Consider the following 57671-nt stretch of genomic DNA (forward strand, 5'->3'; position numbering starts at 1 on the left):
AATACCAGTTATATGAGGCTCGTACAGCTGAGTTTACTCGTAAAGAATTTTTTGGTAAATACCCAGAGCTAGAAGAGATGGCAGATGCCTTGACGGATGATGATATCGCACGTTTGAACCGTGGTGGTCATGATCCAGTGAAGGTGTATGCAGCCTTTAGTGAAGCCATGAAAACCAAAGGTCAGCCAACGGTTATTTTGGTCAAAACCGTCAAAGGTTACGGCTTATCTGCTCAAACACAAGCGGTCAATAAATCGCATCAGGTGAAAAAGCTTGATCAAGATGCACTGGTCTATTTCCGTGATCGTTTTGACTTGCCATTTACCGATGAGCAGCTAGAGACTCTACCGTTTTACCGTCCTGAAGAAGGGTCGGCAGAGATGAAATATCTCAAAGGTCGTCGTGAGGCATTGGGTGGTCATTTACCAAACCGCCGCAGTGGACATATTCCATTGAATATTCCTGAATTGTCTATATTTGACCGTGTATTGAAAGGCAGCAATGGCAAAGAGCAGTCGACGACGATGGTATTCGTACGCCTGTTGTCAGCTATGCTAAAAAACAAAGACATCCAAGATCGTGTGGTACCAATCGTACCAGATGAAGCGCGTACTTTTGGTTTAGAAGGTATGTTCCGTCAATTGGGTATTTACTCTGCAGTTGGTCAAAAATATACGCCAGAAGACAGCGAAGCATTGATGGGCTACAAAGAAGCCATCGATGGTCACATGTTAGAAGAGGGTATCAATGAAGCAGGCGCAATGAGTACGTGGATTGCACTCGCGACCAGTTACTCTGTGAACGCGTTACCAATGATTCCGATGTATATCTACTACTCAATGTTTGGTTTCCAACGTGTGGGTGATTTGGCTTGGGCGGCAGGCGATTGTCAAGCGCAAGGTTTCTTGTTAGGTGCAACAGCTGGTCGTACCACGCTCAATGGCGAAGGCTTGCAGCATCAAGATGGTCATTCGCAGATATTGTTCAACGTAGTACCAAACTGCGTCAGCTATGACCCATGCTTTGGTTATGAGCTAGCAGTTGTGATGCATGATGGCCTGCGCCGTATGTATGGTGAAGGCGAGCGCGTTTATTACTACCTAACGCTAATGAATGAAAACTACGAGCAACCTGCCATGCCAGAAGGTAGTGAGGAAGGTATCAAGCGCGGTATGTATTTGCTTGAAGACAATGGCTCAGCACAAGTACAACTATTGGGTTCAGGCGTGATTTTACGTGAAGTACAAAAAGCGGCACAGATTCTAAAAGATGAGTTTAATATTACCTCTAACGTCTGGAGTGTAACCAGCTTTAACGAGTTGACGCGTGATGGTATGGAGTGTGATGACTACAATCGCTTGCATCCAATGGATGAAGAAAAAGTGCCTTGGGTCACTGAGCAATTGGCACCGCACGAAGGTATCGTAGTTGCTGCAACTGACTATATGCGTAATTATTCAGAGCAGATTCGTGCTTGGTTACCAGACAATCGTCCTTATACCACGCTAGGCACTGACGGCTATGGCCGCTCTGATACTCGTGAAAACCTACGCAGTTTCTTCAATGTTGATGCTGCTCACATCGTCGTTGCCACGCTTAAGCGTCTGGCAGATGAAGGTGAAGTTGAGATGCGTCTGGTAAAAGATGCGATTTCAAGCTTAGGTATCGATGTCGATCAGCCACCTGCATGGCAACAGCAGTCTTATTCGGATCATTCTCCAGATGCGCCAGCACCAGGTAACGTCAATCCAAATCCTGTGCCTGAGTTCGTTGCTGAAGACGATGACGAAATCAGTAATGAGGGTCGTTCTGAAGATCAAGCAGATTCGACTTTACTCAATGACGGTGATGTCAAAGAATAATAACCATAAGACAAGGAGATAAATCATGGACATTAAAGCCCCCGATTTGGGTGTCGATAGCGCCGAAGTTAGCGAAATTATGGTAGAAGTTGGCGACGTCATTGCAAAAGATGACAACATCATTTTATTAGAATCTGACAAAGCCTCGGTCGAAGTGCCTAGCTCTGCTGCTGGTAAAGTGACCAAAATCAGCGTTGCGATTGGTGATCAAGTCAGTGAAGGGATGGTACTAATTGAGCTCGAAAGTGAAGCGGACAGCGCAGAAGAGAGTAGCGATAGCGCATCTGATGACAATCAAGAAGCGAGTGATACAGAAGAAACCGCTGCTGCTAAGTCAGAAGCAAAAGCTGAGCCAGCTGAGACTGAATCAACGGCATCAGAGTCTAGCGCCAAGCCAGCTGCTAACGCTGGCAAAGCCACGACTCATGCATTACCTGATCTAGGTGTCGATGAGGCGCAAGTTTCTGAGATTATGGTGAGCGTTGGTGATATCGTCAGTGCTGAGCAATCAATCCTATTGATTGAATCTGATAAGGCGTCGGTTGAAGTGCCTGCACCAGTCGCTGGTAAGGTTGAGAAAATATTGGTCGAAGCCGGTGATATGGTTGCCAATGGTCAGGATTTCATCGTCATTGTCAGTGATGCAGACACTTCTGAGTCACAAGATTCAGCGCCAGCCAAGTCAGACGACAATGTAAGTAAAGATAACGTTAGCAAAGACAGTGCTGATAAAGACGATAGCGCTGCTGAGCAGAAAACCACTGGTGAGCCGAAGCAAGCTGCCAAACCTGCCCAGACTGATACAGCCGCTAGCAAAACAGATAGCAAGTTGACCGAAACTCAGGTGAATGAGAAGTTGGTCGATGTTTATGCTGGTCCCGCAGTGCGTAAGCTGGCACGGCAGCTGGGTGTCGATATTAGCCAAGTGACGGGTTCTGCAGTCAATAAACGTATCTTAAAAGAAGACTTGTTTGCTCACGTCAAAGAAAGTTTGACCACACAGAAAGCAGCACCTGCAAGTAGTGGTACTATCAGTTCAGGACTGCCAAAACTGCCAGATATGAGCAATACTGAGATTTGGGGTGAGACAGACACACAAGACCTTAGCCGTCTGCAGAAAGTCTCGATACCGCAGCTTAACTATAATACCTTACTGCCACAAGTCACCCAGTTTGATCTGTCGGATATTACCGAGACGGAAAAACTGCGCGGTGAGCTAAAAGGCGGCATGAAAGCGGAAGGTATTGGTTTCACTATTTTGGCCTTTGTGGTTAAAGCAACGGCCTACGCCTTGACCCAGCATCCACGTTTTAACAGTCACTTAAGCGACGATAATACTCAAGTTATCTTGCGTAAGAGCGTTAATATGGGTATCGCAGTGGCGACTGATGATGGCTTAATCGTTCCTGTCATCAAAAATGTGCAAGATAAAGGTCTTAAGCAAATCGCCATTGAGATTGGCGAGCTAGCAGTCAAAGCACGTGATAAAAAACTCACGACCAAAGATTTGCAAGGCGCGAGCTTTACCATATCAAGCCAAGGTAATCTAGGAGGCACTGCCTTTACGCCATTGGTAAATTGGCCACAAGTTGGTATCTTAGGTGTGTCTGAGGCAAGTATGCAGCCACGTTGGGATGCTAAAACGCAAAGCTTTGAGCCGCGTTTGATGTTGCCGTTGTCACTGTCTTATGATCACCGTGTGATCAATGGGGCAGATGCCGCAGTGTTTACCCGCTATATCGCCACGTTACTGGCTGATCCGCGCCGTATCCTGATCTAGAATTGATCAGCAATTAAGAAAGAGACTGCCTATGGGTGGTCTTTTTTTATGTGTCATGATTTGTTTTTTATAGGTCGTTATCTGCTTTTATAAATATATGCTCAGTAGTTAGGGTAGACAGTAATGATCGTAATAAATAGGCACAAAAAAGCCAGCGTAATCGCTGGCTTTTTTGTATACATACTATTTTTGCTATCTTAGAACTGTTTAACGAAAGCGACACCATATACCCAAGGGCTGATATCGACTTCGCCGATGTCATTACCATTCAGGCTAGCATCTGTCTTGATATCCATATAGCGTGCATCGATACGGAAGGCTTCAGTCGGGGCAAAAGGTATGTCAAGACCGACATGACCGGCTACGCCGACGCTATCATCAAGCTCTAAGTCGTTACCATTTCCAAGATAGATTCTTTCTTTAAAGAAAGTTGTATAATTGATCCCCACACCAACAAATGGCTTGACGTTCATTGGCAGGTCATAGCCATCGAAGTGATATTGTAGAGATAGCGTAGGTGGGAGATGCTGAGTTTTTGCATCAATTTTATTGCCATCAGCATCGGTTAGAGTGATGTCGTGATGGAACGGAATCGCCGCTAGCAGTTCGACACCGACGTTGTCAGCAAAAAAGTACTCACCGCTGATAGTCGGACGGATATCATCATCAACTTCTACGGAAAGTGTGCCATCTGCAAGTGTGCCGTTATCACTTTTAGGGTTGACCATATGAGCGCCAGCAGCCACAGACCATGTACCCGCAGGTACGGCAAAAGCAGTCGTCATGGTAAATGCGGCAGCCACTAAAACTAGGGATTGTAGTTTCATCGTTTGGTTCCTTGGTGCAAAAATAGATTATCGATAAGCACTTAATGAGGGATGACATTAAATGCTGATATACAATGTTATCTTTATTAATTGCTCTGTAACATTGTTACGCTATTTTAACACTAAAACCATTTTATTAGTAAGGCTTTAGTTAAGAAAACCTTACTAATTTTAAGGGAATGAGAATGTAGAACAGAAACTTAATGTCCGTAAAAACATATTTGTTAAACAGTTCTCGTTGTTGTAAGTTAGTAGTCAGGTTTATGTTCTGGACATAAACCGCGCCAAATGAATAACGAATAATAAATAACAAGGTAAAGGTATATTATGCTGGGTTACTGTAGTAATTCGCCATTGCGCTGTGAAAAAGCACATTCAATGATCCTGTTAAACCAAGTGGATACTTATTGCCCAGAATGTGGTTTGTTTCTACTACCTGCTCAAAATCTCAGTCGACAATTACGCGCCGACGAGCGATTTTTACAGTACACTTTTCTTATAACAGGACTTGTGTTGCTGGCTTGTGTCTACCTTTATTATCTAAATTTTGCATAATCGTGATTCATAGTGAAACCTCTTGTGTTAATAAGTAGGCTATTCTCACCATTACTGGCTTAGAGGGCTGTTAATAAAAATCTCTTTCTAAGAGCTTCTGTCCAACATACGGTAATAAATGCTTGAAAATCAGGATAAGTAAAAGATTGGTTACTGACATAGAGTGCTCTTTGTACTGTTGTTGAGCGCGATAGTCAGGCTTTAATACTTTTACTTCATTATCACAAGATCGGTGTTACACCGTATAGGGACCGCATGCAATTCCAACATATACGGCGCTTGCGTATTTTCGTTTATAACATTTTGCAAAATGATGAGCATGACACGCTCTTTAGCCGCTATGTCGATTATTTTCTGATATTTCTAATCATGACTAACGTAGCAGCTGTGATTGCGGAGTCTGTCGATCGGTGGTATTACCCTTACCAAAATTATTTTACGTGGTTTGAAAACTTCTCTATTTTGGTGTTCTCTATCGAATACTTGCTACGCTTATGGAGCGTTGCCGAAGCGAAGCCGGATAATACAACTTGGCGTCAGCGTTGGCAATGGTTAAAAAGTCCTTCTGCATTGATTGATTTGGTCGCTATTGTGCCTGCGTTCTTGAACTTCTTTGTCACGATTGATTTACGCTTCTTACGTATTTTGCGGCTTTTCCGTATTCTTAAACTGACGCGCTATTTTGCGTCGATGCGTATTTTATTGGTGGTAATCAGTAAAGAAAAAGGCTCATTTCAAGCCGTTATTTTTATTTTAATTATCATGATTGTGACCGCTTCTAGTGGTATTTATCTGGTGGAGAACCATGCCCAGCCAGAAGAGTTTGAATCTATACCCAAAGCGATGTGGTGGGCTGTGGTGACACTGACGACAGTGGGTTATGGTGATGTGATACCCATTACCAACGCCGGTAAAATATTGGGTGCAATCATTACGATACTGGGTGTGGGTCTAGCAGCCTTGCCTGCAGGTATTCTCGCCACGGGTTTGGCAAATGAGCTGAACCAACGCCGTGAAGAACTAGAGCAGCACTTTCGTGAACAGCTGGTCGATAGTGATTTTGATTTGGTACAGAATCAGATGATGGTGGAAAAAATACGCCGTGAGCTTGGGCTAGATAAGGAACAGGCACAAAACATCGTATTACAGGTACTGCGAGAGCAAGAGCTGGAACGTCGCGAAAGAGAGGTGGAGTTACGCCAAAAGAACTTTTGTCCGCATTGCGGTGAGGCATTGTAAGTAATATTTGTAGTAATTATAGTGAGTGAAGAATAATATCGATACATCACGCACTGCTGATATCCATTTTTCTTGCTTGCTGTGCCTGCGCAGATAGAGGCTACAAAAAATTGATATCAGCGATACCTTCGCGTTTTTAGGATATTTTGACTACATTTGGAATTTGCAATAATTAAAGTTTAAAAAAAGGGTACGACGTTATTAATACGTCGCACCCTTTTTTTTTGTAGGGATAGATGGCTAAGTTGCTGACATTAAATTCCTTGCGGAATAGGGAGTGCGCGTGCCAATTCATGGGCGACTTGCTGTGCTGCTATGGCCAAATCTTCGGCTGGGAGCGGTAAGTTCTGCAGTGTGAGATGCCAATCATCTACTTCTCGGCGCAAATGTGCCACCCAAAGTGTGGTGCAATCACGGGGCAGTTGTTTTAGATTGACTTCAAAGCAATGATTGCCCTCGTCATCGCTCAGATGAATTTCGCCTTTTTTGACTCTCGAAAACGGATGACCATGGTAAGAGTTGGCAATCATAGCAATATGGGTGATATGTGCTGGAATCTTATCCAAATAGAGTCTGATTTGTTCTTGGTCAAGGGGTGCCAAATACATGGCTTGATCGCCGCGATCTTTTCCATTGAGACTGTCACCTTGATGTTTTACTGATTCAGCTTTATCACGCAGCTTCTTGAACCAGACGATATCGCTAATAGTGCAATGCTCGTCATATAACACACAAGCTAAATCAATATCAATCGCGCCTTCATTTTTTTTAAAACGCTTTAGCATACCTTTTGGTTCAGTCTTGGTAAACTCGTAATTGAGCGCAAAAAATAACGTTCCCGCATCCAACCCTAATCCTTTTAAGCTGTCCGATAGTAATGGTGACGGGGAAGTGGTCGACATAGTATTCCTTGTTACTTTTGATGTTTTAAGTGACTTTATTTTAAGTGACTTTATTTTAATTGCATATTGTTTGAGTTAAGTATTGTACTCAATCATCACGATTGATTATCCAGTGTTTCATCCAAGACGGTTTTATCCAAGACGGCTTGATACAGCAGCTCAGGCTTGGCATTTAAGAGACCACTGCCAAAACCGCGTAACCACCAGACCAGCTGCGAGGTCAAATTCACCGTTGCTTGAATGGTCAGTGTGTCATCGTCATTTAACGTGACCGTTTGATCATCGCTAAGCTTGCTTTCGGTTAGGCTCTTGCCTGCTTGTTTGGTGAATTGTAGCTCAATAGGCGTATTTTTGCCATGATCGGCTAGCTCACGAAATAATGGATGGCTAAAGCCCATGCCACCAGCATCTAGATAGGTGTCTAGTTGGAATTCGTCGGGCGTTTTCGCCGAACTCTCAAGAATCTCGACGCTGGCAAATCGATGCAAGGCAAAGGTGCGAATGACAGTCTCTGGATCATCCGTGCGAGTTGCCAGTAAGTAAATGATGACGCCGCGTTGAATGATAGCGATTGGATTTAGGATGTATTCACCGGCTTGCGATTTATTGCTACGGGTATAACAGGCTTTGATTTGTAATTGATAAAAGAGCGCATGGTAGATATTGTCTTTGCTATCCAAGTCAATATGTGGCGCGATTAGTGGCTGAGTGGCAGGCTCGATGCGCACTCTGTCTATCCATGAATGAGTGACTTTACTGTTTTTTAGCTGCCGCCGTGCTAGGTCAAACCACGGAAATAATTCATCTAAAATGACAGGCGGTAATAGCTGGGTCAGGTTGGCTTCAACCATATTAAAGGCAACCGCTTGCGATAAATTCATATGCGGCAAGCTTTGTAATGGGGCATCATCGCACCAACGCCAGCCTTGCGGATTGGCATTGTTTTTTTCAATGGGAAAGCGTTTGGCGAGCGCATTTAAGTCGCGCTGAACAGTGCGTAGGCTAATGTCAAAGCCCGCCATCATCAGCTGCTCGTAGATATGGGTTGTGCCCACCCAACGATTGCGCTGTAGCTGTGATAGCACTTGCCATTGGCGTGCAGTTGTCGCTGCCCCGTGGCGATTATCACTGCTATTTCCTGAAACATTATTGTCCGTAGCCGCTACGGTATTGGCAGTCTCAATAGAGTCTGTTTGATCTTGGAGAAGGCCGGTGTCAGTAGAATGTACAGTCATTAAGCGATAACCTTTATGAAGTCACGAATCAGTTTTTAGATATCTTTATCGAGTCACTAGCCGTTTATCATCGCAGAAAAGTATCGTAGCGTCTAGGGCATCTCATCATTTAGCCTATTGAGTCGTTAAGTGGTTTTAAACAGCTAACTTTCGCTATAATCAATCCTATATAAACTGGATACGGTGTCAGCCTCACTTAGTCTACTATTTGTCGTACTTTCGCTAGGCTTCCTTGTATCCATATTATATTGAACCAACTATATTAAGCAGCTTATATGGCATTAATGGGCGTTTCAGCACCATTAGTATCGATGCCTTAATCCATACTAATGATTGATATCTTAATTGATACGGGAATCGTCATTCATCACGACTTCATTGTCATCTTTCTTGTCTTTACGTTTCTCTTTTTCTCTCTTGTCCTGTTTTTTTTGACGTTTTGCTTTCTGCTTTTTTTTATCTTTCTTTTTGGACTTCTTATCATTAATATCATCGTCATTGTTATCTTGGTTCTCATCCCATAACATCAGACGGCTTAAAACTTTGCCAAATAATGTCTCTTTACGATAACGACCTTTTTTATTCATGGTATCGATAGGTAAGCCAGTCATCAGTGTCAATGCTTCACTTAGGGTATGGACACCATAAATATGAAATTCTTCCGCTTTGACAGCAGCAATGATATCGTCGCGTAGCATGAGCTGTTTGACATTAGCCATCGGAATGACTACGCCTTGTTGACCCGTTAGCTCTTGCTCGCGGCACGCATCAAAGAATCCTGCAATTTTAGAGTTGATACCACCGACTGCTTGTACTTCGCCCAGCTGGTTCATAGAGCCGGTAATGGCGAATGACTGATCAATCGGCACGTTTGCTAAAGCGGACAACAGCGCGCAGCCTTCGCTGACGGTGGCACTATCGCCATCGATATGGGCGTAGCTTTGCTCAAAAGCGAGCGAAGCACTAAAGTTGAGCGCATGATGTTGGCTAAATAATGCGCGCAAATAGCTGGTCATAATCAGCATTCCCTTAGCGTGCAAGCTACCACCCAAGTCTACGTCGCGCTCGATATCTAGAATCTCACCGGTACCGATATTCGGTTGAATGACCGCAGTCAGACGGGCTGGCATGCCAAACTCACTATCGGCATAGCTGACCACGGTGAGGGCGTTTACTTGTCCAACGGCACTGCCTGTGGTTTGGATAAGCTGCTGACCGTTTTTGAGCTCATCCCAATAGAGGTCACGCAGGTATCCTGAGCGCTCGTCCATATCTTCGATGGCTTGGACCACATGCTTTGCACTGACCACTTCCTGTCCGCCTAAACGCGCATGACGGTTAGACTCATGCAATAGCTTAATCAATAAATCGCTGTGCAAACTTAGTCGATCTTGGTCTTCAGCTTGTAAGCTTAAATGCTCTAGTAGGGCGGCTTGTGCACTACGATCAAACGGGTAGAGGTTGGCATAATCAATGATGTCTGCCATTTTTGCGACCAGTGCCAATTCGTGCTCACTGCTGCGAACCACATCATCATGGAAGTCAGCGCGTACTTTAAACACCGCATCAAACTCAGGCTCAAGCTCTAATAGCTCATAATACAGGTCTGCTTCGCCAAGCAAAATTACCTTAATATCAAGGTCAATGGGCGCAGGTGCTAGCGATAAACTGCCTGTTAAGGTCAGCATTTGCTCAAGGCTTGAGAGTTTGATTTTGCGCGATTGGAGTGCGCGCTTAAGACCCTGCCATGCATAAGGATGCTCAAGTAAATGACTGGCTTCTAACAATAGATAACCACCATTGGCACGATGTAACGCACCGGCTCGAATCATACTGACATCGGTGGTCACTGTACCTAATTGGGTGATTTGCTCAACATGACCCAATAAGTTCAGATGCGTCGGCAAATCTTCAAAGACAACAGGGGCGCCGCTGTCTGGCGTGTGACTGACAATGACATTGACCGCATAGCGGCTTGGAGTCGTCGCCAGAACTGCGGTCACAAACTCTTCATCATCGCCATTGACGATGCGCTCGACATGCGTAACCATGTCGGCAAATACGGCTTTGAGATAATCAACGATTAGCGGATGACTGGAAAACTGCTCATAAATAGGGGTAAACAAAGGCTGTAGGGCACGACGTGCAATATTGCGATGCAGTGCTTCTATAGCGTCATTGGCTTCGTCCTCTAACTGTTCTAGGGCGATGGTCAGCTGACTTAGGCGTTTTTGCATATGGTTCTTTTGCACAAAGTTACTTAGCTCAGCTTCGTATTCACTATTGCCATATTCGTTATCGTCAGCAGCATCGTTGCTAGAAGTGGTGGCTTTCTTACTTTCTCCTATTACTGATGGGTTTTGACTGTTAATAGACGTTTTGTCATCTTTATTATCAGTATTATTACTTTGAGTCGTGGTTTGATCGGTTTCTGCTGCCAATTTGCTTGGATGGACAAACACTGCCTTGTTATCAAAGGAGCGAAACGTCAACGCCAAGTCGTATTGCTTACCTTCCGCATTGAGCACTTCATAGGCCTGACTTTCTTTTTGATGCGTGTCGTTTTTGATGGCCTCGATTTTGCTTTGATACTGGTCGCTACGGAAGCGTTGGCTCAGTCGTTTTTTTGCTTGCTGCCATAAGTGATTGACTTGCTGCTGCAACAGTGAGGCTTGACCAGCAGGTAGGCGCAAGGCTAGTGGGGTGCGTGGATCGGTAAAATTATGCACATAGACCCAGTCGTCAGGCGTGGGTGCATCAGCGGCTATACGCGTTAGCAAACGACTAATGATGGTACGCTTGCCCAAACCATTTTCACCAGCCGCAAACACATGATAGCCACTGGCTTTGATATCTAAAGCCGTCTGCAAGGCTTTTAGCGCGCGCTGCTGACCAAAGCCAACGTCCAAGTCTGGTGCCGTGCGTGTGTCCGTCGGCAGCTCATTTGGTTCGCTATACCGCTTTAGTTGCTCAGCGCTGACAAGGCAGCGCTGCTTAACCTCAGTAAAGAGTGGGTGCGGTGTATCCAGTGTTGCTTGCTTGCCGTCTTTCGGCGCGTCAGTCAATTCAGAAATAGGTGTTACCATATTAGTCGTGTCTTTTTTATTAGCGTCATTTGATATTTTAGACGTGGGGGCATGTTTTTGTTCGGTCATAGGCGTATGGTGTGTCGTCTTAAAAAAGTGGGTTGTTTTAGAGGGTAGAGTGGTTATTTTTTACACAATGTCTTTATGCTTAATTTTGTCTTTATGCTTAATTTTTTATTATTAATTAAAGACATCTTACAAGATATAGCGGTGTTTTAAATAAGTCATTAAACGCAGTTTTGTATCATAATTGGATGCGTCACTGAAAATAATGAATAAAAGAGCAGCAGATGGATGGTCAGTTTAATGCCATCAAAGCAGAATAACGCCTCAATAGCAGCGCAGATAGTATAAGATGTCTCACATTGGCGCAATCTGCAACTATTCAATAGGCAGGCTGCATGATAAAATAGTCGGTTCACATGTCAAAACTGGATAACTCGTTGTATGTCAGCTTCCGCTAAAACCACTTCATCGTCTGCTCGCACGGGAAATATTTCTATTGATCCTACGGGCTTTGTTAAGCTTGGTGCGCAATTGCCAGCGTTGGCCAATATATTGGCACAAGCGATAAACGAGCTAAGTCTACCCGTAAGTGAGACACAGCAGCGCACGTTATTATTGTACTTAGACCAGCTTTTATTGTGGAATAAAGCGTATAATCTGACCGCCATCACCGATCCAGAAGAAGCGTTGATTAAGCATGTGATTGATTGTTTGTCTATTATAACGCATTTACCGTCAGGCTCGCTGCTGGATATCGGCACAGGGGCTGGCTTGCCCGCCGTAATAATTGCGATTTGTCAGCCTGAGCGGCAGTGTACGGCGCTTGATAGCAATCAAAAAAAGATTCGCTTTATTAAGCAAATCAGTAGCGAGCTTGGCTTGAGCAATATGCAGCCTATTGCCTCTCGTATTGAAGCGCATGAGGCCAGCTATGACGTGGTTACTTCTAGAGCATTTGCCAGCCTCATAGATTTTGTTGAAGTCGCGCAGCCAAGACTGGCGGATAACGGCTATCTGTGTGCGATGAAAGGTAAAGCGCCAAGTGATGAAGAGCTACAAGCGCTAGATAACGACTGGCATATTAAGACGATTAAGCTTAAAGTGCCACGTCTGCATGACAGTCGGCATTTAATTGAAATGTCTGCTAAAAATGTCTAAGCTATGAGCACCTTGTAGTCGTGAAACATCGTTTACCTTGGTATCTAAATAGCATAATATCTAAAAAATCTGGATGCAAAGCGAGTTATTTATATTGTAAGTATCATTTGTATTATAGTGATAAGAAGCTGAACGCCAAGCATTGCGATTGCTAAAATGACTATTAATAACAGGCAACCAGTAAAATCTGGCGGTCACAGATACATAGTACAGACAGTCGGTAAAATACAGTAAGTAAAGACCCTAATTAAATTGAGTGAGTGTATGGAAATCATAGCAATTGCGAATCAAAAAGGCGGCGTGGGTAAAACCACGACGGCGGTAAATTTGACCGCCAGCTTGGCTGCTAAGCGCAAGCACGTACTGCTGATTGACCTAGACCCACAAGGCAATGCGACCAGTGGTACTGGTGTGGATAAAAATGCATTAGAGTTGACCATCGCTGATGTGTTGCTAGATGGCGTCTCGTTGTCTGATACCATTGTTGCCAGTCCAGCAGGGTTTGATGTGATCGGTGCCAATCGTGATTTGGCTGGTATGGATATCACCTTGATGAGTAAAACCAACAGTCATGAGCTCTTTAAGACAGCGATGGCAGCGTTGGTCAATGATCAAGTCGCTGCGAATAAACCCCCATACGACTATGTCATTATAGACTGTGCCCCTAGTTTGAACTTGCTAACGATTAATGCCTTGGTCGCCACTGACGGGGTTATTATTCCTATGCAGTGTGAGTATTACGCACTAGAAGGCCTAGCGGACTTGTCGCAAACGATTGAGCGTTTGACTGAACTCAATCCGAAGCTCTATATTCGCGGCGTCGTCAGAACATTATTCGATTCACGTAACACGCTGGCTCGCGATGTCTCTGCTGAATTAGAAGCGCACTTTGGCGATATCATGTACAAGACGCACATTCCAAGAAATATCCGCTTGGCAGAAGCGCCAGCGCACGGCCTGCCAGTTATCGCCTACGAGCGCTGGTCAAAAGGGGCACGCGCTTATCAGAAACTGGCTGCTGAAGTGATGAAACAGTGATCAAAAAGCCGCTAGTTTTTGTGTCTAAGCGTAAAAACTGGTCATAATGGAAAATGACCAAACAGAAAAATAGTATTAAACATCGTATTTATTATAGTCAATCTAAAATAATATCAATACCAGCAAACCGAGTGCTAGCGATACATTAGTATGGTCAGCGAGGTTGACAACGTAATGATTTTATAATGGGCAGGCTATAGTAATGAGTAAGCCGCATTCACAATTATTTGGCTTTTATTTTAGCGTTAGAGGATAGGTAATCATGGCGAAGAAAAGAGGGTTGGCTGCTAATCGAGGCTTGGATGCCTTGTTAGGGTCAATCAAAAAAGAAAAGCAAATTACCGCCTCTGCCTTGCAAGACGATATGGCTGCGCGTGACAACACTTTGCCAGCTGAAACATCAGATACTGATATGCTCAACACCAGTGTGCCCGCCAAAACTGTAGGTACAAAAGCCAATGAAAAACCGATGGCAAACGCCATAGGATCTGGCACGACTAACCGTAATCGTACAATGCGGTCACCGCGGATAGCTAGTAAAACAGCTGCCAATAAATCCCGTACTGCTGGCACAGACAATAATGGAACAGAAGACCAAATTAGCTTGGTACAAATTGATGTCACGCGTCTACAAGCGGGTAAATACCAGCCACGCCGTGACATGAGTGAAACTGCGCTGATGGAATTGGCGTCCTCTATTGAACAGCATGGCGTGATGCAGCCCATCGTTATTCGTCCATTACTGGCTAACGAAGACAAAAGCGAAGCATTCGTTACCCATGAAATCATCGCTGGCGAGCGCCGCTGGCGTGCCGCAAAAATGGCAGGTAAAGCCGTGATACCAGCGATTGAGCGTGCATTGTCAGATGAGCTGGCTATTGCACTGGCATTGATTGAAAATATCCAGCGTGAAGACCTGTCAGTGATTGACCAAGCCGCCGCATTACAGCGTTTTCATACAGAGTTTGGTATGAGTCATGCGATGATTGCTGAAGTTGTTGGCAAGGCGCGTACGACCGTATCGAACCTACTACGTTTGAACCAGTTACATGATACAGTAAAAGACCATTTAGCAAACAGCGCCCTAGATATGGGTCATGCCCGCACGCTTTTGGCATTGTCCTCTGAGCAGCAACCTATCATTGCGCAAAAAATCATTGATGGCGGCATGACGGTGCGAGAAGCTGAAAAGCTGGTCAAGTCAATTTTGCAGCCCGCACCCAAAACCAACCGTACGGAAAAAGCACAGTCTCGTGATGCAGAGCGTTTAACGCAGCGTTTAACAGACATGCTTGGTGCTGAAGTTAAGCTTAAGCATAAAAAAGACGGGCAAGGCAGTGTCGAGATATTCTTCCACAGCCAAGATCAGCTAGCCGCTTTGATTAAACATATAGAAGCGCAGGTTTGATAGTTTCCGTCAGGTTATAACAACGGTTCAAACCATCTTTATAAAACATATTTTTTCAAAATATAAAAGAGAGTCAGTATGTGGGAGTTGGTAAAGGCGGGTGGATGGTTGATGACGCCGATTGTGGTGTGTTCAATATTGGCGTTGGTCATCATTATTGAGCGTAGCCATACCTTGCAATTTAATAAAGTTGCCCCGAGTAGATTACGCGAACAGCTCATTACCCGTTTACGTGAGAATGGCGATATTGGGCGTACCCAGTTGATGAATGTCAAAGAAAAGACCGCTCTGGGTGATATTTTAGCGACAGGACTGCTTTATCGTCAGTATGGACTAGAGTCGATGACGATGCATATGCAAAACCGTGCAAGTGTGCAAGTGCATCAATTAGAAAAAAACATCAATATGCTCGGTACTATAGGTGCGATTGCACCGTTGCTCGGACTATTAGGGACGGTACTGGGGATTATCTCGTCGTTCTTAGCGATTACTGATGGCGCGATGCAAGATCCAACGATGCTTGCTGCTGGTGTGTCACAAGCCTTGATTACGACTGCTGCTGGTATGATTGTGGCTATCCCAGCATTGGTTGCCTATCGCTATTTTCAGCGCCGTATCATTGATATCAATGCCCAGTTTGAGACCCAAGCAGGACTAATGATTCAAGAGCTGTATGATTATCAACTGTTTGAAAATACTTACAACCCTAGTTCAAAGACCTCAGCACATCGTGCATCATCGGATGAGACTGTAGGTAATGAACATTCAACCAGTGTTTTAAGCTCAGATAATGGTATTGCAATGACGTCGTAGTATGAATAATTTCATTGGTACTACGCATCATGATATGAATAGTCATTCATTGAAAAACTGAGTATTAAGCATTTAAAGAGGGTGATATGCGCTTTAGAAAACCAACCGTCGAGCCGCTTGAAATCAATTTAACGCCAATGATCGATTGTCTATTATTTTTAATTGTATTCTTGCTGCTGGCAACGTCGTTTAATCATTTTAGTCGCTTAAATATCATTCTGCCTGAAGCGGAAGGCGTGGCACTGACCGAACAGAAAAACAGCATTGAAGTCGCCGTGCAAGAAGATGGTAGTTATTTAGTCAATGGCATTACGCTTGCCAGTAGTAATGAGGCTGAGTTGACCAGTATGTTACAGCAAGAGGCGGGCAGTAATCGTGATATGCTATTCGTTATTGCAGCAGATGCCAACGCTACCCATCAATCAGTGGTAAGAGTCATGGATATCGCTGGCAAACTGGGGTTTTTGAACTTAAATATTAGTACTGTTGTACCGCTTGGTCAGCCTTTACCACAATAATATTTTGATCCTGTTTGCGCTGTGATTTTTAATTGTACTATTTAAACGTTTAAGCGCTGTATTATCACATCAATACCATTATAAAACTGTGCTACTAGCACAGTCCATTCATGTCATGACACTCAAATTGAGGCTTTTATGAGCCAAGCTTATCAACCGGACTCTGCAAAAACTTCTATTAAGAAAATATCAGTGTCTTTAGAAAGCCCGCCTAAGCATAAAACATTACTGCGTCTACTCAGCTACCTAAAACCATATTGGTGGGCACTGCTATTGACGGTCGTGGGCTTTGCGATTAATGCGGGGACAGAGATTTGGATTGCTAAGTTACTACAATATATCACTGATGCCATCAATCAAAATGATCAAAGCAAGAAAGCCTTATTTCCCCTATTGATCATCGGACTGTTCTTTGTACGCGGTGTGGGTAGCTTTTTGGGTAATTACTACTCTGCTTTGGTCTCGCGCAACTTGGTCTATGAGTTGCGAGTAGAGGTGTTCAATAAACTGCTGCGTTTGCCAAGCTCATTTTATTTGGCCAATCCCGCTGGGACTATTTCATCGAAATTGATATTTGATGTTGAACAAGTCACCGCCGCGAGTACAGACTCTATGAAGACGTTGCTGCGTGATGGTTTGACCGTCGTGGCGTTGATAGGTTTTTTGCTGTATAGCAATTGGCGTTTGACCTTGATTCTATTTGTCGTATTGCCGCCCATACTATGGCTCATTCGCATCGCCTCCAAGCGTTATCTCAAGCTCTCTAAAGGCATTCAAAAGACGATGGGCAACGTCAGCCATATCACCAATGAAGTCATCGGTGGCTATCAAGTCGTAAAAAACTACGGTGGGCAAGCGTACGAAGCTGAACGCTTTGATAAAACATCAAAAAAGAACTTGCGCCAAGGCATGAAAGTTGTCGTTACCAACAGCATCAATACGCCTGCGGTACAGCTATTGATGGCGATGGCGATGTCAGTTGTGGTGTGGCTCGCGCTGAGACCTGCGGTAATAGATAATATTTCAGCTGGTGAGTTTATCTCATACATTGCAGCAGCAGGCTTGCTGAGCAAGCCAGTCAGGTCGCTCACCGATATCAATCAAAAATTGCAAAAAGGCATTGCCGCTGGTGAGTCTATTTTTGCGCTACTTGATGAGCCAGAAGAAGAAGACACAGGTACAATAAACAAAGCACTGTCAGGTGAGATGTCGTTAGAGAATATCAGTTTGATTTATCCTGATTCGACGGTCGCCCTGCATGACTTTACATTGAACATAAAAGCAGGTGAGACGGTTGCACTCGTGGGACGAAGCGGTGCAGGTAAGTCATCGTTAGTTAATTTATTGACGCGCACTCTAGAAGCCTCTTCAGGGCAGATTACGTTAGATGGTATGCCCATTGAAAGTATTAAGTTAGAGAGTTTGCGCGCCCAAATTGCCATGGTGAATCAGCAAGTAGTCCTGTTTAATACCACAGTTTTCAACAATATTGCTTATGGCAGCTTAGCTAATAAGACCCAAGCTGAAGTGGAACGTGCCGCAAAAGATGCCTTTGCTCATGATTTTATTATGAAGATGCCAAACGGTTATCAAAGTGAGGTCGGTGCTGAAGGCTTGCAACTGTCTGGTGGTCAACGTCAACGCTTATCGATTGCTCGCGCCTTGTTAAAAGACGCCCCGATTCTAATCTTAGATGAGGCGACCAGTGCGCTTGATAATGAGTCAGAATATTACATTCAGCAAGCGCTTGATAACGTAATGAAAGATCGTACTACACTGGTTATTGCACATCGATTAACCACGATTGAGTCAGCCGATCGTATCGCTGTACTAGATGGCGGTCAGATCGTTGAGCTAGGGACGCATGACGAGTTGATGCAGATGCAAGGTCACTACGCGCAAATGTATGAGCGCGATTTTGAGTAAGATTATGAACGATTTTACTAAGGTTTGAACGATAAAGTGTGAACGAGCACTAGGCTAATAAAAAAGTGACCAATACGAATGAGCATTGAGACGACAGTGACGCGTGCTTGGCAACGTCAAGCCGCTTGGTTGTGGCTATTATTGCCGATTAGCTGGTTGTATGGGCTCATTACCATGCTGCGTCGTCAAGCTTATAAGATGGGCTTACTATCCAGTTACCGCGCCCCAGTTCCTGTGATGGTGATTGGTAATATCAGCGTGGGTGGCAGTGGCAAGACGCCATTAATTATTGCCTTGGTTGATTATCTACAAGACCGAGGCGTAAAAGTAGGTGTTATCAGTCGCGGTTACGGTGGCGATAGCAGTCAAATGCCAGCTTTGGTCGATGCCGCCAGTTTACCCAATGTGGTAGGGGATGAGCCTTGTTTGATTGTCAATATGACAGATGCGCCCATGGCAGTATGTCCCAATCGCGAGCAGGCAATTACTACTTTATTAGATGCTCATCCAGACCTGCAATTAATCATTGCCGACGATGGCTTACAGCACTATGCGTTGCAACGTGACATTGAATGGATTGTGGTCGATTCAGCACGAGGCTTTGGTAATAAGCAATTACTCCCAACTGGATTTTTACGTGAGCCAATGTCACGGTTAGAAGGTGCTACGGTTATTTATCATGAAGGGCCAAATAACAGTGCAGCGCCTCATAATAAAAACACCAAGCAGCAGTCACAAGCTGATCATCTGTCCATGCACCTGCAAGCGGACGACATGAAATTATTATGGCAACCTGTATTAGCTGACGCTCAAATTGATGCGCCTAAAAAGGGCAGCAGAGTCCATGCGGTGAGCGGTATTGGCTATCCGCAGCGGTTTTTTGATACTTTACACTCGCTTGGCTTTGAGGTTGTAGGTCACCCTTATCCTGACCATTATGATTTTAGCTTGGCTGACTTGTTGCAATATCGCGAATACCCCGTCGTGATAACCACTAAAGATGCGGTAAAAATACGAGCTTTGCTATTGAAAGCAACTGCGGCGCAAACGTTGAGCAATGACCATATAGAGCTTGTAAGTAGACTCTGGATATTGCCAGTAACAGCGGTGTTATCGGATAGTTGTTATGACAATTTACAGCAGCAGTTAACCGTTTTAAATATTGATATGTCTAATAGTGAAAAGCTGTAATTCTTAGAATTTAAATGATTTTGTAGGAATAAACTATGTCGCCCATCATTACGCCCGCCAAAACGCATATTGTCGTTCCTGCTCGCTTTAAGAGTACTCGACTACCCGGTAAGCCTTTGTTAAATATTCATGGCAAGCCAATGATTCTTTGGGTCGCCGAAAAGGCGCAGGCAGCACACTTCGCTGATGATATGTGTATTGCGACCGATGATGAGCGTATTGCAAAAGTGTGTATGGATGCGGGTTTTGATGTGGTGATGACCAGCGCAGAGCACGCTTCAGGGACTGACCGTTTGGCTGAAGTCGCTGCCATTAAAGGCTGGGCTGAGCATGATATTGTGGTTAATATGCAAGGTGATGAACCGTTGGTACCGCCGCTATTATTAGAGCAGGTAAAGGCGCTTTTGGTAGCAGACAATGACAGCGTGATGGCTACCTTGTGTGAGCCTATTGATGACCACGAGACTTTTATGCGTCCATCAGTGGTAAAGGTTGTCAGTCAGCACGCTAATGATTTGCAACGGGCGCTATATTTCAGCCGAGCACCGATTCCTTGCGATCGAGATGTTGTATTGGCTAATGAGAGCCATAAGCAGCCGCCAAAGAACGCTTATCGTCATTTAGGATTATATGCTTATCGCGTTAGCCTATTGCAGCAGTTTGTACATTGGCCGCAGACACCGCTTGAGATACTTGAAAGCTTAGAGCAATTACGTGTTTTAGAGAATGGTGGTCATATTGCTATTGCCACAGCCGCTTGCCAGCTGCCAGCAGGTGTCGATACTCAAGAAGATTTAGAGCGTTTAAATAGCATGAGCTTGGCGGATTTTCAAAACCCTCTCTCTCTAAATAGCCTAAGTAAAAATAAACTTCCTGCTAAGTGACACTATTACACTACCTAATCGCACTACCTACTAATTTATCAGGCACATTTATCAAGCATAATAGTCGTCAAGTACAGTCATCAAGCAAAGCTATAGAGCAAAATTTATGAGTGACCTCACAGAAAGTACAGGTGCATTAGATACATCAGATGGCATTTATTTTGCACCGTTACTGCCGTGGCAGAAAACTCTGTGGTCGCAGTTGACCAAGCGGGTGTCAACGTCGCAACAGTCTTTGCCTCATGCAATGCTCGCAGCAGGGATGCAAGGTATGGGCAAGCGTGCTTTTGTATGGCGTTTGGTCGCTTGGTTGTTGTGTCGTCAGCGTGATACTCATCCATTTGGCGCTTGCGCCGAGTGTGAAAGCTGCCAGTGGCTCAGATCCGGTACGCATCCAAGCTTACAAGTGCTTCCTATCGTCAGTATGCCGGTCAGTGTGGAAAACGCAAATAATAAAGAAGCTGCCAGTAGTAGTGCTAAAGACAAAAAATCTGCCAAAGCCGCTAGCAATAGTGCTCTTAAAATAAAAGTTGATGATATTCGTGCGTTGCAGCCTTTTATTTATCAAGGCGGGCAAGGGATGCGCATCTGCGTGCTAGATCATGCCGAAAAAATGACGGTTGCTGCTGCCAACGCGCTGCTTAAGACTTTGGAAGAGCCGCAAGCGCAAGTTCATTTATTTTTACTCAGCGATACGCCAGCGCAGCTTTTACCGACCATTAAAAGTCGGGTTCAACAGCTGCCACTTCAGACCATTGAGCCTGCTACTGCCGTTGAATATGTGACGCAGGCGCTTGGATCTACGGTCAATCGTGAAGCGGTCGGTACAGCGGCAATTGAGCAACTTATCCAACTGGCAAATGGTGCGCCTTTAGCGACGATAGCGCTGGCGCAGGCACCTTGGTATAGTAAGCGTGCATTGTGGCTGACAACGTGGCAAGCACTACGTAGTGGCAAACGAAGTAGTATCGCAGCCAGCGATTATTGGCAAACCCAGCTTAGTATCATAGAGTTTATCCAGCTGTCTGAGCTGATGCTGCTTGATATGCGCCGTGTTTGCTTGGGGCTGAGCGAACTGCAAAAAGATATCAGTCTCTCAGTAGCATTAGACGCTTATCAACCTACTGACAGTGGTTTAGAAGGCTTTGCGGCTAGCCTACAGCAGACTAAAATTGCCCTACAACAAAATGTGCAAGAAAAATTCGCCTATGATAAGCTGATGCAAGAATTGGCTTATCTATAGTCAATCCACTGTAGAAATTAAGTGCAGCAGGACTAAGAATATTAAGACCAAGATTAAGATGCTCATTATTATTTGATGATCTATTAATGCGTTGGTCTAGCTATGATTTATCATTTATAAAATACCTCAAAACTCATTTATAAAGGAAGCTGACTATGGCAATGCCAGGGCGTGGCGGGATTTTAACCTGCCATATGGAAGATATCGAAACGTTATACGCCAGCTATTTATCCTTTGTAAATAATGGTGCCTTGTTTATTTCCTCTGATCGCGTGCAAAAGCTGGGCGATGAGGTGTTTATTGCGGTGACTTTACCCAACTCTAGCGAGCGCTTACCGATGAATGGTAAGGTGGTGTGGATTAACTATAAAGCCCAAAGCGGCCGCCCTGCAGGTTTTGCGGTGCAGATTGGCACTGATATCGCGGGACAGCGAATCAAAAACGAAGTTGAGCGCTTATTGGCTGGTAAAATAGACAGCTTGCAGTCTACTTATACCATGTAGCGTGTCTATCTATTCGTGCGCTTATCTACTGAAATAATGATGAATTTCAAGGTGGATAGTAAGATAAAAAACACCACTTTATATATGTATAAGGTGGTGTTTTTTTAAGCAAAATATGACTGGGTTAAATGAGGCTAAGCAAAGCAGGAGTGTGTTTTAGTAACGCGGCGGTACATACATATCGTCTGGAATCGGCTCACGATAGTACTCATCATCACGCTTGCGCTCGGGTAGCTCTACCTCATCGCGCGGCACTTCTTTGTAAGGAATTTGCTCCAGTAGATGCGCAACACAATTTAGCCTCGCGCGCTTCTTATTATTACCTTCGACCACCCACCACGGCGCTTCAGGGATATGAGTACGCTCAAACATGGTCTCTTTTGCCTTGGTATAGTCCTCCCAACGCCGCCGTGATTGGAGATCCATTGCTGAAAGCTTCCACTGTTTAAGAGGATCATGAATGCGGCTCATAAAGCGTGAATGTTGCTCATCATCAGTAATTGAAAACCAGTATTTCACTAAGCGAATACCAGAGCGTACTAGCATGCGCTCAAATTCGGGCACCGACTGAAAAAACTCTTCATACTGCGCATCCGTGCAAAACCCCATGACGCGCTCGACACCCACACGGTTATACCAACTACGATCAAAAAGTACAATCTCACCAGCGGCTGGCAAGTGCGCCACATAACGCTGAAAATACCATTGTGATTGCTCACGTTCCGTTGGTGCAGGCAGGGCAGCGACCCTACAAACGCGCGGGTTTAATCGCTGAGTGATACGCTTGATAGCACCACCTTTGCCTGCAGAATCACGACCCTCAAATATCACCACAATACGCTCACCACGAGCCACTACCCAATCTTGTAACTTGATAAGTTCCCGCTGTAGGCGCACTAACTCTTTAAAATACATACGGCGATCTAATCTTTCTTGCTCGCTCATTTCCCGACCATCAAACCGAAAGTCTCGCATGTAATCATCTATTTCATTCTCAAGCTCTTCGTCATAGGTATCAATCAAGTCTTGATGCATCTTATGGCGCAGCTCATCATCAAAGATTTCCTTATCCATGCGACCAATAAAATTGGCCTGCTCAGATGAGGTGAGCTCATTACGCTCTTGCGCGGTCAATGAATTGGGTTCAATCGCTGAGGGTATTTTGCTCATATCAAGCTCCAGATAAATGATGTTATGGTTATTATTGATTATTCTTACTTTATCATATCTGCTAGCAGTGTTATGCGTTGGCTACGTTTTATTATTGTGTTGTCTGACGGTTTCTGACCGAATTTGTAACTATTGATGGATAGAAGATAGGTACAAAAAAACACCCTCTAATCGATTGATTAAAGGGTGTTTTAAAACTTTCAGCTATTTATTGCCGAGTTACCTCAGCTAGAAATTTACTTCTCTAGGATGCAAGTCACGCCTTGACCACCTGCGGCGCAGATAGAGATAAGCACACGTCCTGAGCCTTTTTGATCCAGTAATTTAGCAGCCGTTGCTAAGATACGACCACCAGTGGCAGCAAATGGATGCCCTGCCGCAAGTGATGAACCATTCACATTGAGCTTGCTACGGTCGATAGAGCCTAGTGGCGCGTCAAGACCTAGACGCTCTTCACAGAACTTCTCATCTTCCCAAGCAGTTAATGTTGATAATACTTGTGAAGCAAAAGCTTCATGAATTTCGTAAAAATCAAAATCCTGCAACGTCAGACCAGCACGCTCAAGCATACGCGGTACGGCATATGCAGGCGCCATTAACAAGCCTTCTGTCGTGCCAGATTTACCGATGAAATCAACAGCAGCTGTTTCTTGATGGACGATATAAGCCAATGGCTTCAGACCATGCTCTTTTGCCCATTCATCCGTACCCAGTAGTACACAAGAAGCACCATCAGTTAGCGGCGTAGAGTTAGCAGCCGTCATCGTCGGGTTAGCATTCTTTCTGCCAAATACTGGCTTTAGTTTACCCAGTTTTTCTAAAGTGGTGTCCGGACGCAAGTTATTGTCGCGCGTTAGACCTTTATATGGAGTGATTAGGTCATCAAAGAAACCTTCATCATAAGCGCGCGCTAGGTTTTGATGGCTATTAAAAGCAAGCTCATCTTGTGCTTCACGGCTGATATTCCATTCAAGTGCAGTGATGGCTTGATGATCGCCCATTGATAAACCAGTACGTGGCTCACCATTTTTTGGCGCATCGAGTAAGTCTTTTGGATTTAAGCCCATTAATGCTTTTAGACGTTGTTTGTTGTCTTTAGCAGCACCCAATTTGATAAGGACTTTACGTAGGCCATCGCCAACTGCGATAGGGGCATCAGATGTAGTATCTACGCCACCAGTAATGGCTGAATCGATAAGACCAAGGGCGATTTTGTTAGCAGAAGCAAAGGTCGCTTGCAAGCCAGTACCACAAGCTTGTGAGATGTCATAAGTTGGGGTATGTGGGTTCAGATCGGTGTTCAGTGTGGCTTCACGAGTTAGGTTGATATCACGGCTTAATTTCATAACGGCACCAGCGACAACTTCACCGATTTTTTCGTCTTGCAAATTAAAGCGCTCAACCAAGCCATTCAATGCAGCGGTTAGCATATCTGTGTTGCTGACGTCTGCATATGAGCCATTTGAGCGTGCAAATGGGATACGGTTACCACCTAAAATTGCGACGCGGTTTAGACCAGAAGCAAGCTTCGTAGCGCTTGATTTTTTAGCAGAGGTAGCGGTCTTTTTGGCAGCAGGAGTATCGACTTTATCATCAGCGGCTTTTTTGCTGGTAGTGTCTTTAGCGGCACTTGTTTTAGTGTCGGTGCTGCTGGTTTTCTTAGCCGTCGCTTCTTTCTTGTTGCTCTCTGGCTTAGCATTATCTGGCTTAGCGCTATCTGATTTGGTACTGCTTGATTTGTTGTCGGTAGACTTTACGACAGTGCTTTCAACAACAGGACTCTCAGGGTGATTATTTTTATTACTCATAATATTATCCTTAAAATATTGGCAGAAAAAAAGAAGGTAGCCCTTAAAAAGGGTTACTAATTAAAATGTACTGCTTAAGTTGCTTGCAGGTATTACTTAATAATTTAATGCAATGAGCAAATGTTATCATTTATTATGCCGTCTAGCTGTGTATCATAAGACGTTTTTGCTGCCTTACTGTATGTCTTTAGCAAACTATGTGACACTTATTTAAGCTCAGTAATCTCTCAGTCCACTGATAGCTATAAAAGCAGCCATGATATTTCTTAGAATGATAACTTTCGTAGACTGGCTAGTATTGATTATTAGCATTGCATAACGGCACGTTTGATAATATATTGTTATCGATAAATGCATTTGCCATAACTTATAGGTCTGATTTTAGCACAACATGGCGATTTTTAAATCTAAAAAAAGAGACTGTCTTGTATACTGGCTTGTCTACAGATTGTTATAGACATTGTTGGCTTTTGGACTTGTTTACCATGTGAGTGTATAGTTAAGGCAGTTTTGTACCCATTCACTAAATATAAATAATTATGATGCTAATGAGTCTTTATACTTGTTGGTGTTTGTATGAGTGATTATAAAAGACAAATTTCATTTTTCATTTACTCTTATCTTAACCTTTCGTTATAGGAATTATATTATGTCAGACCGTTATGGTGATTTTGTTCAGTCTTCTATTGGTAAAAAAGTCGCAAAAAACCTAGGCTTGCCTATGCCAGTAGAGCTTGACCGTTTTGATAGTGGCCAGCCTTTGGTACGCGGTAGCGTCTTGGTTGGTCGTGCTAATGGCGATGATAAAAGTGTAAGTGCTTCTGTTGCACGTATCTTGTCAGATGTACATGCTGATGTGTATGTAAACAGTAGTGATGACATCAAAGATGCGCTCTCTGATGCGGGTGTTGAAGCCAAAGCCAATACGGGCGGCGATGATAAGTTTAAAGTATTGCTTTTTGATGCCAGTAATATCAGCAATGCCGATCAGCTCAAAGAAGTTTATGAGTTTTTCCATACGGTTGCTCGCCGCGTAGAACAATCAGGTCGAGTAATCATCGTTGGCCGTACGCCAGAAAACTTGACTGACATCGAAGCAGCATTGGCACAACGTGCGCTTGAAGGCTTTGTAAAGTCGGTTGGTAAAGAGTTTAAGCGCGGCGTTACCGCACAACTTATCTACGTTGAAGAAGGCGCAGAGCAAAACTTAGACTCAACCTTGCGCTTTTTCACGTCAGCTCGCTCAGCTTATGTGTCGGGACAAGTGGTACGTGTCAGCACAGGTGATAACGTTGATGTCGATTGGACACAGCCTCTAGGCGGCAAGACCATGTTAGTCACTGGTGCAAGCCGCGGTATTGGCGAAGCCATCGCGCGTGTATTGGCTCGTGAAGGCGCTCATGTTATTTGTCTTGATGTCCCGCAGCAGCAAGCTGACTTGCAAAAAGTCGCTAGCGAAATCAGTGGTTCTGTATTGACCGTTGACATCACCAGTGCTGATGCAGGCAAAGAAATCGCAGAAGCGGCGCAAAATCGTGGCGGTCTAGATTCCATTATCCATAATGCTGGCGTGACGCGCGATAAGACCTTGGCAAAAATGGATGAGAAAAAGTGGGACATGGTCATTAATATCAACTTAGGCAGTATCGCTAAGCTGAACCGCTATTTACTTGATAATGATGTCCTAAAAGACAATGCGCGCATCGTTTGCGTCTCATCAATTTCAGGTATCGCTGGTAACATGGGTCAGACCAACTACGCGACTTCGAAAGCGGGTGTGATTGGTTTGGTTGATGCCACGGCTAAGCAACTAGAAGACAATGCTAAAGGCATGACGATCAACGCTGTTGCCCCAGGATTTATCGAAACTCAAATGACAGAAGCCATCCCATTTGCTATTCGTGAAGCGGGTCGCCGTATGAACTCAATGAGCCAAGGCGGCTTACCAGTTGACGTTGCTGAAACCATCGCATGGTTTGCATCTCCTGCTTCTGGCGGTCTAAATGGCAACGTGGTACGTGTTTGTGGTCAAAGCTTGCTGGGTGCATAGCCTTGAGTACATAGTCTTAGTTTATTTGTGGGTATAGGTGATAAAGTTGCTTACAGTAAATATATAATATAACGTATTACTTTTTATTTACCTCACATATGCTTACGAAAAAATTGCTGATAAATTGTAATAAAGCTGCCCAAGGGTGGCTTTTTTATGATAAAAACACAGGAACCATAAGCCAAATTGTTTTTCGTAGTGATAAGTGCCTATACTGTTCATGAGAATAGCTATGAGACTGGCTATCAATGTATCAATGTATCAATGTATCAATGTATCAATGTGCTAATTGATGACAGGCTCCAGTACTTGTAAAAAACATCGTTCAATAATAGGCTTAATCAACGACTTCATAGCATTTTAATATGCATTAAAAAATCAGCTTGAGCCACACTTAGGATTTATTATGTCAGACAAACATTATGATGCGTTGCCAAAAGCGCATACGACTTACGCCAATATTGTGAAAAGCCTATTGCCTATTGGTAATAGTGACAAAATCAGTAAAGATCAACTGCCGCAAGCGACCTATTATGTGGATGACCTGCACATTGATCAGGGCAATCTAAATGATTATCGTAAGATTTGCGGTTTTGCCGATAATGGCAAAGTGCCCATTACTTATTTTTCAGTGCTGTCACAGTCGCTGCAAATGAACATGATGGTCAAAGAGCCATTTCCGTTTGCTATGCTAGGTCTAGTACACGTGGATAATAGCGTGACTCAGTATCGTCCTATTGGTGAGCGTGAGACTGTCGCTATGTCGGTCGCCTTTGATAACTTGCGTGACCATGCACAAGGTCAACAGTTTGACTTCGTGACGACGATCAAGTCAGAGGAAGAAATCATCTGGGAAGGGACGTCAACGTATCTGTCCCGTAGTAAAAAATCAGACAGCAGCAAAGATAAAAAAAGTACCCCGCGTCCAGTAACGGTGAAGCCAGAAGTGAACGCAGACGGTGTGCATAGCATCTTTGAAGTGCCAGAAGATATCGGTCGTCGTTATGCCTTTGTTTCAGGTGACTTTAATCTTATCCATTTGCATCCGCTATCCGCGCGCGCGTTTGGCTTTCCTAAAGCGATCGCTCATGGTATGTGGTCAAAGGCCAAGTGCCTTGCCATGATGGACGAGCTACCTGATGCTTGTACGGTTGACGTGTCATTTAAATTGCCTATCTTTTTACCCGCTGAAGTAGAGCTTATCGCTGAGCCAGTAGCGCAGCTTGACAATGCAGACGATACTTGTGAATTTGGTTTATATAGCTCTAAAAATGATAAGCCGCATTTGGCTGGTGTCGTTAAATTGCACAATAACCATTAATGAGCCGTTGGTAAAATGACCATCAGTGACCCAAACAGCTTTTATCTCAATAGCCCAATCTAACGAACAAATTTATAATTATGACTTCACATACAGCAGCAATAAATGCAGATCAACCTAATAGCCCAGCAGTTATTGATAATAACGTTCTAGATAATGGTATCGATCTCGCCACTATGTTTGACCCTTACTTTCGTCCTGATGCAAACACCATTGTGTGCGGTGCGCTCGATGAGGAAAAAGTAGCGGCTTTGGCCGAAGCTGGGGTTGAGCTGGTCATTAACTTGCAGCCCGACGACGAGTTGAGCTTTGATGAAGCAGCAGCAGTCGCGCAAGCTGGCATGCATTATGAGCATTTGCCTATCAACGGTGTTGCAGACTTAAAGCAGCTTAAAATATTGGCATTTGATAATATTTTACGCCAACATCATGGCAAAAAAATAGCCATGCATTGTGGCTCTGGTAATCGAGTAGGGGCAGCCATTGCTCTGCGTGCAGGATGGCTTCGTGGGCGTAAAATGGACACTGCCATGGAGCGTGGTCGCAGCCATGGCTTGACGAAGCTTGAAGACGAAGTTTATAAGCGTTTGCTAGTACCGCGCTAAGACATAAAGATGATAAAGTGTTATTGAGCAGCACTGAGTAACAAAAAGGCGACCAATAGGTGGCCTTTTTTATGAGCAAATAGATGCTCAATATTAAGGCACTGAGGGATTTTTAAGACTTTGGCGTTTTTTTGACACTTAGCAATTATAAAAAATGGAGCAGGAAAACCATGACTGACAACAATAAAAAAATCAATCAGAATCTCGATCAGCAAATCGATGGCGAGTTTCAGAAACGCATGCAGCAATTATTGACTGATTTACAGCTTGACGATGCGCCCGCTGGCGGTGCTGTGGTTGTCTATCAGGACGGTAAATGTATCGCTCAGGCGCGCGTGGGCATGGCTCGTCCGGACATGTCATGGCAGCCTAGCACCTTGGCGATTAACTTTTCTACTGGTAAAGGCGTATTGGCAACGCTGGTGCATGTGTTGGTTTCGCGGCAGCTGCTTGCTTATGATGAGCCGATTGCCAGCTATTGGCCAGCCTTTGCTGCCCAGCATAAAAGTGCTGTTACGCTACGCAATGTTATGTCGCATCAAGCCAATTTGTTTTCTATTCAGAGTATTGACGCAGACAGCGAAGCGTTGCTCGATTGGCAATTGATGCTCAGCAAAATTGCCGCAATGTCAGTCACTGCACCTGAAGATGCGGAGTTATATGACAGCGCTTACAGTGCTTTAGTTTATGGCTGGGTATTAGGCGGCGTCATAGAAGCCGTCACTGAGATGTCATTGGCTGAGGCGTTGCGTCATTATCTGACTGAACCATTGGGTATAGCCGACAGTTGTTATTTCGGTGTACCCGATAGCAAAGTCGATCAAGTGGCGATGCTGGCCAAAAACTTTGGCGGGTCAAATGAGGACAGCTCACAGTTAGGTAATAGGCGTCATAAACCTACGATCAAAGCAGACTCACCAGAGACCCTACAAACTTATGCAAATTTGCCCAGTTATGGGTGTTGGCAGCAGCAAACATTAGCAAATAAAGAAACGGCAAACACAAGTCAGGATGATGAGAAAAATAACTTACCTACATTAGACACCGCTCGTATCAATGGTTTATATTTCAATACGAGCAAGCTTAATCTAAGAAATTATAAATCGGCACTCATACCCGCCAATAAACAACCTATTGACTATTACCAGCGCCAGACACTACAGGCAGCCATTCCAGCAGCCAATGGTGTTGCCTCAGCGCAGGCACTGGCCACCATCTATGCGATGTTGGCTAATGGAGGGAAATGGCAGGGACGCACGCTTATTGATAGTGCCACTTTCGAGCAACTATCGACGCCGCAAGTCACAGGACTAGATGCCGTCATGCCAGCGAATATGGATTGGCGCTTGGGTTATCATCGACTATTTAGCATTTGCCAAAATGTAGACAATGACATGTCAAAGGCAAACCAGCAAGGATTTGGGCATATGGGTTATAACGGTTCAGTGGCTTGGTGTGACCCTGCACAGCAATTGTCCTTTGCTTTTATTCATAACTTTGATACCACGATGCTCAATGATGTGCGTCAGTTTGCTCTAACGGAAGCCGTGCTTAGCTTAGTCGATTCGAAGCTTTCAAAGCGCTAGACAGTTTTATTAAGGTTAATGTGATTTATTGGGCGCTATTTTGAGAAGTCTTGTGGCGCTAAGACCATGGATAAAAATTGAAGCCAAAATCACAATCGAACAGACGACCCATAATTTGAGCGCATCTTCCTCGCCGAAAAAACCTTGATTGAGCGCGTAAGACAAATAATATAATGTGCCAATACCACGAATCCCCAATGCAGAGATGGCATACTTTTCGGCGTGTGGGAGATTCAGACCTGACAAGGCAATAAACCCACCGATGGGTCGTATCAACAATAAAAAAGTGAAGCTAACAATGTAAACACGCCATGTCAGCTCAACACCTGACTGCAATCCTTGACCAAGAAACATACCGAAAGCAACCAGCACTAGCGACATGAGCAAACCTTCTGACTGTTCTGCAAAATCATGGAGCTTGTGGTGATAACTGTGTTTATGCTCTGAACGCCGGAAGGCAAAAGCCGCGACAAATACAGCAATAAAACCATAACTATGTATAAATTCTGCTGACCCATATGCCACTAGTGTTAGAGCGATAACCACATAACCTTGAGAAATGGTCGTTTCGTGGCTGTGCTTTGAAAACACCAATTTTGCCAATAGTTTACCGACAACAATACCCACCACCAAGCCTGCGCCAATTTTCCACAGCACATCATGAGTAAACCACGACCAGAGCATCTCACCTGTAAAACGCTGACCTTCGCTAAAAGCCTCTGCTATCTTAATGGCCAAATAAACGAATGGAAATGCCAATCCATCATTCAATCCGGCCTCTGAGGTCAAGGTAAAGCGCGGCGTATCTTCACCGCCCGTATTTGGAGGTCCCACTTGAATACTAGAGGCCAGCACGGGATCGGTCGGTGCCAATACAGCGCCTAGCAAGATTGCCGCGCCCATACTTAGACCAAAGGCATAATACCCCAACACTGCCATAGCAAAGATGCCAATCGGCATGGTGATAAGTAACAAGCGTACGGTAGGGCGCCATAGTTTCCAAGACAGCTCAGTATCAATCTTAATACCGGCACCAACCAAAGAAACCAATATCACAATTTCAGTCAATTTCTCGACGATTAAACCGTTATCAAGTGGGTTCAAGAATGACAATGTCGTCCACGAATACCCCATGAGCAGGCCAAAGCTGACCTGTAGCATAGGTAAAGAGATGGGTGTCCGCTTAAAAATAATAGGAAACAGCGCCCCTAATAAAAAGGCGATGCCGCAGACCAATAAAAATAAGTTGTAGTTTTCAATCATAACGTTCAATACGTCCCAATTATCTTGATCTAAAACGACCTGTATGAATGATAAACAGAGTCGCCATCACCAAGCCTTATCATGACGTTAAAAATTTTTTATTACCGCAAAAAAACGTTATTGAAACGTCTGCTACGTTGTTTTTTGGTGAAAAAAAAGCCTGCATCGCGCAGGCTTAGGATAATGCTAATAAATATGTCTTAAAAACGGGCCACTAAGATTTTTGGCTTAACGCTCAACTTGACTCACATCACGTACCGCGCCAGTATCGGCACTGGTGGTCATTGCCGCATAAGCGCGTAGGGCAGGAGAAACATGGCGCTCACGGCTGACGGGTTTCCATGCATCGCGGCCACGAGCTTCCATGACTTCGCGGCGAGCGGCCAATTCTGCATCGCTTACCTGCATATTGATAGTACGGTTAGGGATGTCAATATGGATGGTATCACCTTCTTCAACCAGACCAATTGCACCGCCTTCAGCTGCTTCAGGGCTGGCATGACCGATCGAAAGGCCTGATGTGCCACCAGAGAAACGACCGTCAGTCAGTAGCGCACACTCTTTACCCAAGCCTTTAGACTTAAGATAAGTCGTTGGATAGAGCATCTCTTGCATACCAGGGCCACCTTTTGGACCTTCGTATCGAATGATGACCACATCGCCTGCAACGATATCGTCAGCCAATACCGCCGCGACGGCATCATCTTGTGACTCAAAGAGTCGCGCGCGACCGGTAAATACTAAGATGCTTTCGTCAACGCCAGCGGTCTTGACCACACAGCCACGCTCAGCGATATTACCGTACAGTACTGCAAGGCCGCCATCTGCTGAATAGGCATGTTGGGCACTGCGAATGCAACCTGACTCGCGGTTGACGTCAAGGTTTGACCATTCTTTTGACTGTGAGAAGGCTTCAGTGGTGCGTACGCCACCAGGTGCTGCTATATAGCGTGCGCGTGCCTCAAGATTGTCAGGATTCATAATATCCCATTTATCAATCGCTTCTTTCATCGTCGCACTATGGATGGTCGGCAAGTCAGTTTTCAGTAACCCTGCACGATCAAGCTCGGCCAACAAGGCAAAGACACCGCCAGCACGATGCACATCTTCCATATGGTATTTTTGAGAAGCAGGAGCGACTTTTGCAAGACAAGGGACACCGCGGCTTAAGCGGTCAATATCATGCATTTTAAAGTCGATTTCTGCTTCATTAGCAGCAGCTAACAGATGCAAAATAGTATTGGTCGAACCACCCATGGCGATATCCAAGGTCATCGCATTTTCGAAAGCGGCTTTGCTGGCGATAGAGCGCGGCAATACGGAATCATCATCTTGCTCATAACGGCGCTTGGCAAGCGAGACAATAGTGCGCCCCGCTTCTAAGAACAGCTCACGACGTAGTGAATGAGTCGCCAATAGCGAGCCATTACCGGGTAATGCCAGTCCTAACGCTTCGGTCAAGCAGTTCATCGAGTTGGCAGTGAACATACCCGAGCATGAGCCACAAGTGGGGCAAGCTGAGGCTTCAATCGCGGCGACATCTTCATCACTAATGCTGTCATCAGCGGCATCCATCATCGCATCGACAAGGTCAAGCTTACGAACCGCACTGCCGTTACTGTCTTCATTATTGTGACTTTTACCAACCGTACTGGCTAGAATTTTGCCCGCTTCCATCGGGCCACCTGAAATAAATACCACTGGAATATTAAGGCGCATGGCAGCCATCAACATACCCGGAGTGATCTTGTCGCAGTTAGAGATACATACCAAGGCATCTGCGCAGTGAGCATTGACCATGTATTCAACAGAATCCGCAATCAAGTCGCGACTCGGCAGTGAATACAACATACCGCTATGACCCATCGCAATACCGTCATCGACAGCAATTGTATTGAACTCTTTTGCCACGCCGCCTGCTTGCTCAATCTCACGAGCGACCATTTGCCCCAAGTCTTTTAGATGCACATGACCAGGTACAAACTGGGTGAAGGAGTTGGCAACGGCAATAATTGGCTTGCCAAAATCGCCATCAGTCATACCTGTTGCACGCCATAGGGCACGTGCACCTGCCATATTACGACCACCAGTAGAGGTTTTTGAGCGATAATCCATGTGATATTCCTTACAAATAAGCGAGATTTATTAACGTGTGCAGCATCAGCTTTGATGCGGATAGTGTGCTTTTTATGCAGAGTGAGTACTAGTGAATAATACTAATTCGTTACCATACCATTAGCTATGAATAACTGAAAATAATGCATAGACAATCATAAAGGAGTTGTGGTTAAAACACTACTCAAGGCGTTCTAAAATTGCCGTATCAAACCATGGTAGCTCGGCTTTATCCGCTTCTAATTTGGCAATGACAGTTAATGCATGAGAGGCTAGTAGTTGTTGATAGTCAGCGCTAGCTTCAATAGTCAGTAGTGGCTCTTCAGTATTGCCTTGCTCATCGATACTCATTAAAGTTTGCTTGTCGTTTTTATATAGAACATCAACGCGACCAAAAAACTGCCAGTCTTTAAAAGCGGCTGTCATCGCGTCTTCTGCATCTTTGGTATATATTTGCTGCGTCTCTTTGCCCGTATTGGTCCAATGTAGACGTACGGCTAATTGCAGTGCCTCACTAAAGACCACCAACGAGCCAATCACTTTGACATGCCAAGGACTGGACAATAAATCATTAGAAATATCTAAGAGAGTCGCGGCCTCAGCAGCAGTCATGGGTGTGTTAAATTGAGCAAGTAAGGTAGGTGTCAGCGGATGCGTCTGTTTAATAGCGTCATCCAAGCTATCATAGTGATATAAGAACGGCAATGGTAAGTCTTGCGTGACCGTCTTTTTGCTAATTTTGCAATTATGAATACGCCAGCTAATGGTGGTATCTGTTAAAGCCTCTGCCAAGACAATCGTATTTGGATTTATCTTTAGGAGATTATTATTTTGAGTGTCACTTTGATCGCTACTGACAACAGCAACTTGTTTATCGTTTGCAGATGTAGGCGCATCTGTGTTGTCGTTGAGGTTATGAGCTAATAGCGTATCTGTGTCATGCGATGTGGTGGTATTGTCTGATAATTGAGTCGGCAAGGCAGTCAAATTCATAACTCCAGCGTTAGCAAAATAGGGGGTTAATATAACATTTAATAGTGGATACTCGCCAATAAATTAGCGTGTTTGAATGGTCTGTCAGTACAAAAATAAATTTGATTTTTTCACTTATAGTCAGTGAAAAGTAATATCGATACATGACGCACTGCTGATATCAATTTTTCTTGCTTGCTGTGCCTGTGCAGACAGAGGCTACAAAAAATTAATATCAGCAGTATCGTCGCGTTTTTGGGGTATTTTGACTCTATCTGCTGCTTGTACTTAACCCACATTTCGTCCACTATGTTGCAGATGACATATTCACTACTCAAAATCATAAAATAACCAAAAGGAATGATAATGACTGAAGTTAACCAACAAGCTGATTATGACGATAACAACATTTTTGCCAAAATGCTAAACGGTGATATCCCATATCACAAGGTTTATGAAGATGATAAAACCCTCGCTTTTATGGATATCATGCCGCAAGCAGAAGGGCATGTATTGGTCATCCCTAAGCAAAAAGCGGTTGATTTGGCTGATCTTGAACCTGATTATGCCGCTGCAATACTAATGACATCCAAAAAGGTCATGCAGGCGCAGCGCCAAGTGTTTGAGCGTGAGGGCGTTATTCAGATGCAGTTGAATGGATCACAAGCAGGTCAAACAGTGTTTCATTATCATGTGCACCTGATTCCATCGAGCATTCATGAGTTGGGACGCCATGCAGTGACGCAAGCAGATCATGAAAAACTGGCGGAAATTGCCAAGCAACTTGCGGCAGTGATTGCTGCTCAATAATATATGTCTTTAACGAAGAAGTTTTGAGATTCCCAGAATAGATAAAAAGGTCGCTAACAAGCGGCCTTTTTTGTTGCTTGGTAATAGTCATGTAACAATCGTTAAAGTAATGTTACAAGATAAGGGCTTAACTGGGGTTCAGGCAAAGAGTGTGATACAAATTATATTTTGTTAGGCATATCTGTTTCGTATTGCTTCTACGAATAACCTTTTCATAAAATAAAGCTGTATTAATTTGAGGATATCACTTTTTATGAGTAAATTACCTCGCTCTACTATCTTACTGCCAGTGTTTGTACCGGCTGCTGTCATCATGATTTTATTGGTGGTTGGTACTGCTGCAAATCCTGAAGCGGCGGGCGCACTATTCAGCACTGTTTTGACATTCACCACCAATACTTTTGGTTGGTTTTATATGTTGGCAGTCGCGCTGTTTTTAATGTTTATTATCGCACTGGCATTTTCATCTTATGGCACTATCAAGCTTGGGCCTGATCATGCTGAGGCTGAATATAAATTCCTTGAATGGTTTGCCATGCTGTTTTCGGCAGGTTACGGCATTGCCTTATTATTCTTTGGTGTGGCCGAGCCAGTCATGCATTTTGCCAGCCCGCCATTGTCTGATCCGCAGACTATTGAGGCGGCAAAAGAAGCGATGCAGATTGCTTATTTTCATTGGGGTTTTCATATTTGGGCTATTTATGGGGTGGTAGGGCTATCGCTGGCGTATTTCTCTTTTCGTCATGGTTTGCCGTTGTCGATGCGTTCCACGTTATATCCTTTAATTGGCGACAAGATTTACGGTCCTATTGGTCATACTGTCGATGTGTTTGCAATTGTGGGTACACTGTTTGGTATCGCCACCAGCTTAGGGTTGTCAGTATCGCAAATTAACGCTGGCCTTAACTATCTGTTACCAGACCTCATTCCAGTTAATACCACCGTACAGGTCATTGCTATTGCATTGATTACCGCTGCTGCACTGGTCTCAGTGCTGGCAGGTATGGATAAAGGCGTCAAGCGGCTGTCTATATTGAATATGGTATTGGCGACTGCGCTGATGATTTTTGTGTTTGTCGTAGGGCCAACGGTCTTTATCTTAAATGCCTTTATGGAAAATACGGGTAGCTATTTGGGTAATATTGTCGAGCGCACCTTTAGCTTGCAAGCGTATGAAAACAGCGATTGGATTGGCAGCTGGACGTTGTTTATCTTTGCTTGGACAATCGCATGGGCACCTTTTGTTGGTTTGTTTATTGCCAAAATTAGCCGTGGTCGTACCATTCGTGAGTTTGTACTTGGTGTCATGCTAGTGCCAACGTTCTTCACTTTCTTTTGGTTTGCCGTATTTGGTGATACTGCATTGCATATGATTATGGTAGATGGTTATACCTCGTTAATTACTGAGGTACAAAACAACCAAGCGATTGCCTTGTTTAAACTGCTAGAAAACCTGCCTTTCACTGAGTTTGTGTCTTCATTAACCATACTACTAATCATTACCTTTTTTGTGACGTCGTCAGATTCAGGTTCACTGGTTATTGATTCGTTAGCAGCAGGCGGTCGAAGTGATACGCCATGGTGGCAGCGTACGTTTTGGGTAGTGACCGAAGGGGCGGTGGCAGCTGCGTTATTGCTTGCCGGTGGCCTAACAGCACTCCAAACGGCTTCTATCGTTAGTGCCTTACCTTTCGCGATTATTATATTGATATCGATGTTTGGCATGTGGCGTGCGTTACGTATCGAAGGACATCGTAACCAGAGCTTGGGTAATGACAGCAAACTACCACCGCACCTGCTTAAGCCATCAGCATGGCGCGATCGTATCGATTACATCACTGAGCAGCCAACCCGTGATAAGGTTTTAAACTATATCAAAGAGGTGATTATGCCCTCAATGGTAGAGGTGTCAGCCAAATTTGCAGAGACAGGCTGGACGACTGATGTCAATTATGATGCGGTCAATAATCGCGCCGTGCTTGAGCTGCATCGCGGTGATGATGTCGAGTTTTGGTATGAAGTGCGCCTATCTGAACATGATGCGCCGGATTACCATACTGAAAGTACAGCAGGTGAGTTGCCACAAGAGCATCATCATCGTGCTGAGGTTTATCTGCGCCGTGGTGGTCAGACCTATGATTTGTATGGCTATGAGACAGAGTCCGTCATCAACGATATTATTGATCAGTTTGAGAAATATTTGCACTTCCTAAATGTGTCACCGGACAGTTTGCCGTGGCGTATGCAAGAGCATGATGATGACATTACGTTGGAGCAGGGCAGTGTGTTTGATAAATAGTTGGTTTGGCGCTTAAAAACTGATGTTTATGGGTGCAAGTTATTCGAGTGAATCGCTTGCAATATGCGTATGAACCCTTAGAATAACGGCTTGATTTCATTGACCTGTTTTTATTAATAAGTAAGCCGTTATTTATGTCTATAGATATTTCAGTCTCTGAGACTCCGCAAACGCAGATTGTAAGCGATCATCCCTTATTGCAGCCGTTGAATATCGGCGGCTTGACGATTGAAAACCGTCTGATAGTTGCACCAATGGCAGGCGTGACAGACAATCCTTTTCGCCGACTGTGCAAATCGTTTGGCGCAGGTCATGCGGTCAGCGAAATGATCATCGCTGATACGGCGCTGTATGCGCGCAAAAAATCTCTGTATCGTGCCAACTTTGATAATGAAATTGCGCCTATCTCTGCGCAGATAGCAGGGGCTGAACCGGATAAATTGGCTCAAGCCGCTCGTTATCAAATTGATAATGGCGCGCAGATTATCGATATCAATATGGGCTGTCCTGCCAAAAAGGTTTGTCGCAAGCTGGCAGGTTCTGCATTGCTACAGGACGAAGATTTGGTCGCGCGTTTGCTAGATGCGGCTGTCAATGCGGTCGATGCACCCGTCACGCTAAAGACACGATTGGGTTTTGAGAATGGCCGTGAAAACATTTTGCGCGTTGCAAAGCGAGCAGAGCAAGCGGGCATTGCTGCCATTGCCATTCATGGACGTACGCGTGAGGATATGTATACGGGTGAGGCGCGTTACGAGCTTATACGCGAAGTTAAAGAAAGCATCAGCATTCCTGTCATCGCTAATGGTGATATCGATAGCGCGCAAAAAGCCCAGCGTGTCTATGAGTTGACGGGATGCGACGCTGTGATGATTGGGCGAGCCGCACAAGGTCAGCCATGGATATTTCGCGATATCGAGCATTTTTTGCGTACCGGCGAGAGTCTAGATGCACCCAGTGTCAGTGAGATAAAAGAGATTGTACTGGCGCATTTGCAAGAGCTATATGACTTTTATGGTGAATACTCCGGCTGCCGAATCGCCCGTAAGCATATTGCTTGGTATACCACGGGCATTCCAAACTCTAATGCCTTTCGTCAAGCAATGTATGGTGAAGAGAGCACCGCTGGGCAGTTCCGTGTGGTCGAGGCTTTTTTACAGGCTCATGAGTAAGGCATAAATAGCTATTGGCTATGAATCACTTATTACAACTCATCAGCATGTTCAGTCTTTGATGTTTTTTCAGGCACAGACTTGGAGTGTTGCCAAGGAAAGCGACCTTCTAGCTCGACTTGTAAAGATAAGCTTAAAAAAGTTCTAATGAGCACAATAAACCCCAGTACCAAAACACTACGCAGCGTAGGCTCTGTAACGACAGTAGCCATAATGTCAGCAGCAATGAGCACTTCAAGCCCTAATAAAATGGACTTGCCAACCGTCTGTCTGATCTCGACGTAGGTGTCATGGGTGAAACGACCTGTTGAACGAACGCCTCTATAAAAAGCATAAAGCAGTCCAAAGAACATAATAAGAACACCAATGACTTCAACGATTTTGGCAATGAAATCAATATAACGAGCCAGAATTTCTACCAAGGTGCGTTCTCCTTATGATGCGTAAATTGCAAAAACAATTATAGCCAAAAAGCTGGGAAAAATGAGATGTTAAATTTGCAGCCCTTTTACTGGGGAGTGTGCTCAATCTAAACGAAAACGCCTAAATGGGTTAAAAATAGCTAAATCTTGCCAAACATCGTCAAATATAGTCAAAGTATCCTAAAAACGCTACGGTATTGCTGATATCAATTTTTTGTAGCCTCTGTCTGCGCAGGCACAGCAAGCAAGAAAAATTGATGTCAGCAGTACGTGATGTATCGATATCGATTTTCACTGACTATAGCTGATGGATATCTCGATATTATCTACGCTAGCTTCCTTGTTTGGCTACCATTTACCTCATTTTCATCACTATTTTCAAAATGAGGACACACCCTAGTGGTTCGCAAAATTATTTTTATCAAATTTTACTGGTACTTTTTCGAGTAATTACAATGTAATTTTGGTATTCTAGAGCGGCACACTATTGGGAATATAGGGTCTGCTGAACATTCAAATGTGGAACTGGCAGTGTCTATTTTTTAGACAGTACGCCGTGAAATTTTTGACGCCTAGTCGTTCTAGGGTAGACAATTTCGCCATGTATTGGCAAAAAATAGCCTTGCCCTGAAAGGCTGATGCTAAAACCACCCCAAACGTTGTTGTAAACCTAGCTAAGGTATCGACAGTATCGTCGGTTTACGCCTGATTTGATAAAAGGTTTGGGGCAATTTTAGCGATCAGCAGTCCTAATATTTGAATGTTCAACAGACTCTAATAAACAAAAAGGATTTTTTATGGCTACTCCCTCAAAAAAGGCAATTAGTAAAGCGGTTAAAGACAAACATATCATCATTACTGGTGCTTCAAGCGGTATCGGTGAACGTACAGCCTTTTTGCTTAGTGAATGCGGCGCTCATGTCATTTTATTAGCACGTACCGAAGAGAAGCTAAAAATAGTAAAAGAAAATATTGAGGAACTTGGCGGCAAGGCCAGTTATTATCCTTGTGACTTGACAAATATGGATGAGATTGAAAAAGTCAGCGAGCAAATTTTGGCTGATTTTGGCCATATTGATGTATTGGTCAATAACGCTGGTCGTTCAATTCGGCGCTCGGTGCACGAATCTATTGATCGTTTCCATGATTTTGAGCGTACTATGGATATCAATTACTTTGGCGCTGTCAAAATAGTTCTTGGATTTTTGCCGACGATGATTGAACGTCAGACGGGTCAAATTGTTAATATTTCATCTATCGGTGTACTGGCAAACAGTCCGCGTTTTGCCGCCTATGTCGCCTCAAAATCGGCACTGGATGCCTTTAGTCGCTGCTTGGCTGCTGAAGTGAAAGGCGATAATGTCACGATTACCAATATCTTTATGCCATTGGTACGCACACCGATGATTGAGCCAACCAAGTTATACCGCTACATGCCTGCGCTGATGCCGGATGAAGCGGCAATGATGGTCGCAAAAGCGATTGTTCATAAACCAAACAGTATTGCCAGTAACATGGGTAAATTTGCATCTGCAACTTATTCGTTAGCACCAGCGATCAACGTTGGTATTCAATCGATAGGTTATCGTATTTTCCCAAGTACCCGCGCTGGACTGACTACCGATAAAAAGCCAAACCTTGCTCAGCGTGCCTTTGCCAGAATTCTTCCTGGTGAGCATCACTAGAATAGAGCTTTTATTAGCTCTGAATAATAAAAAAAGGATGCTGCGGTATCCTTTTTTAATGTCTTGAAAATAATAGTAGGCAAAGTAGGGGTATTTTTTAGCATTTCTATGTTGATGCTTCCTACTATTAAGATGAGATAAGATCATTATTTGTCGCCACATGCTTTTTATTACAGCTTATGGGGATTGAAATTCAGTATTTCTTTACTCTATAGTTGACTCAATATAAAAAAGATACGACAAATAGAACACCCAGCTAGTATAAATTTCCTCGCTTGCTGTGTGCTTTGCACTCCAGAGGCTTCGAAAAATTCATCCCAGCAGCAATGTGTTCTTTTGAAAGTGAATCTACTCTAGGGCGTGTCATTAATTAGCACATTTATATATTTAGTGGTCATAAAATGGCTAACTTTTGCTAAACATCGTCAGAAATTTTGCCAGTATGTTCATATGAACGGCTATTTCTTCCTTGTTTATCTACAATTTTTCTCATTTTAAGCCTCACAATCTAATTGATGACACGCCCTAGTCAATTTAGATCGCTTCTACACGTACATCAAGTCACGTTTTAGATACTCGCAGTTCATATATTTAAATGATTTGACAGGCTTAACTTTTTATTGAGTAAGCCATCAAAACCTCCGTTATCCAAATCTATTTCATGCCCTTAGAATTATTAACATGAATATTATTCATGTTATATTTAAATAGTATCGTTTTTATTCATGTAATGTTTTAGGTATGATTCATCCCATACAGAAATTCGGTTTTATCTCAGTTAATGAGATTAGGGTAGGGGATTACCATGAAGAAACAATTTACATATTCCATCTCAAGCATTCGTTTTGATGAAAACTATCAACCTGCAGACAGCACACGTCTGACGACGAATTTTGCAAATTTGGCGCGTGGCGAGAGTCGTCAAGAGAATTTGCGCAAGACATTAACCATGATAAACAATCGTTTCAACGATCTAGCGCATTGGGACAATCCGACAGCAGACCGCTATTCTGTCGAAGTTGATATCATTTCTGCCGACTTGGATATCGAAGGCAATGGTCATACCTTCCCAGTCATTGAGACCTTAAAAACAACGATCATCGATCATAAGGAAAACAAGCGTATTGAAGGTATGATCGGCAATAGCTTCTCCTCTTATGTGCGTGATTATGACTTTAGCATTGTGTTACCAGAACACTTTGCAAACCATCCAAAATCCGCGCCGCCAGAAGAGTTTGGCGATTTACATGGCAAACTGTTTCAACATTTATTGAACTCAGAGGCCTACCAAGCCAACTTTGATAAACAACCAGTGATTTGTCTGAGTGTGTCAAGCAGTAAAACCTATCATCGTACGGGCAATCAGCATCCTGTATTGGGGGCTGAATACAGACAAGATGGCGGCTCTTTGAACAAGGGGTCATTAACTGATGAGTACTTTTCCAAAATGGGCTTAGCAGTGCGCTATTTTATGCCTGCTGGTAGTGTGGCGCCTTTAGCATTTTATTTCGCGGGTGATTTGCTAAGTGATTACACTGACCTTGAGCTAATCAGTGCCATCAGTACTATGGAGACTTTTCAAAAGATTTATCGACCTGAAATTTACAATGCCAACTCGACCGCTGCTCAAGTGTATCAACCCAGCTTGAAGTACCAAGATTATTCACTAACGCAAATTGTGTATGATCGCGCGGAGCGCAGCCAGATGGCGGTGACACAAGGTAAGTTTACGGAAGATGAGTTCATCACACCGTATCAAGCTGTCCTTGATGAGTGGGCGGCAAACTATGTGGTGACAAGCGAGACTTTTCAAAAAGAAGCGGTGCAAAAACGCGCTGATGATAAACAAGCTGCCTAGGGCGTGTCCTCAATTCAACCGATAGCGGTCTAAATGGGCTAAAAGTGGTTAAATCTTGCCAAACATCGTCAATTAGCTAGGTAATATCTCGATATTATCTGCGCTATTTTCCTTGTTTGACTGCCATTTACCTCACTTTTATTCTCATTTTTAAAATGAGGACACGCCCTAGCATAATCTCACTGGACACCAAAATAAAAAAATAAACATTATAGAAGATTAAAAATTATGACATTATTATTACCGACATCGACAGCGGGTAGCTTACCAAAACCGTCTTGGCTCGCTGAACCTGAGAAAATTTGGTCACCTTGGGCATTAGAAGGCGAGCAACTGCTTGAAGCCAAACAAGATGCCTTACGTTTGACATTGCAAGAACAACAGCATGCTGGGATTGATATCGTCAGTGATGGTGAGCAGACCCGTCAGCATTTTGTGACTACCTTTATTGAACATCTGGATGGCGTCGATTTTGAGAATCGTAAAACCGTTAAAATCCGTGACCGCTATGAGGCAAGTGTACCATCAGTCGTTGGGGCGGTGAGCCGTCAAAAGCCAGTGTTTGTAGACGACGCTAAATTTTTACGGGCGCAAACCGATCAGCCCATCAAATGGGCGCTGCCAGGGCCTATGACGATGATTGATACGCTGTATGACGGTCATTATAAAAGCCGTGAAAAATTGGCTTGGGAATTTGCCAAAATTTTGAATCAAGAGGCGAGAGAGCTTGAGGCGGCTGGCGTGGATATTATCCAGTTTGATGAGCCTGCGTTTAATGTGTTCTTTGATGACGTCAATGACTGGGGTATTGCCACTTTAGAGCGCGCTATCGAAGGTCTAAAGTGCGAAACAGCGGTGCATATTTGCTACGGCTATGGTATCAAAGCCAATAATGATTGGAAAAAGACACTGGGTTCAGAGTGGCGTCAATATGAGCAAGCGTTTCCAAAATTGCAGCAGTCAAGCATTGATATCGTCTCACTTGAGTGCCAAAACTCGCACGTACCGATGGATTTGATTGAATTGATTCGCGGTAAAAAAGTAATGGTCGGCGCTATCGATGTGGCAACCAATACTATTGAAACCCCTGAAGAAGTAGCAGATACCCTACGCAAAGTCCTGCAATTCGTCGATGCAGACAAGCTCTATCCTTCGACCAACTGCGGCATGGCACCTTTGCCTCGCCAAGTAGCGCAAGGCAAGTTAAAAGCGTTGAGCGAGGGCGCGGCAATCATTCGTAAAGAGCTGAGCGCTTAGTTACTGGCTCGCACTTATCAATAGGTGGGATAGGTCTAATCAAGTTTGTTTATTCAGTTTGATTGAAATACTGTGGGTAGGCCATCAAGTAGTCTTAATGCCATTTAGAGATAAGTCATAGTCAAATTTGGGAGTTCAGCGATGAGTAAAGATATGATTGAAGCCACCGACTTTAGAGATGCCATGTCGCTATTGACGACTGCCGTTAATGTGGTTACCACAAAAGGTAGCTCTGGTATTCATGGGTTTACGGCATCTGCGGTATGTAGCGTCACAGACACACCGCCTACCTTGCTGGTCTGTATGAATCAGACCTCTCGCTCACATGGCTACTTTCTTGAAAACAAAACGTTGAGTGTCAATGTATTAGGTGCACATCATGAGCCAATATCTAATGCCTTTGCCTCCAAATTAGGTTCGGAAGAACGATTTAAACAGGGCGTTTGGACGCAATTAGCGACAGGTGCACCTGTTTTAGAGGATGCGCTGGTCAGTTTTGATTGTGAGATTGAGGATATTCAAGAAGTCGGCACGCACAGTGTCTTTATGTGCCGTGTGGTTGCCATCAAGCACGCCGTACCACAAGGTGGCGCTGATGAAAGTTTGGTGTATTTTAATCGTGCCTATCATCAAGTGGGTCAAACAGAAATTGCTTAAGCTGACTTTCTGACATTGATTATTTAATGGTCATCTAACTATAGTCAGCTCAATATAAAGAAAATACAGTAAAACTGGAATGAATTTTTTGTAGCCTCTGTCGGCGTAGGCACAGCAAGCTAGAAAAATTTGTACCAGTTTCACCTTGTCAGATAACGTATCCATTTTATTTAGCATCGACTATAAAACTATCCTTTAACCGAGAAGTAACTATCCCGTGGAAATACTCATTTTTTTAATAATTGGTGCGCTAGCAGGGTTTGCTGCAGGGCTATTTGGCGTGGGCGGTGGCACCATCATCGTACCACTATTATTTATCGTCTTTACCCAAATGGGCTACAGCCCTGACAATATCATGCATTTGGCGTTAGGGACATCACTAGCGACCATTATTGTCACCTCTATTAGCTCGCTCATGGCGCATAATAAAAAGGGCGCGGTCATGTGGCCGGTCTTTAAAAATCTCGCACCAGGTCTAGCGATTGGTTGCTTTTTGGGCGCGGGAATAGCAGGGCAAATATCTGGGCTATATCTTCAGCTTATCGTTGGCGTATTTTTGCTTTGGGTCGCCTATAAGATGTTTTTCGGTGGTAAAAAGCAGGTCGCTAGTCATTCTAATGATGCTAATCCAGAACTGCCGTCTAAGCCTAAACAATTAGCAGCAGGCGGGGTTATCGGTGTCGCTTCTGCCATTTTTGGTATCGGTGGTGGCAGCTTAACCGTCCCTTATCTCACGCGTTATGGCGTGGTCATGCAAAAAGCTGTCGGCACTTCAGCAGCGTGTGGATTGCCGATTGCTATTGCTGGTGCGCTAGGCTTTATGATTTTTGGCATGCAGCAGCAAGTAGATGTGCCTAATACTATTGGCTTTGTCCATATTTATGCTTTTTTAGGCATTAGTATCATGAGTTTTTTTACCGCAAAAGTAGGCGCGAAAGTTGCGCATATACTATCACCAGCATTACTAAAAAAATGTTTTGCCATTTTATTAACCGTAGTAGGGTTTTACTTCCTTTATAAAGGCCTGCTCTAAGTGCCGCTTATAAAGGAAATTAGTTAAGCAGCTGCCATGCATTAATACAAAATTCTATGGAAGGTATGACAATCTAATATTCTTTATTTAGCCAAATACTCGCCACAATATCCAGAACAATCCTGTCATGATGAAGATAATCATTAGCAACCGCTTTGCCCAATACGGTAAAAGCGGTTTTTTATAGCCCAAATCATTCAACTGGCTGTCGACACCTCGCTGTAGGCTTTTGAATCCTTGATCTGTTTGAGTGGTTTTCACACGGTTTTTTATTAAACGATCTGGTTCTTCCTCTGCTTGCTCTCTATCAAAACTGATCGCCTGATTAGGAATACCTTGCTTATTGGCAATAGTATTTAATTTCTGCTGTTGTTTTACCTTTAGTGCCGTCTCATAAGCATCGATTCTACTCTTTGCTTCATCCATACTGATGTTTTCATCGGCTGCCAATGTTTTGATCGCCATCACCAAATTGTTTTTTTCAATCATCATGATGATCGCTTTCGGCAACTTTGTATTGACTGGTTTTGCGCTAGGATCAGGATTAAACATGATTGTCCTTATTACAACATGAGAGTGTGAATAGGTCGTACGGTGGTTCATTATAACCATTTTCTATCAGCAAGATTCAAGCAAAAAAATACCGCAATCATAATAATGACTGCGGTATTTTAATAGTTATTTTTATCAGCATTTCTGCCAACCTGTGATAAATTATAGATCTTTCCAGCGTTGGATAGATTCTTTGATGACTTCTTTGGCTTCTGCAACATCACCCCAAGATTCAACCACAGTTGTACCTGGCTTTTTCAGATCTTTATAGTGACTGAAATGGAACTCTAATTGGTTGATTAGCTGCTTTGGCAGATCGGCTAGGCTGTTGTAAGCATTGCCTGTGTCACGGTCATCAGCAGGTACGACAACGATTTTGTCATCTACTTCGCCATCATCAACAAATTTCATAACGCCGATTACTTTGGCTTTTAAGAAAATGCCCGTCGGTAAAGGCTGCTCAGTCAGTAACAACACATCTAGCTCATCGCCATCTTCGTCAAGCGTTTGCGGGATAAAGCCATAGTTGCAAGGCTTAGCAAAAATCTGTGGATCAATACGATCAAGCTCAAATACGGCCAATTCGCGATTCCACTCAATTTTATGGCTGCTACCAGCAGGGATTTCTACTACTACGTTGATAATGCCGCCATCTACGTCGCCGGCGTCCAAAATTTTGTTAAAATCTGCCATAAAATGCTCCAATTTTCTTTTGTTTTAAGTGTTTGAATAATCAATGATAGTCAAAGGATTGAGCTGGACAAGCAGTAAGATTATTACTGTGCCCGATTTGTGCTGCATGCAATTATAGCAAGTTTGGTCTGAATTTTCTCATAATGCTTAAGTCTAAGCGGGCAAGATATTATGCAAAAAAAGATTATGCAAAATAGCCTCAGAAAATCACTTGGGTGCTATTGCTCGTAGCTCAATCAGTCCAGCATGACGGTTGGCAATATTATCAATAAGCTTTTGGGTCACTTGCTCATAGCTCAGGGAATTATGTATGTGCTGAGCTATTTGCGCCTCTGACTCTTTTTGTATGGTCAAAAAATCAGCCAAGCGTAGCATTTGCATGCCAGCGTAGCCGCAAGGATTGATGGCATTAAAAGCTGATAAGTCACAATTGATATTGAGTGCAATGCCATGATAGCTAAAACCATGCTTAATCTTAAAACCCAATGAGGCTATTTTTCCAAGCATGATTTTGTCATCCAAAGAAGTGTTCTGGGCTTCCGCATCATTATCAGCAACAGTATCAGTATCAGTATCTGCATATAAATAAACACCGGGTGCATCACGGCGAGCGTGGGCGCTGATATTATCACTGATAGATGACGATGAGTTCTGTAGACAGTCATTTACCATGTCCTCGATCGCTTGCTCTGCATGCGATACAAGATTGCGTACACTCCAACCTATACTGTCCAGATCAAATAACCAGTATACAACCAGCTGTCCATGACCATGCCAGGTCACCTGTCCACCGCGATCCGTCTTGATAATCGGGGTGTCAGTTCGTTGCAGGATATGTTCTTCTTTACCTGCTTGCCCAAGCGTGTAAACGTCGTTATGATCGACAATCCATAGCTCATCAGGCGTGCGTAAGCCTTGCTCTTTTTTGAGTGCGATACGCTCCAAGGTGCGCGCTAGCATAGCATCATGGGTAGAGACATAATCGGCGGCCGACAGCGATTTTGTAAGAAGGGTGTCGTGAGGAGAGGTATTGTGAGTCTGCTGCGTGACATTTTGCATAAGCGTGACTGTCTTATTGTTGTCTGGTGTAAAGTATTGGCGAATTTTGACTGGTGGCGAAAGTTCAATACACCCCAATGCTGAGTGTAGCAGTTTTTGTGATTGCCGCCCAAATTTTAATCGATACCTATAATTTTAATCGATACCTACTATAAAGCCTAAATATTATAGTCTCTTTAATTAAAGAGACTATAATTAAAGAGACCATAAAAGGCGAGATATTCTTAAAATGACGATTCAGCGTAGCTATTGTATTTATGACCGACACGTATCTTATACAAACCCAGCAGTCAATCAAAGACACTGTTCATTGCTCAGTCAATGCGCTACATTAAACAGCAACGAATGGAATCTTGTTAGTTTTTATAATGATATGCGCGTGTGCAGCTATTTCCACTAGCGCTTAAAGACAAATATAGAGTTATCAATCAAATATAGCGTGCTGACTCTAACGCTTATGACAAGGAAGATACATGACACACAATAATCAGAACACCAATAATCAGGCGCATACCAGTACCGATAAAGCGCTTAGTATTATGACTACTATCGATGAGATGCAAGCGCAGTTCTCTAGATTGCAAGCATTGAGCCGTGCTCAGCCAATAAATGATTGGGCGACACGGGAGACTCAATTAGACAACTTAGAGATGATGCTTAGCGATAACCAACACAAACTTGCTCAAGCGATTAGCGCAGATTTTGGCTATCGCAGTGAGTCTGAAACCCAATTTGCGGAGCTTGTTCCCAGTTTTACGGGTATCAGCCATGCCAAAAAGCATGGCAAAAAATGGATGAAAACACGTCGAGCTTCTATTTCAGCATTATATATGCCAGCTCATAACGAGATTCAGCCGCAGCCATTAGGTGTGGTTGGTATCATGGTGCCGTGGAACTATCCATTGTTCTTAGCCGTCGGGCCAATCATCGATGCACTCACAGCAGGCAATCGAATCATGGTTAAGATGAGTGAGTCAGCACCGCAGTTCGCGCAAGTGTTTGCAGATCTCATCGCTCATTACTTTTCGCCAGATATGGTTTGTGTTGTACTGGGCGAAGTAGATATCGCTGCCGCTTTTAGTAAGCTGCCTTTCGATCATCTATTGTATACCGGCTCTACTGAAGTAGGCAAAAAGGTCATGGCTGCTGCTGCGACTAATTTGACTCCAGTTACGTTGGAGCTTGGTGGTAAATCACCTGTTATCGTATTGGACGGCGCCAATTTAGAAGCGGCGGTCAATCGCGTGATGATGGGTAAAACGCTCAACGCTGGTCAAACTTGTATTGCCCCTGACTATGTCCTAATCCAGCGCAAAGATCACGAAGCGTTCATTGGTCTAGCAAAAGAGTGGATGCAAAATCATTATCCGAACATCAGCGAGAACCCAGATTACTCACGTATTATCAATGGTGAGCAGTTTAAGCGTATCAAGGGCTATTTAGATGGCGTCTCTAGTGAAAACGTTCATAAGATAACTGATGCAGACTATGATATCGAAACGCGGTTGATGCCACCAGTTATTATCAGTGAGCCTGCGCCCGATAGTGATGTGATGCAAAACGAGCTGTTTGCACCGATTCTGCCGTTGATGCACTATGATACGCTCGATGATGCGATAGACTTCATCAATGCTCGTCCGCGTCCATTAGCGCTTTATGTGTTTGGTGAGCGTAACAGCGACATAGAAAAAGTTCGTGACAACACGGTATCAGGCGGCTTGGCTATTAATGAAGTTATCTTGCATGTGGTGCAGCACGACTTACCATTTGGTGGGGTTGGGCACTCAGGGACAGGCGCGTACCATGGCAAAGCTGGCTTTGAGCGTTTAAGTCACATGAAACCGGTCTTTGTCCAAAACAAGCTCAACGGTATGAATTTACTATTGCCACCATATGGTGGGTTATTTAACAAAGCCATGGCATTTATGATGAAGTAAGTGTGATGAGATTACCTGTTTAATAACGATAGCATCTACGCAAGTAGGTGCTATTTTTTTTGTCCAAAATTTTTTTTTGATGATTATAGTATTTATTTTTGCTGGCTTTATAATATTTTTTATACATAAAAGAAAAGCTGAACCTAGCCAATAGTTATTTATAATTATTCTTATATGTTGCTACATTTCTTAATATTACTAGACGTTAGTTATGGTAAGTTTATATTTCTAATGAGAAATAAAGATTGACTCCACATTTGCTATCAGCCAAGTGCTTCATAACTTGATATTGATACCTAACTTTGACATCGAAATAACTCATTTTAATAACGACATATAGGACATCCCATGCGCCAATGGATTGCGTTAAGTTTACTGTGTATGAGCGTATTGTTACTACCGGTCTCAGCGTCAGCCGCTTGCGCATCACCGATCAAATTTGGCGCGCTTACTTGGGAGAGTGGTCAGTTTACGACTGGGATACTCAAATATATTGCTGAGAGTGGTTACGACTGCACGATCGAAGAAGTACCTGGGGCAGGACCTGCACTCGAGACCGCATTGTCGCAAAACGATATTCAAATCATCGGCGAACAATGGATTGGGCGCTCACCGATTATGGAGCAGGCCATCAATGACAACAAAGTTGCGGTCATTGGCGATACGCTGCAGGGCGGTGCTACCCAAGGTTGGTACGTGCCGCAATACGTCATGGATGACAATCCGGGACTGCGCCGTTATCAGGATTTGCCTAAGTACGCAGAGCTATTCAAAGATCCAGAAGATCCTAGTAAATCACGGTTTATGAACTGTCCGTCAGGCTGGGCGTGTGAGATTTTTAACACCCGACTGCTCAAAAATACTGGCTTAGATGCTGTTTTTAATAATGCCCATCCGGGTACGGGTGCAGCACTCGATGCTGAGATTGCCTCCGCATTTGAACAAAAAAAACCGCTACTATTTTACTATTGGCAGCCAACGGGGCTCATCGCCAAATATGACTTTGCACCGCTAGCATTCCCTGCCCATAAGGATGAGTGTTGGCAAGACTTATTGCTGGCTGATGGCACCTTGGATTGTGTCTCTGGCTTTCCTGTGTCCCCGCTTAAAATTGCTGCATCGACGCCTTTTATCGATAATAATCCTGAATTGGCAAGCGCCTTTGAAAAAGTTCAGTTCACGCCGAACCAACTAAACAGTGCGATTTTAGAGATGAGTGAAAGCAAGCGCAGTGGTGATGAACAGGCGCTTGAGTTTTTACTTGCCAATCCAAACGTTTGGCAGGCGTGGCTACCCGAAGACGTCGCTGAAAATCTTGCTGCCAATTTAGGTATTAACCTAACGAACGATGGCACAGGCAATAGCAGTGTCAATACATCATTGAATGACGCCACCTCAAGTAATACCTTCCTAGCACTAACCTCCAGCTTTCCATCGTGGTCGCTTGAGACGCCCCTTAATAAAGCCTTAGCGACTGTGGTTAGAGATTATGGTGATGTGTTTCGGAGTATCAGTAGCGTCACTTTGACCTATTTGTTGTTGCCTATTGAGCGCCTATTGACGGTAATTCCAGCATGGTTAATTATTGGTCTGGTGACCGTATTGGCGTGGTTCGGGGTGCGCAAAGTATGGTTTGCCATTGCTTGCGGGGCAGGACTTTTTTTAATCGGTGCATTTGGACTGTGGGGCGCTTTAATCGATACCTTAGCGTTATTGATCGTCTCCGTTTTGGTAACAGTGGTTATCGGGATTCCCATCGGTATTGCTATGTCGGGTAGCCGTCTGCTGCGAAAAATTGTCACGCCGATATTGGATGTGATGCAAACCATGCCAAGCTTTGTCTATTTAATCCCCGTGCTCATGTTATTCGGTATTGGTAAAGTGCCAGCATTATTTGCCACGATTATTTATGCCTTGCCACCGCTTATTCGTTTGACGACATTGGGAATCACGCAAGTCAATCACGAAATGATCGAAGCGGGGCGCTCGTTCGGTAGCACCCACTTTCAGCTACTCATTTGGATCAAATTACCACAAGCGTTGCCCAGTATTATGGCGGGGATCAATCAGGCAGTGATGATGTCGCTTGCCATGGTCGTACTGGCGTCTATGATTGGTGCGCCGGGTCTGGGAGAAGACGTCTTGCAATCTATTCAGACGCTCAATATCGGTCAAGGACTACAGGCGGGTACGGCAATTGTCATTGTCGCGATTATCATTGACCGTATTAGCCAAGCCTTTGGTCAAGGAAAACGCGCGCGGCAAAAAACCATTGAAGCTGGCAAACGTCCTATCGGTTAAACAATAATGAGAATAGCTATGAATCATATCCAGTTAGAGAATATCAGCAAAATTTATAATGCTAATGAGTTGCAAGCACAATCAGCGTTGAAACTACTAGCAGATGGTATGGATAGTATCGCTGTCAAAAAGCAGACTGGCTATTCAGTCGGGCTTTATGATGTTAATTTGGCGATTAAAGCGGGGGAGCTGCATTGCATCATGGGACTCTCAGGCTCAGGTAAATCGACCTTGATACGTCATCTTAACCGTTTGATTGATCCGACCAGCGGCAAGATATGGGTCGACACCACTATTAACTCCAAGACCCTGTCGTCAAAAGCACAAGGCATAGCAAAAGAAAAGGCATCGACTGCTGCTGCACGAGTAACCGCTAATACAGACGAGATAAACAATACCAACTCAAGCGACTCTATTAATATTCTAGAATTGGATGATAAGGCGTTACAGCAATATCGTCAGAATACCGTCAGTATGGTGTTCCAACATTTTGGCTTGATGCCGCATATGACCGTCATACAAAATGTGGCTTATGGCTTACGTGTTCGCAAGATGAGCGTGGAAGCACGTCATGAAGTTGCGCGTCATTGGCTTAATGAGGTAGGGCTGCCCAATCTAGAGCACAGCTACCCTGATGAGCTGTCGGGCGGTATGCAGCAGCGCGTAGGGCTGGCGCGAGCCTTAGCTACTGATAACCCGATCTTGCTGATGGATGAAGCGTTCTCTGCACTGGATCCACTTATCCGCGCCCAACTACAGGATCAGCTGCTTGAGCTACAAGACCGTCTCAATAAGACCATTGTCTTCATTACTCATGATATTGATGAAGCGGTCAAAGTGGGTCAGCGTATTAGTATTTTAAATGGTGGTCGCTTGGTGCAAACGGGCACGCCTAGGGAATTAAGAGACAATCCTGCCGATGACTATGTCGCTCAATTTATGCGTGCTAAAGCCTAATAATGGATTTATTCACGTTGAGGTCACTCTGAACGTCTTTGTTATACCAAGCTAAGCAGCAGTTTTTATAGACGTTTTTGATTATCGTATGATTTTTGCTGCTAGAGGTAGTCACGCCTGCAAAAAACAACAAATATCGTTATACTGAACGGTCTTTTAAAGGCTCATGAGCATTGATTATTAGAAGCCCCAAGAGACATTTTAGTCAGTATCGCTTAGCTATTGAGCAATATGGATTTTTTACTTTTGCGTTTAAGGTTGTAACATGACGGTCACTTCTGCACCCATTATTACCTCGTTATTGGATAACGATTTGTACAAATTTACCATGCTACAAGCCATGTTACACCAGTTCCCGCAGACCCACGGTGTCTATCGGTTTCGCTGCCGTAATAATAGTGAGGCGGTCTATCCGCTGGCCGATATTAAAGAGTCGTTAGAGCAGCAATTAGATATGCTATGTGAATTGCGCTTCTTAGAAGATGAACTGGAATATTTGCGTGGATTACGCTTTATTCGTTCAGACTTCGTTGATTATTTAGAGTTATTTAAGCTTAAGCGCCGTTTTATTACCATCAGTACAGACAGCAAAGGGCGCTTGCTGATCGATATCGAAGGGCCAATGATTCAGGCGATGTTCTTTGAAGTATTCGTGCTGGCAATTGTTAACGAGCTTTATTTCAATGCCTTATCCAACCCTAGCGTGATAGAAGAGGGGCAAAGGCGCTTGGATGACAAGGTTGCGCTGTTGCATCAGTATGCAAAGCAACAAAGTACAGATAAGCCACCTTTCATCGTTGCAGACTTTGGCACACGTCGACGCTTTAGCAAAAGCTGGCAAGCGCATGTGGTAGAAACCCTGCACAAAGCTGAGCCAAAAATTGTTAGCGGCACCTCTAACGTGTATTTGGCTAAGCAGCTCGGAATGACACCAATAGGGACGATGGCGCATGAGTTTATGCAAGCTTTTCAGGCATTGGATGTGCGTTTGCGTGACTCACAAAAAGCCGCACTCGAATCTTGGGTACATGAATATCGTGGTGATTTGGGTATTGCGTTGACCGATGTCGTTGGCATGGACGCATTCCTGCGTGATTTTGATCTGTATTTTGCCAAGCTTTTCGACGGTCTACGCCATGACAGCGGCGATCCGTATATCTGGGGTGATAAAGCCATTGCTCATTATCAAAAACTAAAGATAGATCCTAAGACAAAGATTCTAACCTTTAGTGATGGTTTGACGCTTGAAAAGGCGTGGGAGTTGCATCAATACTTCAAAGAGCGTATCAGAACCAGCTTTGGTATTGGTACCAATCTCACCAATGATATGGGCATCACGCCGATTAACATCGTACTAAAATTGGTGGAGTGCAATGGACAACCTGTGGCTAAACTGTCTGATAGTCCAGGCAAAACCATGATTAATAATGATACGTATCTTGCCTATCTGCGCCAAGTTTTCGAGGTTGATGAACCTGAGTAGATGCCATTTAGCTATTTAACTATCTAATTCCTCAGTTTTTACCTCTTCAGCAAAAGCTGCATCCAATGCTTGTTGTACGGCATTGATGCGTGTCTCGCAAACGCGGTAAGCAGCAATTGATTCTTCCACCGTGGTCATCAAATTGTCGATATCAGGCTCATCTTGTTGCTGCAATTCAGCCGCATTGGTTTTTAGAATATCGTAAGCCGCTTTAAAGGTTTTTGGAGCGGCTTTTTTGCGCTTGCGAGTAGGAGTCGTCATGGGTTTTCCTGATTTTTAAAGTAAAAGTAAGTAGATAAGTAATCGTTAGATATTATTGTGTGGTTCAGTTGGTGTCTCTGAGATTTCTGTCGCTTTTCTCTCACTACTAACATCAATAATCTGAGCTTTAGCCTTGCCATCTTTTAAGACGATATGAATGGTTTGCTCAGGATAGAGCTGTGTGCTGCTAGTGAGTATTTGTTTGTCTTTATCATCAGTCAGCATGGTATAGCCTTGCTTGAGCACGCGAGACGGTCGGTGCAAAAGTACGATATCACGCAGATGGGCGCTATCACGCTGTGCCTGTATCAGCTGCTGCTGAGCGCTCTGCATAATGGTTTTTTGATAGATACCACTGTAGTTATGGGCGCTGGCTAATTGCTGATGTGCAAGGGCTTGCGTCTGTGTGTGTAACTCAGTTGTCAGTCTCGCCGCTTGCTTTACTTGCCGCTGAGCGCTCTGCTGAATACTACGCCACGCATAGTCGCTGTCTTTTTGCAGGGCAGTTAATTGACCGATGGTACGTGACTGCATTTGGCTCAATTGTCGCGCCGTTTGTTGCTCCGCGATATTGAGTTGACGCTGGGCGGATTGTTTGATTTGCGCTTGATAATGTAAAGTCTGCGTGACCAGTTGTGCTAAATGGCTATTAATGGCCGCTATCACTTTGGATGGCGTGTCAAAGCTGCTGTGCGCCACTTCATCTAAAATCACTTTATCGCGCTCGTGACCAATACCAACCCAGACGGGGACAGGCTGTTCAGCGACCAGTGCGGCAAGCTCGTAATCATTGAGGTAAGCCAAATCTCCCACCGCGCCGCCGCCACGAATAATCACTAATAAGTCAGGCAGGCGCTGATAAGTATCTTGGAATTGTTGCTGAGCACTGACGATGGCTTGGCGAATCTCGCTTGGGGCATGATTGCCTTGAAAGGTCGCGTGATGGTAGTGAAATTGACAAGCGCCTGTACTCGCTAAGCGATCCGCATCGGCTTGAAAATCACCTAAACCTGCGGCCTTTTCGGGAGCAATCACTAGGACATGCTCGATATCAAAGGGTGCAGGTAACTGTTGATTAAGCTGCAATAAGCCTTCACCAGTCAAGCGATCGACCATTTCGGCATATTGCCGTGCCAAATCCCCCAAGGTATAGCTGGGGTCAATGTCTTCAATGGTAATAGAGAAGCCATATTGCGCGTGAAAACCTGCGGAGACTTTGAGTAATACGGTCAAATCGCGCTCAAGAGGCATGCCGGTCGCTCGCTCAAATTTTGCCAATACGCGTGCAGCTTTAAAGCGCCAAAGGTTGCCACGGCAGCTGGCGACTACTTTGCCTTCCTCATCTTTTTCAGCCAACTCAAAGTAATAATGCCCGCCTTTGCTAGACAGATTACGAATTTCAGCCTTCACCCATACGCGGTGGTCAAAGGTTTGTTTGATGACCATCTCAACCGCTGATAAATAGTCACTCAAACGCAAGACCGTGTCTTCCAAATGATCTTCCTGCTCAGCCAGTTCGGCCTCCAGCGTCGCTAAATCTTTGATAGGCGCTATCACTTTTTCTGGTTTGGTATTTGAAAGATTGGGTTTGCGCATAATAGTAGACCAAGGGTTTTGAAAACAAGGGTTCTAAAAATAAGGGTTCTAAAAATAAGGATTCTGAAAACTAAGAAACTGAATAGGGGGTGTAGAAGATTAAACAGGGTAGTTTACCTCAAAAGTGTAGCTACAAAAAGTAAAGCCAGTAAGTCAGCGATCAATATATTATTTTCATCGCTGACTTACTGGCCAAACCCTATTATATTTTACACCAAATACGCTTATTTTTATTTAGCACAAGGCAAAGCTAGTACTACTCACGTGTTTATCAGCTTATTCAGTCAGCTTGAAAATTTAGTAGAATGCTTTAGCTTTGTCAGTTGATAATGGTTCTTTTATTGGCATCGGAAGTTGATCGTATACTCATAATCATCATCGCGTGACAAATTGGGTGAGCCAGTGCCGAAGATAGAGCCGATAACCGCACTCGCTTGTCCGACCATACGACCCGTGCGCTCATCTAAAATACCATTATAAGCGACTTTGTCATCAACGATAATCACTTGTTTGCTACGACAAGTGTTTTTGGCACTATCAAGCGCATTTTGCTGAGCTTTTACTTTGCTATCCGC

General features: G+C 44.0%; 45 protein-coding genes (2 of these 45 running past the window's edge). 29 read left to right on the forward strand and 16 right to left on the reverse strand.

Annotated features, from left to right (window positions below):
• Positions 1-1862 carry the 3' portion of a pyruvate dehydrogenase (acetyl-transferring), homodimeric type gene (aceE, locus tag RH96_RS05325; protein WP_010198169.1) on the forward strand. 952 nt of this gene lie to the left of the window's left edge, so 1862 of the gene's 2814 nt are visible here — the last part of the coding sequence; the start codon falls outside the window, past its left edge; it ends in the stop codon at positions 1860-1862.
• Between the two features lie 25 nt (positions 1863-1887).
• On the forward strand, positions 1888-3642 hold the full coding sequence (locus RH96_RS05330; protein ID WP_010198175.1) for a 2-oxo acid dehydrogenase subunit E2: 1755 nt from the start codon (positions 1888-1890) through the stop codon (positions 3640-3642).
• A 197-nt stretch (positions 3643-3839) separates the two neighbouring features.
• Here the strand turns inward: RH96_RS05330 and RH96_RS05335 are convergent, their stop codons facing one another.
• Positions 3840-4469, reverse strand: coding sequence for an OmpW/AlkL family protein (locus RH96_RS05335; protein ID WP_010198177.1), 630 nt, complete (start codon positions 4467-4469; stop codon positions 3840-3842).
• 810 nt (positions 4470-5279) lie between these two features.
• On the opposite strand from RH96_RS05335, the gene RH96_RS05340 reads away from it, so the two are divergent.
• Positions 5280-6263 (forward strand): ion transporter, encoded by a 984-nt coding sequence (locus tag RH96_RS05340; RefSeq protein WP_010198179.1) that lies wholly within the window; start codon positions 5280-5282, stop codon positions 6261-6263.
• 254 nt (positions 6264-6517) lie between these two features.
• Here the strand turns inward: RH96_RS05340 and RH96_RS05345 are convergent, their stop codons facing one another.
• From RH96_RS05345 to RH96_RS05355, 3 genes are all read right to left on the reverse strand, one after another.
• Positions 6518-7165: a TerD family protein gene (locus tag RH96_RS05345; protein ID WP_010198180.1), complete on the reverse strand. Its 648-nt coding sequence runs from the start codon at positions 7163-7165 to the stop codon at positions 6518-6520.
• 95 nt (positions 7166-7260) lie between these two features.
• Positions 7261-8400, reverse strand: a complete 1140-nt coding sequence (locus tag RH96_RS05350; protein WP_010198181.1) for a helix-turn-helix transcriptional regulator — start codon at positions 8398-8400, stop codon at positions 7261-7263.
• Positions 8401-8741: 341 nt separating this feature from the next.
• A complete protein-coding gene (locus RH96_RS05355; protein WP_413540221.1) occupies positions 8742-11486 on the reverse strand; it encodes an AAA family ATPase in 2745 nt (914 codons plus the stop codon).
• A gap of 447 nt (positions 11487-11933) precedes the next feature.
• Here RH96_RS05355 and rsmG point away from each other — a divergent pair, with 447 nt between their 5' ends.
• The 10 genes from rsmG to RH96_RS05405 all read left to right on the forward strand — a co-directional run bounded on the left by rsmG (position 11934) and on the right by RH96_RS05405 (position 22174).
• Positions 11934-12650, forward strand: a complete 717-nt coding sequence (gene rsmG, locus RH96_RS05360; protein ID WP_010198183.1) for a 16S rRNA (guanine(527)-N(7))-methyltransferase RsmG — start codon at positions 11934-11936, stop codon at positions 12648-12650.
• 264 nt (positions 12651-12914) lie between these two features.
• On the forward strand, positions 12915-13688 hold the full coding sequence (locus tag RH96_RS05365) for a ParA family protein (protein WP_010198184.1): 774 nt from the start codon (positions 12915-12917) through the stop codon (positions 13686-13688).
• A 262-nt stretch (positions 13689-13950) separates the two neighbouring features.
• Positions 13951-15096 (forward strand): ParB/RepB/Spo0J family partition protein, encoded by a 1146-nt coding sequence (locus tag RH96_RS05370; RefSeq protein WP_010198187.1) that lies wholly within the window; start codon positions 13951-13953, stop codon positions 15094-15096.
• 78 nt (positions 15097-15174) lie between these two features.
• Positions 15175-15909 (forward strand): MotA/TolQ/ExbB proton channel family protein, encoded by a 735-nt coding sequence (locus RH96_RS05375; protein WP_010198190.1) that lies wholly within the window; start codon positions 15175-15177, stop codon positions 15907-15909.
• An 86-nt stretch (positions 15910-15995) separates the two neighbouring features.
• A complete protein-coding gene (locus RH96_RS05380) occupies positions 15996-16427 on the forward strand; it encodes an ExbD/TolR family protein (RefSeq protein ID WP_010198193.1) in 432 nt (143 codons plus the stop codon).
• A 138-nt stretch (positions 16428-16565) separates the two neighbouring features.
• Complete coding sequence (msbA, locus tag RH96_RS05385) at positions 16566-18353, forward strand: lipid A export permease/ATP-binding protein MsbA (protein ID WP_010198196.1); 1788 nt, start codon at positions 16566-16568, stop codon at positions 18351-18353.
• 78 nt (positions 18354-18431) lie between these two features.
• On the forward strand, positions 18432-19544 hold the full coding sequence (gene lpxK / locus RH96_RS05390; RefSeq protein ID WP_010198198.1) for a tetraacyldisaccharide 4'-kinase: 1113 nt from the start codon (positions 18432-18434) through the stop codon (positions 19542-19544).
• 35 nt (positions 19545-19579) lie between these two features.
• Positions 19580-20428, forward strand: a complete 849-nt coding sequence (gene kdsB, locus RH96_RS05395) for a 3-deoxy-manno-octulosonate cytidylyltransferase (protein ID WP_010198200.1) — start codon at positions 19580-19582, stop codon at positions 20426-20428.
• Positions 20429-20534: 106 nt separating this feature from the next.
• A complete protein-coding gene (locus RH96_RS05400; protein WP_010198202.1) occupies positions 20535-21671 on the forward strand; it encodes a DNA polymerase III subunit delta' in 1137 nt (378 codons plus the stop codon).
• A gap of 155 nt (positions 21672-21826) precedes the next feature.
• On the forward strand, positions 21827-22174 hold the full coding sequence (locus RH96_RS05405; RefSeq protein ID WP_010198204.1) for a PilZ domain-containing protein: 348 nt from the start codon (positions 21827-21829) through the stop codon (positions 22172-22174).
• Between the two features lie 156 nt (positions 22175-22330).
• On the opposite strand, the gene ppk2 is transcribed toward RH96_RS05405, so the two are convergent.
• Both ppk2 and RH96_RS05415 read right to left on the reverse strand, forming a co-directional pair.
• On the reverse strand, positions 22331-23344 hold the full coding sequence (ppk2, locus tag RH96_RS05410; protein WP_010198205.1) for a polyphosphate kinase 2: 1014 nt from the start codon (positions 23342-23344) through the stop codon (positions 22331-22333).
• Between the two features lie 236 nt (positions 23345-23580).
• Complete coding sequence (locus RH96_RS05415; RefSeq protein WP_010198207.1) at positions 23581-25152, reverse strand: acetyl-CoA C-acetyltransferase; 1572 nt, start codon at positions 25150-25152, stop codon at positions 23581-23583.
• 649 nt (positions 25153-25801) lie between these two features.
• Between RH96_RS05415 and RH96_RS05420 the strand changes: the two genes are divergently transcribed.
• The 4 genes from RH96_RS05420 to RH96_RS05435 all read left to right on the forward strand — a co-directional run bounded on the left by RH96_RS05420 (position 25802) and on the right by RH96_RS05435 (position 30714).
• Complete coding sequence (locus RH96_RS05420; RefSeq protein ID WP_010198208.1) at positions 25802-27202, forward strand: 3-oxoacyl-ACP reductase; 1401 nt, start codon at positions 25802-25804, stop codon at positions 27200-27202.
• 406 nt (positions 27203-27608) lie between these two features.
• The gene (locus RH96_RS05425) at positions 27609-28523 is read left to right on the forward strand and encodes a MaoC family dehydratase (protein ID WP_010198211.1); all 915 of its coding nucleotides are present in this window, start codon (positions 27609-27611) and stop codon (positions 28521-28523) included.
• 80 nt (positions 28524-28603) lie between these two features.
• Positions 28604-29128, forward strand: a complete 525-nt coding sequence (locus RH96_RS05430; RefSeq protein ID WP_010198213.1) for a beta-lactamase hydrolase domain-containing protein — start codon at positions 28604-28606, stop codon at positions 29126-29128.
• A 170-nt stretch (positions 29129-29298) separates the two neighbouring features.
• Positions 29299-30714, forward strand: a complete 1416-nt coding sequence (locus RH96_RS05435) for a serine hydrolase (RefSeq protein WP_010198214.1) — start codon at positions 29299-29301, stop codon at positions 30712-30714.
• A 15-nt stretch (positions 30715-30729) separates the two neighbouring features.
• Here RH96_RS05435 and RH96_RS05440 read toward each other — a convergent pair whose 3' ends face one another.
• The 3 genes from RH96_RS05440 to RH96_RS05450 form a co-directional block, all read right to left on the reverse strand.
• Positions 30730-31977: a cation:proton antiporter gene (locus RH96_RS05440; RefSeq protein ID WP_010198223.1), complete on the reverse strand. Its 1248-nt coding sequence runs from the start codon at positions 31975-31977 to the stop codon at positions 30730-30732.
• Positions 31978-32205: 228 nt separating this feature from the next.
• The gene (gene ilvD / locus RH96_RS05445; protein ID WP_010198224.1) at positions 32206-34092 is read right to left on the reverse strand and encodes a dihydroxy-acid dehydratase; all 1887 of its coding nucleotides are present in this window, start codon (positions 34090-34092) and stop codon (positions 32206-32208) included.
• 180 nt (positions 34093-34272) lie between these two features.
• Positions 34273-35085 (reverse strand): hypothetical protein, encoded by an 813-nt coding sequence (locus RH96_RS05450; protein WP_010198226.1) that lies wholly within the window; start codon positions 35083-35085, stop codon positions 34273-34275.
• Between the two features lie 345 nt (positions 35086-35430).
• Here RH96_RS05450 and RH96_RS05455 point away from each other — a divergent pair, with 345 nt between their 5' ends.
• The 3 genes from RH96_RS05455 (at position 35431) to dusB (ending at position 39345) form a co-directional block, all read left to right on the forward strand.
• Positions 35431-35874 carry an HIT family protein gene (locus tag RH96_RS05455; RefSeq protein WP_010198228.1) on the forward strand — a complete coding sequence of 148 codons (444 nt, stop codon included), beginning with the start codon at positions 35431-35433 and terminating at the stop codon, positions 35872-35874.
• Positions 35875-36127: 253 nt separating this feature from the next.
• Positions 36128-38173: a BCCT family transporter gene (locus RH96_RS05460; protein WP_010198241.1), complete on the forward strand. Its 2046-nt coding sequence runs from the start codon at positions 36128-36130 to the stop codon at positions 38171-38173.
• Between the two features lie 134 nt (positions 38174-38307).
• On the forward strand, positions 38308-39345 hold the full coding sequence (dusB, locus tag RH96_RS05465) for a tRNA dihydrouridine synthase DusB (protein ID WP_010198243.1): 1038 nt from the start codon (positions 38308-38310) through the stop codon (positions 39343-39345).
• A 32-nt stretch (positions 39346-39377) separates the two neighbouring features.
• On the opposite strand, the gene RH96_RS05470 is transcribed toward dusB, so the two are convergent.
• Positions 39378-39767, reverse strand: a complete 390-nt coding sequence (locus RH96_RS05470) for a DUF1622 domain-containing protein (RefSeq protein WP_010198245.1) — start codon at positions 39765-39767, stop codon at positions 39378-39380.
• Between the two features lie 797 nt (positions 39768-40564).
• On the opposite strand from RH96_RS05470, the gene RH96_RS05475 reads away from it, so the two are divergent.
• The 5 genes from RH96_RS05475 to RH96_RS05495 all read left to right on the forward strand — a co-directional run bounded on the left by RH96_RS05475 (position 40565) and on the right by RH96_RS05495 (position 46257).
• Complete coding sequence (locus RH96_RS05475; RefSeq protein WP_010198253.1) at positions 40565-41452, forward strand: SDR family NAD(P)-dependent oxidoreductase; 888 nt, start codon at positions 40565-40567, stop codon at positions 41450-41452.
• A gap of 805 nt (positions 41453-42257) precedes the next feature.
• Positions 42258-43310, forward strand: coding sequence for a DUF1852 domain-containing protein (locus RH96_RS05480; protein ID WP_010198257.1), 1053 nt, complete (start codon positions 42258-42260; stop codon positions 43308-43310).
• A 228-nt stretch (positions 43311-43538) separates the two neighbouring features.
• Positions 43539-44567, forward strand: coding sequence for a methionine synthase (locus RH96_RS05485; RefSeq protein WP_010198274.1), 1029 nt, complete (start codon positions 43539-43541; stop codon positions 44565-44567).
• Between the two features lie 153 nt (positions 44568-44720).
• On the forward strand, positions 44721-45224 hold the full coding sequence (locus RH96_RS05490) for a flavin reductase (RefSeq protein WP_010198276.1): 504 nt from the start codon (positions 44721-44723) through the stop codon (positions 45222-45224).
• Between the two features lie 217 nt (positions 45225-45441).
• A complete protein-coding gene (locus tag RH96_RS05495) occupies positions 45442-46257 on the forward strand; it encodes a sulfite exporter TauE/SafE family protein (protein ID WP_010198281.1) in 816 nt (271 codons plus the stop codon).
• An 87-nt stretch (positions 46258-46344) separates the two neighbouring features.
• Here RH96_RS05495 and RH96_RS05500 read toward each other — a convergent pair whose 3' ends face one another.
• The 3 genes from RH96_RS05500 to lipB form a co-directional block, all read right to left on the reverse strand.
• Positions 46345-46809, reverse strand: coding sequence for a hypothetical protein (locus RH96_RS05500; protein WP_010198284.1), 465 nt, complete (start codon positions 46807-46809; stop codon positions 46345-46347).
• Between the two features lie 162 nt (positions 46810-46971).
• Entirely contained in the window at positions 46972-47502 is a 531-nt protein-coding gene (locus RH96_RS05505; protein WP_010198287.1) for an inorganic diphosphatase, read from the reverse strand.
• A 207-nt stretch (positions 47503-47709) separates the two neighbouring features.
• Entirely contained in the window at positions 47710-48561 is an 852-nt protein-coding gene (gene lipB, locus RH96_RS05510; RefSeq protein ID WP_010198289.1) for a lipoyl(octanoyl) transferase LipB, read from the reverse strand.
• Between the two features lie 473 nt (positions 48562-49034).
• On the opposite strand from lipB, the gene RH96_RS05515 reads away from it, so the two are divergent.
• From RH96_RS05515 to pncB, 4 genes are all read left to right on the forward strand, one after another.
• Positions 49035-50498, forward strand: coding sequence for a coniferyl aldehyde dehydrogenase (locus RH96_RS05515; RefSeq protein ID WP_010198292.1), 1464 nt, complete (start codon positions 49035-49037; stop codon positions 50496-50498).
• A 348-nt stretch (positions 50499-50846) separates the two neighbouring features.
• Positions 50847-52799: a glycine betaine ABC transporter substrate-binding protein gene (locus tag RH96_RS05520; RefSeq protein ID WP_010198294.1), complete on the forward strand. Its 1953-nt coding sequence runs from the start codon at positions 50847-50849 to the stop codon at positions 52797-52799.
• Positions 52800-52817: 18 nt separating this feature from the next.
• Complete coding sequence (locus RH96_RS14530) at positions 52818-53756, forward strand: ATP-binding cassette domain-containing protein (protein ID WP_010198297.1); 939 nt, start codon at positions 52818-52820, stop codon at positions 53754-53756.
• A 265-nt stretch (positions 53757-54021) separates the two neighbouring features.
• Positions 54022-55239: a nicotinate phosphoribosyltransferase gene (gene pncB / locus RH96_RS05530; protein ID WP_010198300.1), complete on the forward strand. Its 1218-nt coding sequence runs from the start codon at positions 54022-54024 to the stop codon at positions 55237-55239.
• 15 nt (positions 55240-55254) lie between these two features.
• On the opposite strand, the gene xseB is transcribed toward pncB, so the two are convergent.
• The 3 genes from xseB to RH96_RS05545 all read right to left on the reverse strand — a co-directional run.
• Positions 55255-55500 (reverse strand): exodeoxyribonuclease VII small subunit, encoded by a 246-nt coding sequence (xseB, locus tag RH96_RS05535; RefSeq protein ID WP_010198302.1) that lies wholly within the window; start codon positions 55498-55500, stop codon positions 55255-55257.
• Between the two features lie 45 nt (positions 55501-55545).
• Complete coding sequence (xseA, locus tag RH96_RS05540; RefSeq protein WP_010198304.1) at positions 55546-57096, reverse strand: exodeoxyribonuclease VII large subunit; 1551 nt, start codon at positions 57094-57096, stop codon at positions 55546-55548.
• A 338-nt stretch (positions 57097-57434) separates the two neighbouring features.
• Positions 57435-57671, reverse strand: partial view of a hypothetical protein gene (locus RH96_RS05545; RefSeq protein ID WP_010198306.1) — the 3' portion only. The gene runs 132 nt beyond the window's last position; the window shows 237 of its 369 coding nt (coding positions 133-369); its start codon lies off the right edge, out of view — the gene reads right to left on this strand; its stop codon occupies positions 57435-57437.

It is taken from the genome of Psychrobacter sp. PAMC 21119 (genome assembly GCF_000247495.1).
GTDB lineage: Bacteria > Pseudomonadota > Gammaproteobacteria > Pseudomonadales > Moraxellaceae > Psychrobacter > Psychrobacter glaciei.

What these genes read in the sequence shown, in the direction of transcription:
- RH96_RS05330 (WP_010198175.1), top strand. Translation starts at nt 1,888, where the DNA reads ATGGACATTAAAGCCCCCGATTTGGGTGTCGATAGCGCCGAAGTTAGC.
- RH96_RS05335 (WP_010198177.1), bottom strand. Translation starts at nt 4,469, where the DNA reads ATGAAACTACAATCCCTAGTTTTAGTGGCTGCCGCATTTACCATGACG.
- RH96_RS05340 (WP_010198179.1), top strand. Translation starts at nt 5,280, where the DNA reads ATGCAATTCCAACATATACGGCGCTTGCGTATTTTCGTTTATAACATT.
- RH96_RS05345 (WP_010198180.1), bottom strand. Translation starts at nt 7,165, where the DNA reads ATGTCGACCACTTCCCCGTCACCATTACTATCGGACAGCTTAAAAGGA.
- RH96_RS05350 (WP_010198181.1), bottom strand. Translation starts at nt 8,400, where the DNA reads ATGACTGTACATTCTACTGACACCGGCCTTCTCCAAGATCAAACAGAC.
- RH96_RS05355 (WP_413540221.1), bottom strand. Translation starts at nt 11,486, where the DNA reads ATGGTAACACCTATTTCTGAATTGACTGACGCGCCGAAAGACGGCAAG.
- rsmG (WP_010198183.1), top strand. Translation starts at nt 11,934, where the DNA reads ATGTCAGCTTCCGCTAAAACCACTTCATCGTCTGCTCGCACGGGAAAT.
- RH96_RS05365 (WP_010198184.1), top strand. Translation starts at nt 12,915, where the DNA reads ATGGAAATCATAGCAATTGCGAATCAAAAAGGCGGCGTGGGTAAAACC.
- RH96_RS05370 (WP_010198187.1), top strand. Translation starts at nt 13,951, where the DNA reads ATGGCGAAGAAAAGAGGGTTGGCTGCTAATCGAGGCTTGGATGCCTTG.
- RH96_RS05375 (WP_010198190.1), top strand. Translation starts at nt 15,175, where the DNA reads ATGTGGGAGTTGGTAAAGGCGGGTGGATGGTTGATGACGCCGATTGTG.
- RH96_RS05380 (WP_010198193.1), top strand. Translation starts at nt 15,996, where the DNA reads ATGCGCTTTAGAAAACCAACCGTCGAGCCGCTTGAAATCAATTTAACG.
- msbA (WP_010198196.1), top strand. Translation starts at nt 16,566, where the DNA reads ATGAGCCAAGCTTATCAACCGGACTCTGCAAAAACTTCTATTAAGAAA.
- lpxK (WP_010198198.1), top strand. Translation starts at nt 18,432, where the DNA reads ATGAGCATTGAGACGACAGTGACGCGTGCTTGGCAACGTCAAGCCGCT.
- kdsB (WP_010198200.1), top strand. Translation starts at nt 19,580, where the DNA reads ATGTCGCCCATCATTACGCCCGCCAAAACGCATATTGTCGTTCCTGCT.
- RH96_RS05400 (WP_010198202.1), top strand. Translation starts at nt 20,535, where the DNA reads ATGAGTGACCTCACAGAAAGTACAGGTGCATTAGATACATCAGATGGC.
- RH96_RS05405 (WP_010198204.1), top strand. Translation starts at nt 21,827, where the DNA reads ATGGCAATGCCAGGGCGTGGCGGGATTTTAACCTGCCATATGGAAGAT.
- ppk2 (WP_010198205.1), bottom strand. Translation starts at nt 23,344, where the DNA reads ATGAGCAAAATACCCTCAGCGATTGAACCCAATTCATTGACCGCGCAA.
- RH96_RS05415 (WP_010198207.1), bottom strand. Translation starts at nt 25,152, where the DNA reads ATGAGTAATAAAAATAATCACCCTGAGAGTCCTGTTGTTGAAAGCACT.
- RH96_RS05420 (WP_010198208.1), top strand. Translation starts at nt 25,802, where the DNA reads ATGTCAGACCGTTATGGTGATTTTGTTCAGTCTTCTATTGGTAAAAAA.
- RH96_RS05425 (WP_010198211.1), top strand. Translation starts at nt 27,609, where the DNA reads ATGTCAGACAAACATTATGATGCGTTGCCAAAAGCGCATACGACTTAC.
- RH96_RS05430 (WP_010198213.1), top strand. Translation starts at nt 28,604, where the DNA reads ATGACTTCACATACAGCAGCAATAAATGCAGATCAACCTAATAGCCCA.
- RH96_RS05435 (WP_010198214.1), top strand. Translation starts at nt 29,299, where the DNA reads ATGACTGACAACAATAAAAAAATCAATCAGAATCTCGATCAGCAAATC.
- RH96_RS05440 (WP_010198223.1), bottom strand. Translation starts at nt 31,977, where the DNA reads ATGATTGAAAACTACAACTTATTTTTATTGGTCTGCGGCATCGCCTTT.
- ilvD (WP_010198224.1), bottom strand. Translation starts at nt 34,092, where the DNA reads ATGGATTATCGCTCAAAAACCTCTACTGGTGGTCGTAATATGGCAGGT.
- RH96_RS05450 (WP_010198226.1), bottom strand. Translation starts at nt 35,085, where the DNA reads ATGAATTTGACTGCCTTGCCGACTCAATTATCAGACAATACCACCACA.
- RH96_RS05455 (WP_010198228.1), top strand. Translation starts at nt 35,431, where the DNA reads ATGACTGAAGTTAACCAACAAGCTGATTATGACGATAACAACATTTTT.
- RH96_RS05460 (WP_010198241.1), top strand. Translation starts at nt 36,128, where the DNA reads ATGAGTAAATTACCTCGCTCTACTATCTTACTGCCAGTGTTTGTACCG.
- dusB (WP_010198243.1), top strand. Translation starts at nt 38,308, where the DNA reads ATGTCTATAGATATTTCAGTCTCTGAGACTCCGCAAACGCAGATTGTA.
- RH96_RS05475 (WP_010198253.1), top strand. Translation starts at nt 40,565, where the DNA reads ATGGCTACTCCCTCAAAAAAGGCAATTAGTAAAGCGGTTAAAGACAAA.
- RH96_RS05480 (WP_010198257.1), top strand. Translation starts at nt 42,258, where the DNA reads ATGAAGAAACAATTTACATATTCCATCTCAAGCATTCGTTTTGATGAA.
- RH96_RS05485 (WP_010198274.1), top strand. Translation starts at nt 43,539, where the DNA reads ATGACATTATTATTACCGACATCGACAGCGGGTAGCTTACCAAAACCG.
- RH96_RS05490 (WP_010198276.1), top strand. Translation starts at nt 44,721, where the DNA reads ATGATTGAAGCCACCGACTTTAGAGATGCCATGTCGCTATTGACGACT.
- RH96_RS05500 (WP_010198284.1), bottom strand. Translation starts at nt 46,809, where the DNA reads ATGTTTAATCCTGATCCTAGCGCAAAACCAGTCAATACAAAGTTGCCG.
- RH96_RS05505 (WP_010198287.1), bottom strand. Translation starts at nt 47,502, where the DNA reads ATGGCAGATTTTAACAAAATTTTGGACGCCGGCGACGTAGATGGCGGC.
- lipB (WP_010198289.1), bottom strand. Translation starts at nt 48,561, where the DNA reads ATGCAAAATGTCACGCAGCAGACTCACAATACCTCTCCTCACGACACC.
- RH96_RS05515 (WP_010198292.1), top strand. Translation starts at nt 49,035, where the DNA reads ATGACACACAATAATCAGAACACCAATAATCAGGCGCATACCAGTACC.
- RH96_RS05520 (WP_010198294.1), top strand. Translation starts at nt 50,847, where the DNA reads ATGCGCCAATGGATTGCGTTAAGTTTACTGTGTATGAGCGTATTGTTA.
- RH96_RS14530 (WP_010198297.1), top strand. Translation starts at nt 52,818, where the DNA reads ATGAATCATATCCAGTTAGAGAATATCAGCAAAATTTATAATGCTAAT.
- pncB (WP_010198300.1), top strand. Translation starts at nt 54,022, where the DNA reads ATGACGGTCACTTCTGCACCCATTATTACCTCGTTATTGGATAACGAT.
- xseB (WP_010198302.1), bottom strand. Translation starts at nt 55,500, where the DNA reads ATGACGACTCCTACTCGCAAGCGCAAAAAAGCCGCTCCAAAAACCTTT.
- xseA (WP_010198304.1), bottom strand. Translation starts at nt 57,096, where the DNA reads ATGCGCAAACCCAATCTTTCAAATACCAAACCAGAAAAAGTGATAGCG.